The 57,671-nt window shown below is 38.1% G+C and carries 58 protein-coding genes (2 of these 58 running past the window's edge); 27 read left to right on the top strand and 31 right to left on the bottom strand.

Annotated features, from left to right (window positions below):
- The 5 genes from FW778_RS13525 to FW778_RS13505 form a co-directional block, all read left to right on the top strand.
- Nucleotides 1-800 carry the 3' end of a PAS domain-containing sensor histidine kinase gene (locus FW778_RS13525; protein ID WP_150415291.1) on the top strand. 1,144 nt of this gene lie to the left of the window's left edge, so 800 of the gene's 1,944 nt are visible here — the last part of the coding sequence; its start codon lies off the left edge, out of view; it ends in the stop codon at nucleotides 798-800.
- A 341-nt stretch (nucleotides 801-1,141) separates the two neighbouring features.
- Nucleotides 1,142-2,278, top strand: a complete 1,137-nt coding sequence (locus FW778_RS13520; RefSeq protein WP_150415290.1) for a glycosyltransferase family 1 protein — start codon at nucleotides 1,142-1,144, stop codon at nucleotides 2,276-2,278.
- A complete protein-coding gene (gene glf / locus FW778_RS13515; RefSeq protein ID WP_150415289.1) occupies nucleotides 2,271-3,407 on the top strand; it encodes a UDP-galactopyranose mutase in 1,137 nt (378 codons plus the stop codon). The genes FW778_RS13520 and glf overlap by 8 nt, the downstream gene beginning before the upstream one ends.
- Nucleotides 3,376-5,526, top strand: coding sequence for a family 1 glycosylhydrolase (locus tag FW778_RS13510; protein WP_235906253.1), 2,151 nt, complete (start codon nucleotides 3,376-3,378; stop codon nucleotides 5,524-5,526). The genes glf and FW778_RS13510 overlap by 32 nt, the downstream gene beginning before the upstream one ends.
- Before the next feature lies 1 nt (nucleotide 5,527).
- Nucleotides 5,528-6,736, top strand: coding sequence for a family 1 glycosylhydrolase (locus tag FW778_RS13505; RefSeq protein WP_150415288.1), 1,209 nt, complete (start codon nucleotides 5,528-5,530; stop codon nucleotides 6,734-6,736).
- Here FW778_RS13505 and FW778_RS13500 read toward each other — a convergent pair whose 3' ends face one another.
- Together FW778_RS13500 and FW778_RS13495 are read right to left on the bottom strand one after the other, a co-directional pair.
- A complete protein-coding gene (locus FW778_RS13500) occupies nucleotides 6,737-6,952 on the bottom strand; it encodes a hypothetical protein (protein WP_150415287.1) in 216 nt (71 codons plus the stop codon).
- A gap of 209 nt (nucleotides 6,953-7,161) precedes the next feature.
- Nucleotides 7,162-7,338, bottom strand: coding sequence for a DUF3606 domain-containing protein (locus tag FW778_RS13495; protein ID WP_150415286.1), 177 nt, complete (start codon nucleotides 7,336-7,338; stop codon nucleotides 7,162-7,164).
- A gap of 265 nt (nucleotides 7,339-7,603) precedes the next feature.
- Between FW778_RS13495 and FW778_RS13490 the strand changes: the two genes are divergently transcribed.
- Nucleotides 7,604-7,789 (top strand): general stress protein, encoded by a 186-nt coding sequence (locus FW778_RS13490; protein ID WP_150415285.1) that lies wholly within the window; start codon nucleotides 7,604-7,606, stop codon nucleotides 7,787-7,789.
- A 127-nt stretch (nucleotides 7,790-7,916) separates the two neighbouring features.
- Here the strand turns inward: FW778_RS13490 and FW778_RS13485 are convergent, their stop codons facing one another.
- Nucleotides 7,917-8,162, bottom strand: a complete 246-nt coding sequence (locus FW778_RS13485) for a hypothetical protein (RefSeq protein WP_150415284.1) — start codon at nucleotides 8,160-8,162, stop codon at nucleotides 7,917-7,919.
- Between the two features lie 401 nt (nucleotides 8,163-8,563).
- Here FW778_RS13485 and FW778_RS13480 point away from each other — a divergent pair, with 401 nt between their 5' ends.
- Nucleotides 8,564-8,929 (top strand): response regulator, encoded by a 366-nt coding sequence (locus FW778_RS13480; protein WP_150415283.1) that lies wholly within the window; start codon nucleotides 8,564-8,566, stop codon nucleotides 8,927-8,929.
- A 345-nt stretch (nucleotides 8,930-9,274) separates the two neighbouring features.
- On the opposite strand, the gene FW778_RS13475 is transcribed toward FW778_RS13480, so the two are convergent.
- The 7 genes from FW778_RS13475 to FW778_RS13445 form a co-directional block, all read right to left on the bottom strand.
- Nucleotides 9,275-9,721, bottom strand: a complete 447-nt coding sequence (locus FW778_RS13475; protein WP_150415282.1) for a GNAT family N-acetyltransferase — start codon at nucleotides 9,719-9,721, stop codon at nucleotides 9,275-9,277.
- A gap of 310 nt (nucleotides 9,722-10,031) precedes the next feature.
- Entirely contained in the window at nucleotides 10,032-10,556 is a 525-nt protein-coding gene (locus FW778_RS13470) for a hypothetical protein (RefSeq protein ID WP_150415281.1), read from the bottom strand.
- A gap of 124 nt (nucleotides 10,557-10,680) precedes the next feature.
- Complete coding sequence (locus FW778_RS13465) at nucleotides 10,681-11,253, bottom strand: dihydrofolate reductase family protein (RefSeq protein WP_150415280.1); 573 nt, start codon at nucleotides 11,251-11,253, stop codon at nucleotides 10,681-10,683.
- 23 nt (nucleotides 11,254-11,276) lie between these two features.
- Nucleotides 11,277-11,759 (bottom strand): SRPBCC domain-containing protein, encoded by a 483-nt coding sequence (locus FW778_RS13460; RefSeq protein ID WP_150415279.1) that lies wholly within the window; start codon nucleotides 11,757-11,759, stop codon nucleotides 11,277-11,279.
- A gap of 4 nt (nucleotides 11,760-11,763) precedes the next feature.
- Nucleotides 11,764-12,090, bottom strand: coding sequence for an ArsR/SmtB family transcription factor (locus FW778_RS13455; protein WP_150415278.1), 327 nt, complete (start codon nucleotides 12,088-12,090; stop codon nucleotides 11,764-11,766).
- Between the two features lie 293 nt (nucleotides 12,091-12,383).
- Nucleotides 12,384-13,184 (bottom strand): SDR family oxidoreductase, encoded by an 801-nt coding sequence (locus FW778_RS13450; protein ID WP_150415277.1) that lies wholly within the window; start codon nucleotides 13,182-13,184, stop codon nucleotides 12,384-12,386.
- A gap of 77 nt (nucleotides 13,185-13,261) precedes the next feature.
- Complete coding sequence (locus FW778_RS13445; RefSeq protein ID WP_150415276.1) at nucleotides 13,262-13,819, bottom strand: Crp/Fnr family transcriptional regulator; 558 nt, start codon at nucleotides 13,817-13,819, stop codon at nucleotides 13,262-13,264.
- A gap of 272 nt (nucleotides 13,820-14,091) precedes the next feature.
- On the opposite strand from FW778_RS13445, the gene FW778_RS13440 reads away from it, so the two are divergent.
- The 5 genes from FW778_RS13440 to FW778_RS13420 all read left to right on the top strand — a co-directional run bounded on the left by FW778_RS13440 (nucleotide 14,092) and on the right by FW778_RS13420 (nucleotide 18,153).
- The gene (locus FW778_RS13440) at nucleotides 14,092-14,535 is read left to right on the top strand and encodes a DUF2147 domain-containing protein (RefSeq protein WP_150415275.1); all 444 of its coding nucleotides are present in this window, start codon (nucleotides 14,092-14,094) and stop codon (nucleotides 14,533-14,535) included.
- Nucleotides 14,536-14,566: 31 nt separating this feature from the next.
- Complete coding sequence (locus tag FW778_RS13435; RefSeq protein ID WP_150415274.1) at nucleotides 14,567-15,418, top strand: sterol desaturase family protein; 852 nt, start codon at nucleotides 14,567-14,569, stop codon at nucleotides 15,416-15,418.
- Entirely contained in the window at nucleotides 15,405-16,058 is a 654-nt protein-coding gene (locus FW778_RS13430; RefSeq protein WP_150415273.1) for a LysE family transporter, read from the top strand. The genes FW778_RS13435 and FW778_RS13430 overlap by 14 nt, the downstream gene beginning before the upstream one ends.
- Before the next feature lie 77 nt (nucleotides 16,059-16,135).
- Nucleotides 16,136-16,573 (top strand): hypothetical protein, encoded by a 438-nt coding sequence (locus tag FW778_RS13425; protein WP_150415272.1) that lies wholly within the window; start codon nucleotides 16,136-16,138, stop codon nucleotides 16,571-16,573.
- Between the two features lie 236 nt (nucleotides 16,574-16,809).
- Nucleotides 16,810-18,153, top strand: a complete 1,344-nt coding sequence (locus FW778_RS13420) for a carbohydrate porin (protein WP_150415271.1) — start codon at nucleotides 16,810-16,812, stop codon at nucleotides 18,151-18,153.
- Between the two features lie 376 nt (nucleotides 18,154-18,529).
- Here FW778_RS13420 and FW778_RS13415 read toward each other — a convergent pair whose 3' ends face one another.
- The 13 genes from FW778_RS13415 to FW778_RS13355 form a co-directional block, all read right to left on the bottom strand.
- The gene (locus FW778_RS13415) at nucleotides 18,530-19,030 is read right to left on the bottom strand and encodes a hypothetical protein (RefSeq protein ID WP_150415270.1); all 501 of its coding nucleotides are present in this window, start codon (nucleotides 19,028-19,030) and stop codon (nucleotides 18,530-18,532) included.
- A gap of 939 nt (nucleotides 19,031-19,969) precedes the next feature.
- Nucleotides 19,970-20,569, bottom strand: a complete 600-nt coding sequence (locus FW778_RS13410) for a hypothetical protein (protein WP_150415269.1) — start codon at nucleotides 20,567-20,569, stop codon at nucleotides 19,970-19,972.
- A 349-nt stretch (nucleotides 20,570-20,918) separates the two neighbouring features.
- Nucleotides 20,919-21,200, bottom strand: coding sequence for a hypothetical protein (locus FW778_RS13405; RefSeq protein WP_150415268.1), 282 nt, complete (start codon nucleotides 21,198-21,200; stop codon nucleotides 20,919-20,921).
- 728 nt (nucleotides 21,201-21,928) lie between these two features.
- The gene (locus FW778_RS13400; protein ID WP_150415267.1) at nucleotides 21,929-22,153 is read right to left on the bottom strand and encodes a hypothetical protein; all 225 of its coding nucleotides are present in this window, start codon (nucleotides 22,151-22,153) and stop codon (nucleotides 21,929-21,931) included.
- 94 nt (nucleotides 22,154-22,247) lie between these two features.
- On the bottom strand, nucleotides 22,248-22,814 hold the full coding sequence (locus FW778_RS13395; RefSeq protein ID WP_150415266.1) for a dihydrofolate reductase family protein: 567 nt from the start codon (nucleotides 22,812-22,814) through the stop codon (nucleotides 22,248-22,250).
- A 167-nt stretch (nucleotides 22,815-22,981) separates the two neighbouring features.
- Nucleotides 22,982-23,536 carry a GNAT family N-acetyltransferase gene (locus FW778_RS13390; RefSeq protein ID WP_150415265.1) on the bottom strand — a complete coding sequence of 185 codons (555 nt, stop codon included), beginning with the start codon at nucleotides 23,534-23,536 and terminating at the stop codon, nucleotides 22,982-22,984.
- A gap of 193 nt (nucleotides 23,537-23,729) precedes the next feature.
- Entirely contained in the window at nucleotides 23,730-24,458 is a 729-nt protein-coding gene (locus tag FW778_RS13385) for a hypothetical protein (protein ID WP_150415264.1), read from the bottom strand.
- 539 nt (nucleotides 24,459-24,997) lie between these two features.
- Nucleotides 24,998-25,552 (bottom strand): dihydrofolate reductase family protein, encoded by a 555-nt coding sequence (locus FW778_RS13380; RefSeq protein ID WP_202552238.1) that lies wholly within the window; start codon nucleotides 25,550-25,552, stop codon nucleotides 24,998-25,000.
- 219 nt (nucleotides 25,553-25,771) lie between these two features.
- Entirely contained in the window at nucleotides 25,772-26,158 is a 387-nt protein-coding gene (locus FW778_RS13375; protein WP_150415263.1) for a hypothetical protein, read from the bottom strand.
- 256 nt (nucleotides 26,159-26,414) lie between these two features.
- Nucleotides 26,415-26,912, bottom strand: coding sequence for a tetratricopeptide repeat protein (locus tag FW778_RS13370; RefSeq protein WP_150415262.1), 498 nt, complete (start codon nucleotides 26,910-26,912; stop codon nucleotides 26,415-26,417).
- 173 nt (nucleotides 26,913-27,085) lie between these two features.
- On the bottom strand, nucleotides 27,086-27,475 hold the full coding sequence (locus FW778_RS13365) for a hypothetical protein (protein ID WP_150415261.1): 390 nt from the start codon (nucleotides 27,473-27,475) through the stop codon (nucleotides 27,086-27,088).
- 19 nt (nucleotides 27,476-27,494) lie between these two features.
- The gene (locus FW778_RS13360) at nucleotides 27,495-28,703 is read right to left on the bottom strand and encodes a tyrosine-type recombinase/integrase (RefSeq protein WP_150415260.1); all 1,209 of its coding nucleotides are present in this window, start codon (nucleotides 28,701-28,703) and stop codon (nucleotides 27,495-27,497) included.
- Nucleotides 28,704-29,032: 329 nt separating this feature from the next.
- A complete protein-coding gene (locus FW778_RS13355) occupies nucleotides 29,033-29,653 on the bottom strand; it encodes a hypothetical protein (RefSeq protein WP_150415259.1) in 621 nt (206 codons plus the stop codon).
- Between the two features lie 227 nt (nucleotides 29,654-29,880).
- On the opposite strand from FW778_RS13355, the gene FW778_RS13350 reads away from it, so the two are divergent.
- The 4 genes from FW778_RS13350 (at nucleotide 29,881) to FW778_RS13335 (ending at nucleotide 33,686) form a co-directional block, all read left to right on the top strand.
- Complete coding sequence (locus FW778_RS13350; RefSeq protein WP_202552236.1) at nucleotides 29,881-30,225, top strand: hypothetical protein; 345 nt, start codon at nucleotides 29,881-29,883, stop codon at nucleotides 30,223-30,225.
- Nucleotides 30,226-30,473: 248 nt separating this feature from the next.
- The gene (locus FW778_RS13345; RefSeq protein ID WP_150415257.1) at nucleotides 30,474-31,622 is read left to right on the top strand and encodes a TlpA disulfide reductase family protein; all 1,149 of its coding nucleotides are present in this window, start codon (nucleotides 30,474-30,476) and stop codon (nucleotides 31,620-31,622) included.
- Between the two features lie 119 nt (nucleotides 31,623-31,741).
- Nucleotides 31,742-33,082: a TlpA family protein disulfide reductase gene (locus FW778_RS13340; protein ID WP_150415256.1), complete on the top strand. Its 1,341-nt coding sequence runs from the start codon at nucleotides 31,742-31,744 to the stop codon at nucleotides 33,080-33,082.
- 82 nt (nucleotides 33,083-33,164) lie between these two features.
- On the top strand, nucleotides 33,165-33,686 hold the full coding sequence (locus FW778_RS13335) for a transposase (RefSeq protein ID WP_202552235.1): 522 nt from the start codon (nucleotides 33,165-33,167) through the stop codon (nucleotides 33,684-33,686).
- A 493-nt stretch (nucleotides 33,687-34,179) separates the two neighbouring features.
- Here FW778_RS13335 and FW778_RS13330 read toward each other — a convergent pair whose 3' ends face one another.
- Nucleotides 34,180-34,683 (bottom strand): hypothetical protein, encoded by a 504-nt coding sequence (locus tag FW778_RS13330; protein WP_150415254.1) that lies wholly within the window; start codon nucleotides 34,681-34,683, stop codon nucleotides 34,180-34,182.
- A gap of 856 nt (nucleotides 34,684-35,539) precedes the next feature.
- On the opposite strand from FW778_RS13330, the gene FW778_RS13325 reads away from it, so the two are divergent.
- A complete protein-coding gene (locus tag FW778_RS13325; RefSeq protein WP_150415253.1) occupies nucleotides 35,540-36,184 on the top strand; it encodes a hypothetical protein in 645 nt (214 codons plus the stop codon).
- Nucleotides 36,185-36,482: 298 nt separating this feature from the next.
- On the opposite strand, the gene FW778_RS13320 is transcribed toward FW778_RS13325, so the two are convergent.
- Entirely contained in the window at nucleotides 36,483-39,491 is a 3,009-nt protein-coding gene (locus FW778_RS13320) for a hypothetical protein (protein WP_150415252.1), read from the bottom strand.
- A gap of 992 nt (nucleotides 39,492-40,483) precedes the next feature.
- Here FW778_RS13320 and FW778_RS13315 point away from each other — a divergent pair.
- Complete coding sequence (locus tag FW778_RS13315; protein ID WP_202552234.1) at nucleotides 40,484-41,677, top strand: glycoside hydrolase family 27 protein; 1,194 nt, start codon at nucleotides 40,484-40,486, stop codon at nucleotides 41,675-41,677.
- 119 nt (nucleotides 41,678-41,796) lie between these two features.
- The gene (locus FW778_RS13310) at nucleotides 41,797-42,480 is read left to right on the top strand and encodes an SGNH/GDSL hydrolase family protein (protein WP_150415251.1); all 684 of its coding nucleotides are present in this window, start codon (nucleotides 41,797-41,799) and stop codon (nucleotides 42,478-42,480) included.
- A 396-nt stretch (nucleotides 42,481-42,876) separates the two neighbouring features.
- Here the strand turns inward: FW778_RS13310 and FW778_RS13305 are convergent, their stop codons facing one another.
- Nucleotides 42,877-43,830 (bottom strand): DUF3078 domain-containing protein, encoded by a 954-nt coding sequence (locus FW778_RS13305; RefSeq protein ID WP_235906252.1) that lies wholly within the window; start codon nucleotides 43,828-43,830, stop codon nucleotides 42,877-42,879.
- A 211-nt stretch (nucleotides 43,831-44,041) separates the two neighbouring features.
- Between FW778_RS13305 and FW778_RS23145 the strand changes: the two genes are divergently transcribed.
- From FW778_RS23145 to FW778_RS13295, 3 genes are all read left to right on the top strand, one after another.
- A complete protein-coding gene (locus tag FW778_RS23145; protein WP_202552233.1) occupies nucleotides 44,042-44,212 on the top strand; it encodes a hypothetical protein in 171 nt (56 codons plus the stop codon).
- 379 nt (nucleotides 44,213-44,591) lie between these two features.
- Entirely contained in the window at nucleotides 44,592-45,698 is a 1,107-nt protein-coding gene (locus FW778_RS13300) for an ABC transporter permease (RefSeq protein ID WP_150415250.1), read from the top strand.
- Nucleotides 45,695-46,813 carry an ABC transporter permease gene (locus FW778_RS13295; protein WP_150415249.1) on the top strand — a complete coding sequence of 373 codons (1,119 nt, stop codon included), beginning with the start codon at nucleotides 45,695-45,697 and terminating at the stop codon, nucleotides 46,811-46,813. Before FW778_RS13300 ends, FW778_RS13295 begins: the two co-directional genes overlap by 4 nt.
- 568 nt (nucleotides 46,814-47,381) lie before the next feature.
- On the opposite strand, the gene FW778_RS13290 is transcribed toward FW778_RS13295, so the two are convergent.
- On the bottom strand, nucleotides 47,382-47,831 hold the full coding sequence (locus tag FW778_RS13290) for a pyridoxamine 5'-phosphate oxidase family protein (protein ID WP_150415248.1): 450 nt from the start codon (nucleotides 47,829-47,831) through the stop codon (nucleotides 47,382-47,384).
- Nucleotides 47,832-48,662: 831 nt separating this feature from the next.
- On the opposite strand from FW778_RS13290, the gene FW778_RS13285 reads away from it, so the two are divergent.
- From FW778_RS13285 to FW778_RS13275, 3 genes are all read left to right on the top strand, one after another.
- A complete protein-coding gene (locus FW778_RS13285) occupies nucleotides 48,663-49,052 on the top strand; it encodes a bromodomain-containing protein (RefSeq protein WP_150415247.1) in 390 nt (129 codons plus the stop codon).
- A gap of 260 nt (nucleotides 49,053-49,312) precedes the next feature.
- Nucleotides 49,313-49,687 (top strand): hypothetical protein, encoded by a 375-nt coding sequence (locus FW778_RS13280; RefSeq protein ID WP_150415246.1) that lies wholly within the window; start codon nucleotides 49,313-49,315, stop codon nucleotides 49,685-49,687.
- Nucleotides 49,688-49,944: 257 nt separating this feature from the next.
- The gene (locus FW778_RS13275; protein ID WP_150415245.1) at nucleotides 49,945-50,658 is read left to right on the top strand and encodes a phosphatase PAP2 family protein; all 714 of its coding nucleotides are present in this window, start codon (nucleotides 49,945-49,947) and stop codon (nucleotides 50,656-50,658) included.
- Nucleotides 50,659-50,765: 107 nt separating this feature from the next.
- Here FW778_RS13275 and FW778_RS13270 read toward each other — a convergent pair whose 3' ends face one another.
- The 3 genes from FW778_RS13270 to FW778_RS23140 form a co-directional block, all read right to left on the bottom strand.
- Nucleotides 50,766-51,548, bottom strand: coding sequence for a SagB/ThcOx family dehydrogenase (locus FW778_RS13270; RefSeq protein WP_150415244.1), 783 nt, complete (start codon nucleotides 51,546-51,548; stop codon nucleotides 50,766-50,768).
- 13 nt (nucleotides 51,549-51,561) lie between these two features.
- Nucleotides 51,562-54,018: a TOMM precursor leader peptide-binding protein gene (locus FW778_RS13265; protein ID WP_202552232.1), complete on the bottom strand. Its 2,457-nt coding sequence runs from the start codon at nucleotides 54,016-54,018 to the stop codon at nucleotides 51,562-51,564.
- A gap of 125 nt (nucleotides 54,019-54,143) precedes the next feature.
- Nucleotides 54,144-54,458 carry a hypothetical protein gene (locus FW778_RS23140; RefSeq protein WP_202552231.1) on the bottom strand — a complete coding sequence of 105 codons (315 nt, stop codon included), beginning with the start codon at nucleotides 54,456-54,458 and terminating at the stop codon, nucleotides 54,144-54,146.
- 511 nt (nucleotides 54,459-54,969) lie between these two features.
- Between FW778_RS23140 and FW778_RS13260 the strand changes: the two genes are divergently transcribed.
- Nucleotides 54,970-55,971, top strand: a complete 1,002-nt coding sequence (locus tag FW778_RS13260; protein WP_150415242.1) for a YncE family protein — start codon at nucleotides 54,970-54,972, stop codon at nucleotides 55,969-55,971.
- A gap of 414 nt (nucleotides 55,972-56,385) precedes the next feature.
- Here FW778_RS13260 and FW778_RS13255 read toward each other — a convergent pair whose 3' ends face one another.
- Nucleotides 56,386-56,634 (bottom strand): hypothetical protein, encoded by a 249-nt coding sequence (locus FW778_RS13255; RefSeq protein ID WP_150415241.1) that lies wholly within the window; start codon nucleotides 56,632-56,634, stop codon nucleotides 56,386-56,388.
- Nucleotides 56,635-57,465: 831 nt separating this feature from the next.
- Between FW778_RS13255 and FW778_RS13250 the strand changes: the two genes are divergently transcribed.
- Nucleotides 57,466-57,671, top strand: partial view of a low affinity iron permease family protein gene (locus tag FW778_RS13250; RefSeq protein ID WP_150415240.1) — the beginning only. Its footprint extends 277 nt past the window's final position; only the first 206 of its 483 coding nucleotides appear in the window; it begins with the start codon at nucleotides 57,466-57,468; its stop codon lies beyond the right edge, outside the window.

Here is a 57,671-nt window from a genome sequence, read left to right as displayed (position 1 = left end):
ACAACGTATTTCGCCCTTTTCTTACGAGGGTAGTGCCCATTTACAACAACCAGGGCAAGCTGATTCGCTGGTTGGGTACCAACACCGATATAACTAAACAAAAAGAAGTGGAACGGATGAAAGATAATTTTCTTTCTATTGCAAGCCATGAGCTTAAAACTCCTGTTACCACCATAAAGGCTTACGGACAAATTGCCGAGAGTATGCTGGAAGCCAATGGTGATACCCAGACGCTGGGTATGATAAAAAAGATGGGTGCGCAGATTAACAAGCTTAACAATCTTATCGACGGATTTTTGGATATAACCAAAATACAAAAAGGTACGTTCATCTATAACGATGAGGTATTTAACATGAAAGAATTATTGCAAGAGGTAGTTGCCGATATGCAGAGCATAAATAAAACACATGAAATAGAAAGTGCAGTAGTACATGAAGCATTTGTATTTGGAGATAAAAACAAAATAAGCCAGGTACTAAATAACCTCATCTCAAACGCAATAAAGTATTCGCCCGGGGCAAACCGCATAATTGTAGACAGCGAAATACAGAAAGATGGCGTGCAGGTAAGTGTTCGTGATTTTGGTATCGGCATTCCTGAAGATGAAGTTGACCATGTGTTTGAACAATTTTACCGTATAGAAGGGAATTACCAAAACAACTTTCCGGGCATGGGCATTGGCTTATATATTTGTGCAGAAATAATTAAAAGACACCGGGGCAAAATATGGGTTGACAGCATTGAAGGCAAAGGGTCCATTTTTTACGTATGGCTGCCTTTCGATTTCCGCCTCAGCTAAAGAAATAAATTTTATATAATTATCCGGGCTGAAATATTATTGACGAGCAGCCATGCAAATCAACTATTACGTTAGATTTTAGTGTATTCTTAATAGTTATACCGGCGGAATATTTTGCAAACCTCTTGTTCCGCTGGCAGGTTTTCAGTTCTGCAACTTTATCTGTTATCCTGACGGGTATATTCCAAAATTTCTACAAATGCATATGGGATATGAGTATTTTTTTACTCGGATGACTTAGTAAAATCAGGTAAAGGGCTGATAAATCCATAACTATCTTGTGGCATATAAATCGCAAAGGAACGTTGTAGATATTTCTTCAACCATTTAAAAATTTACTGATGGATTTAATTTGTTTCAGCCACATCCGGTGGGATTTTGTGTACCAGAGACCGCAGCATTTATTAACGCGGTTTGCATTTTATAACCGTGTATTTATTATAGAAGAATCGTTATTGGATGGAAAATCGAATTACTATGATATTGTTGACCAAAAGGAAAATAATGTCTTTGTAATTAAATTATACCTCTCAAGGGAACTGCATGAAGATCAGAAAGATGATATGATCAGGAGATTGATCGATGCCTTCATGTCTGCCAAGAATATTCATCAATATATTCTTTGGTATTATACCCCCATGGCTTTGGCGTATAGCGGCCATCTTCAACCGAAACTTACCGTTTACGATTGCATGGACGAATTGTCTGCATTTAAATTTGCGCATCCTGAGTTAAAAAAATATGAGGCACGCCTTTTCTCATTAGCTGATTTGGTTTTTACCGGGGGCCATTCGCTCTACGAGGCAAAGAAACATCTTCACCAAAATATTTATCCTTTTCCCAGCAGTATCGACAAAGCCCATTTTGTTACTGCAAGGAATGAGCTAACGCAACCGGCTGATCAAAAGGATATTCCTTATCCACGTATCGGTTTTTATGGAGTAATTGATGAGCGGCTGCATATTAAGTTAATAGAACAAATGGCTGACATGCGCCCGGACTGGCATTTTATTCTAATAGGGCCGGTTATAAAAATCGATCCCGCCACGCTACCGCAAAGAAATAATATTCACTACCTCGGTGGTAAAGAATACCAGGAGCTGCCTGTTTATCTTTCAGGCTGGGATATTGCAATGCTTCCATTCGAAATTAATGAATCAACAAAATACATAAGTCCTACTAAAACTCCCGAGTATTTAGCCGGAGGCAAACCTGTAATTTCCACTCCTATTACTGACGTGGTAAACCCTTATGGACAAAAAGGGTTGGTACATATTGCTGATAACGCAACAGGTTTTATAGACGCTGCTGAAAAAATATTTGCATGCAGGGATAACAAAGCCTGGCTTAAAGCGGTAGATGAATTTCTCGCTGACATGTCATGGAATAATACATGGCACCAAATGTCTGAATTAATGGAGAATGCACTTGCAAAAAAATCAATTGATCTCGTTCCAAAAATCAAAGCCTATGTTTGATTACATGATTGTGGGTGCCGGCCTCGCAGGCGGTGTGTTGGCGGAAAGGCTTGCATCGCAGGCGGGAAAAAAAGTATTGCTTGTTGAAAAAAGAAATCATATTGGTGGCAATACTTACGATCATTATAATGAGGATGGTATTCTCGTTCATAAATACGGGCCGCATATTTTCCATACCAATAGCAGGGAAGTTTTTGAATATCTCGGACAATTTACACAATGGCGTCCCTATGAGCATCGTGTGCTTGCAAGCGTCGACGGTATGCTGGTTCCTATACCTATTAACCTTAATACCATAAACGCTCTGTATGGATTAAATCTTTCTTCAGAAGAAGTAGACAGTTTCTTTGAATCTAGGGCTGAAAAGAAAGATAAGATAACAACTTCGGAAGATGTAGTAGTGAACAAAGTTGGCCGCGAATTATATAATAAATTTTTTAAAGGATACACGAAAAAACAATGGAATCTCGATCCTTCTGAACTGGATGCGTCAGTAACTGCACGTATCCCTACCCGTAATAACCGGGACAACCGGTATTTTACCGATACTTACCAGGCAATTCCCTTGCAAGGCTATACGAAACTGTTTGAGCAACTATTAAATCACCCAAATATCAAGGTGATGCTCAATACAGATTATAAGGAAGTGATTGATATAATACCTTATAAAAAAATGATCTACACCGGCCCTGTTGATTATTACTTTGATTATTGCTATGGAAAATTGCCTTACCGCTCCCTCGATTTTAAGTTTGAAACTATTGATACAGAAACATTGTTGCCAACGGGAACCGTTAACTATCCTAACGAGCAACTGTACACGCGGGTGACTGAGTATAAGTATCTAACAGGGCAAAAGCATGCTAAAACTTCGGTAGTGTATGAATATCCGAAAGACAGTGGCGATCCCTATTATCCAGTGCCCAAACCTGAAAATGCAGCCTTATATAAAAAATATCAGCAACTGGCATCCGGCAGTAAGGATGTTTATTTTGCGGGAAGACTGGCAACTTATAAATACTATAACATGGACCAGGTAGTGGCCCAGGCGTTATCGCTTTATAGAAAAATTCTTTCATCCCCCGAAATTGAATATCATGGAAATGGAATTAAAGAACCAGTTAATTAAACCGGAAATATGGGGAGGAATTGAATGTACTATCAACAGGGTTGAAAATAAATACAGGGACCAGCTTGAATATGCCGGCCATTATACCCGCGGGGCAGATATTAAAAATATAGCAGCGCTTGGTATCAAAGCTTTGCGCTACCCGGTCTTATGGGAGCGTCATCATTCAACAGGTGCAGTAAAAGATAAATGGAACTGGGTACGAAATCAACTTGAAACAATCAGGGGGCACAATATTACTCCCATCGCGGGTTTGGTTCATCACGGAAGCGGCCCCCGTTTTACTGCTTTAAATGATAACAATTTTGCAGAACATCTTGCCAAATATGCGGGCGAGGTAGCAAATCAATTTCCATGGATAGAATATTATACTCCCATAAACGAGCCTCTCACTACTGCCCGTTTCAGCGGCTTGTATGGTTTATGGTATCCGCATCATTCGGATGCTGTTAGTTTTGCTAACATGCTGCTCAACCAATTGAAAGGAGTAGTACTATCTATGAAGGCTATTCGAAAAATCAATCCTAATGCAAAGCTGGTACAAACTGAAGATCTTGCTAAAACACACAGTACCCCGTTATTAAAATACCAGGCGCTTTTTGAAAACGAAAGGCATTGGCTCACATTCGACATTCTTTGCGGCAAGGTTAATCCAAATCATTTCTTCTGGAATCATTTTATTTCATTAGGAATAAAAAAAGAAACGCTTTATTTCTTCCTGGATAATCCCTGCCCGCCCGATATAATGGGTTTTAATTATTACGTTACGTCCGAGCGTTACCTTGATGAAAAAATTCATTTACATCCTGTAAACTCTCACGGCGGCAACGGGCAACATAGCTATGCCGACTTAGCGGCCGTCCGTTTTGTGCAAACAGCGGGGCTTAAAAACCTATTGACAGAAGCGTGGGACCGTTATCATTTGCCAATCGCGCTTACTGAAGTCCATTTAAATTGCACCCGCGAAGAACAGTTACGCTGGTTTAAAGAAGCGTGGGATACTTGCTGTAATCTTAAGGCAAGTGGAATAGATATAAAGGCTGTTACAGCCTGGTCCATGCTCGGCGCTTTCGATTGGAATAGCCTGTTAACAAGAGATGAAAAGAAATATGAATCCGGGGTATTTGATGTAAGTAACAATGTACTGAGGCCAACCGCATTGGCAAAGCTTATAACCTCTCTTAACACCAATGGAACATTTGATCATCCATTAATAAATGAAAAAGGCTGGTGGCGAACAACCCCCGTCAACAATAACCATTTGAATGAAAAATCTATAGCACAATCTTTGCTTATTATAGGCAAAAACGGAACGCTTGGCAGGGCCACGCAGGAAATTTGCAAGCAAAGAAATATACCTTTCATTGCTATCGGAAGAAATGAACTTGATATTAGAAGCAAAGAACAAATTGAACAGGTAATACATCTTTACAAACCGTGGGCAATCATAAATGCTGCTGGCTATGTAAGGGTAGACGAAGCTGAATCGGATATAGAAGAATGTTTCAGCATTAATGCAACAGGTCCATATTTATTAGCAGAGTGCTGCAACAAAAAAGGGATAAAATTTATGACGTTTTCTTCGGATCTTGTTTTTGATGGAAATAAAATTTCGCCTTACCTGGAAGAAGACAGCATTCAACCTCTTAATATTTATGGAAAGAGTAAAGCCCGTGCCGAATCGCTTATTATGAATTCAAACCCATCATCGCTGATCATTCGCACCAGTGCCTTTTTTGGCCCGTGGGATAAGTATAACTTCCCTATGCAGGTAATCTCTTCATTAAAAGAAAACAGGCCTTGTAAAGTTGCTGACGACATAATTGTATCACCCACTTATGTTCCTGATTTGGTGAACACTGCGCTCGATCTATTTATTGATGATGAAGAAGGTATCTGGCATTTATCTAACGAAGGAAATATATCATGGTCTCAGTTTGCGTACGAAGTTGCCGACAGGGCAGGCGTATCTAAAGATAACCTGGTAGCATGTTCCAATGATGATATGGAATGGAAAGCCAGGCGGCCATTATACAGCGCCTTACAAAGCAGCAGGGGAGTTGCGCTTCCAAAATTTGAGAATGCATTGCAAAGATTTTTTGATGATAAAATAGTGTAATATGCCGGGATCAAAATTTATGTTTTCCACAGGGATAGAAAATAGTTATCCTACAATTGTTTTACCAGACGGAACCAGGTTTAGGGTAGATGAAATGGAAAAGACAGGCCATTATCAAAACTGGGAAAAAGATTTTCAGTTAGTAAAAGAGCTTGATATAGAATACCTGCGTTATGGACCTCCTTATTACAGCACCCATGTAGCTCCGGGAAAATATAATTGGGATTTTGCTGATGAAACTTTTAATAAATTAAAAGAATTAGAGATTATTCCTATTGTCGACTTGTGTCACTTTGGTGTGCCCGATTGGTTGGGGGATTTTCAAAATCCTGATCTACCAATGTACTTTGCTGAATATGCCGCGGCATTTGCAAAGCGATTTCCTGATTTGCAATTGTACACGCCCATTAATGAAATTTTTATAGCCGCTCAATTCTCTGCGCAATATGGCTGGTGGAATGAAAGATTGCAGTCGGACAGGGCGTTTGTAAACGCATTGAAACATCTCTGCAAAGCTAACGTGATGGCCATGCACGAAATTTTGAAAGTGCAGCCCGAAGCAACCTTTATTCAAAGTGAATCATCAGAATACTTTCATGCAATAGACCCCGAAGCAACTGCGCTGGCACGGTTCCTAAATCAAAAAAGATTTTTATCATTGGATCTTACTTATGGCTACCCGCTGAATGTGCCTATGTACGAATATCTTTTAAGTAACGGGATGACTACGGAAGAATTTCAATGGTTTACCAAGAACCAGGTGAAAGCCCGTTGTATAATGGGCAACGACTATTATGTAACCAACGAACATATTGTGCATCCGGATGGTATGACGCAGGCTGCAGGAGAAATATTTGGCTACTACGTTATAACCAGCCAATATTATAAAAGATACAAGCTGCCCATTATGCATACTGAAACCAATATTAAAATGCCCGCTTCCAAGGAGTGGCTTATAAAACAATGGGCTAACGTGCACCGGCTAAAGCATGATGGAGTGCCGGTAGTGGGCTTTACGTGGTATAGTCTTACACACCAGGTGGACTGGGACTCGGCTTTAAGGGACAATGCCGGTAATATAAATGAGTTAGGATTATACGACCTCGATAGAAAAATAATGCCCGTAGGGGAGGCGTATAAAAAATTAATACATCAGTGGAAAGACATCATTATGGAAGAAAGCTATGGTTTAATATTCCAAACCTGGTAATTACCGGGTAAAGATTATTTTATCTTTTATAATGTTAGCAGTAAATAACGAAAATAATTCTGAAGCATTAATCTCATTATTTACGTGCGCAGGCTCTTCCTTTTTTTGCATCGAATTCGGCGAAGGCTTTTCACAGAAAGCGCGTATTCCATCTATCTGTAAATTAACCGTCCTGGTAAGTTTCATTTTTAATCCCGGTGGTAATAATTGTTGCATAGGTTAAGTTTTAGAAATTATTTGCAGAAAAAAATATCCCAGTTAATTAAAGCAACCATTATTCCGAATTCAAGTTGCCCATGTTTTTAAAGTTAACGAAAAAGTTGCTTTAAATCCTCCAACCCTGTTCACCACAAAGTCGCCGTGAGCGGTAAGAGAAGCACTTTGTGACATTTGTTTGTTTGCGGCATATAACAATTGTAACCGCACTACTTGTTTAACTTTTTTTCAACTTTCTTTCTCGAGTTACCTTCAGATTTTACAGCGTCTTTCACCTTCGCAGAAGATACATCCATTTTATCTTTTTCATATTGTACTTCATAATCCTGTGCCCCGGCTACTTTAGCCCTGTCCTGGCCGCGGCCCTTAGTTGTTTTTGTACTCATACTTTGTGGTTTGCTATCATACAATAAAATCTATGCCAACAAACACTTTAAAGAAAATCGAAGGAATTGAATGGAGATAAGCCCTTTCGTAACATCACTTTACCTGAACCTTACTGTTGAAATGAAGAATTTTTTCCACATGATCCGTCAAATCAATTATATCGAAACTAAAATTCCACAAACCAGTGCTAATAATAAGCAGTCGGGGACTGGCACACTCCTTTCTTTCCATTTTAATAAATTGTTTAACCTAAAAAAGTTAACTATGCAAAACACAAAAGAAGGAAAAAGCGGAAACAAAGGAAACAGATCTTCTGACAAGTACAATGGGTCAATGGACTCTGACAAGCAGCGGGAGATGACCAACAAGGGCGGCAAAGCTTCGCATGAAACTCGTAGTGATAGTGAATCCTCCGGAAGAAAAAGCGATTCACGGGAAGGAGGACGTTAATAGCCCTTATTGTTTGTAGGAGGCTGCCGTATCCGGCAGCCTTTTTTATTTCGTTTGACCGTTGCAGTTAGTAGTGTCGCATTTCAAAATATATAGCTCGCAGCAACCCTTTCTTGCACCGGGAATATCAAAGTGGCGGGGAGTTAAAAAGCTTCAGATTAACCAGTTTATTCAGTTCGTTGTTATTACTTACAAACCTAATACTGTCTTCGGTTTTTATTTTACTCGTTACTATAAGGTAACCTCTGTTATAAATTATATCCTCTTTTAAACCATGTAAAACCCTGTTTATATACCGTATGTAAAATAATTTTTCTTTATCTTCTAAAAATTTATCACCACCAAATCTCAACTCGATACTATTTTCCATCATTGTAAGATATGGTAATTATAGTTCATTATTATATTTCGTAATTCGTCATCAAAAAGTTGTTAGTTTTATGCATGGAAAATTATTTAGTTGCGCATAAAAATGCCGAATGGAGAAGGTTAATGATTACTGCATAATTTAGTTAAGTAAGCAATTGAAATACAGAAGGTACCCTCATTATCTTTAGCTGCCCTTTTATTTCGGGCTCACACAGGTTTTATCAACGTGGGCAATATTTCTTCAGCTTACTTCCATTTTTAAAAGTTCTTTTAAAACGATAAACTTTTTGCTACAAGTGTTGTTATTATGCCTGAATTATTAGCCGTAGCAGATAGTAAAATCACTGCCCTGGATAATTTTTCATAAAACTTAAATATTTTTTTAAGCCTATTACCTCTAGACTTATGATGAAAGTGTTGGTTGCTGACGATGATGCCGCTATACTGGAAGTTGTTGACCTTATTTTAAGCCACCATGGATTTAAAGTAAAACCAATAATGAAAGGAAAAGATATTTTGAAACAGGTAGAATCGTTTAAGCCTGACGTAATACTGCTGGATGTTAATCTATCGGGACATGATGGAATGGAAATATGTAAAGAATTAAAATCTGACGAAAACCCCTGTAAACATATTCCCGTTATTTTGTTTTCTGCAATTCACGATTTAAAAAGCAAGCATGTGGAATGCGAAGCAGATGACTTTTTACCAAAGCCTTTCGACAATGATCAGTTAATAAAGAAGATTAAGAAGCATGCAATGAAAAATTAGCCGGTCGTGAGAGCGTTCAAAGTACTTGGGTCAGTAGTCAATTATCTGGAAGAGATTTATTGCACAAGATCCGGCCCGGGCTTAATGCTTTCGCCTTATTATCGTCACGAAGATTTGTCCATTTAACTATGCACAGGGCAGCTGTACCGGAAATTTGTATCGTTTAGCCTAAACCGTTAGCCCAAACAAAAAACTATGGATGAAGTTAAGTACAAATGCTGAATAATGAAAGTCCGCCTGTGCTGTAGCCGATGGCGTTACAAAAGATGAGGATTTGCAGTTTCGGCCGGCAAAGCAGCAAACCGCTTTTCTGCTGCACTTTACCGGTCGATGTTGGTATGGGGTTTATCTTTCCCGGCTTTTCTGCCAATTCTCGTAGGTCATCTCAAATTTAATTTCCTTAGGTCCGTGTGTTCCAACTTCAATCCAGCCTGCTTTTTTATAAAACTTTTCAGCTCTTGTATTAAATGCTGTTCCCAGCCAAACTTTTTCTTTGGTCTGCGTAAAATACCAATCAAGCATTAATTTATGAAGTTGTTGCCCAATTCCTTTCTTTTCAAATTCAGGCTGTAAGAATAATGCCCAAATATTATTGCCCTTCAAGTCTGCAATTGCAAACCCAACTATTTGGCTATCAATTTCGCAAACCCAACCCTTTCCTCTAACAGTCAAAAAGATTTCACAATCTTTATCGGTCACTAAATTTGGATTCGATAAAGTATTTTCATAGACCGAATTTCTAACAATTTGAATCTGTTTAATATCTTCAATTTTTGCTTCTCTGTAAATCATTATTAGTACAAATCATTCTTATCAAAATGTGGGCTGTATAGAAGCCAACGTTAGGTCCTGATGCTATGCCGGAAATCAATATCTTTTAGCCCGGAACGTTGGCCTAACCTGCCTGCAGGCAGGTTAAAAAACTATTAATGAAGTTAAGTACAAATCCTTAAAATTGGAAGTCGGCATGGGTTGCTGCTGGTGGCGTTATAAATGATGAGGATTTGCTCTTCATCCGGCATGAAGAGCTTATTTTCATAACTGAATGGTTTCCGGACATACGCGTTGAGCCTGGCATTTTGGTATTTGTTTTTACAGTTTATTATTTTCCTTTAAGCCATTGTATAAGGCTGAAAATTACTTTAAAGTTCACTCTTCCTTCTGCATCCCCTCCAGCCAAATCAACTCCAACATCAATAAAGCGATCATCTTTCACCGTGAAGCGCTTGCCAGCTCCCAGCGTGAAAGAAATAGTTGAAAAACGATCTCCTAAGTCAATATCCGTTCCAGCCAGTCCATTAATAAAAAATCCGGAAGTGCCAAACTGGTATTTGTAGCCACCTTGAAGTGAAAGAAAAGTGAGTCTTCGAGGGCCGTAGCCAATCGTTCTCTCTTTATAGCCCCAGGAAGTTAAAGCGATCTTTAAAAGCAGCGCACTTCTGTTGGAAAAATTGTACTGGCCAATTGCCTCTAAGCCGCCACCTGTTTTCAGAATACTCGGAAATCCGTCACTTCCAATCGGAAAAGAAATCAGCGGGCCTGCTTCAATACTTTTGTCGCCTTTCTGGGCTTGGGCCACTCCAAAAAGACCAACTAATATCAATGTAAAGATGACTCTTTTTTTCATCTATTAACTGTGGTTTAATGAAGCTTTTCGTTGCCTTAAAATTTCAAATTGAAATTTATTATCATTAACATTGAAGCATTGGCGAAGGCAGCCGATGACCGTTGCCTTTGTTTGCGGTTTGTTGTTATTGTTTGTCCACTGTGTAATTCAGTTCAGTTACGCCGCATGTAAATGGTCGGGTACCCAATAGGTTTAGTTTTATTTTATCTTTGATATCTACAAACAATGGAATGCCATGTCCAAGAATAATTGGATTAACAAATAGCCAGTAACCATCAATTAAGTTCAGTTGAATAAGTGAATGCGTTGCTGACGGGCTACCAAACAGCAAGATATCTCCACCTGCCTGTTGTTTTATTTCATTTATCCTGTCCGGAAGGTTATCGCGGATAATGGTTGTATTAGTCAAACCCGCTTCTTTCAATGTTTTTGATAAAACAACTTTGTGAACTTTGTTATACCATTTTGAATGTTCAATGTCGTGCCTGCTCGCTCCCGGCTGGTCTGCTGCTGTAGGCCAGTAATTTTCCATCATCTGGTAAGTTACCCGCCCATATAATGCCGTGTCCCCTTCGCTTATCCGCTTACCGACATAATCAAAAATTTCTTCATCTACTTTAATCCAGTTCATTTCTCCGTTTGGCCCTGCTACAAAGCCGTCAAGTGATATATGCATAAACGAAATTATCTTTCTCATATGGTTCTGTTTTTTATTATTGTTTAAGGTTTATTACTCACTAATAAATTAAGATAGTTTTCAAGCCGGTTTAAAGTTTGCTTGCCGCCTTCAATGGCATTTACCTTTCTATTTAATTCTTCAATAATTGCTTTTGACTTAAAGACCGACTTCATGGTCAATAATGTTTTTCCTTCAACCTCTTCAAATAAAACTGTAACTGTAAAATTGTAATCATCACTCCTTTCACCAGAGTGTTTATAAGATAAAAGAGAAGGCTTTTTTACTTCTACATACTCAATTTTATTATCCCAATCGCGTCCCATACCGTGCATAATAAAATCCCACGTGTTGCCTGGTTCCACCGTCATTGACTTAGTAGTTAGCGAAAAACCGTTTGGCCCCCACCATTCTTTTATATGTGCCGGGTTGGTCCATACTTCCCAAACCAAATCCCTGGGCGCATCAAGAATTCTTGTATGTATAAGAATGTTCTCTTCCTGTTTGAATGTATTGTAATTTTCCATTTGCCTATTTTTTCTTTTTTTGAATTTTAGCCAGGTAACTTTCCAATGAGTCAAGCTTATTGTCCCAGAATTTCCGGTATTGGTCTACCCAGTCTGCTACTTCATTTAATCTTTCGAGCTTCGCTTCGCAATATCTTTCCCGGCCTTGTTGCCTGATTATAACAAGGCCACAATCGTTAAGGAATTGAACATGCAATGAAACCGCTTGCCTCGTCATGTCAAACTCTTTGGCAATAGTATTTACATTCAGTGATTTCCGGGCCAGCATGCCTATAATTTGCCTGCGGGTTGGGTCTGCTATTGCCTGGAAGATGTCTCTTGATTGTGTCATAATGTGCAAGTAATTTATTGCAAATATATGCGCAAGGTTTTACTTGCGCAAATTTTTTTGCTCTTATTTTGATAAGTCAATAAATAGAAGCTATGTCGGCCAGTTTAGATTCGCTCTTTAATGAAGGCTAACGTCAAGGCCTGATGCTGGTCAAGCCCAAACTGAAGACTGTCTTTGGTTCGATGTGCGTTCGTTCGTTTAGGTATTTATTCAAGATTGTACTCTCTTCGTCAGCCGGCTTAACGCCAAACGATGGTGGCAGCTCGGGTTTTTATCTGTCAGCAATTTCTTACTCAAAAAAAACGTTTATTCATCGTGTCAATTACTACTTCAATTCCGTCTTTTCTTAACCACTCGTATTCTGTTGTAGCAAGATTACCAGCGGTATAGTGTAATTGTTTCTTATTGTCTGTTGCTGCTTCGTAAACAACATTTGCAATACTTTCGGGTGTATCACGTTTGGTGTTTGCATCTGCTCTCATCGTCATTATGTATTTATTAAAAACTTCCTGATAACCCTGATGAAAAACCATTTGTGCATTGCTGCCAAAGTTGGTTTGCATATAAGCCGGCACTATTGTTTTGATACTTACACCAAATCCGTTTAATTCATAACTCATTCCCTCTGTCCACGTTTCTAACGCTGATTTTGTTGCTGCATAAACGGCAACAAACGGATAAGGAATGTTTGCTGTGGAAGATGTTACAGTAATAATTGTTCCGCTTTTTCGTGCTCTGAAATAAGGAAGAATCGACTTTGTAACAAGAATTGTCCCCAAAAAATTGGTGTTAATTTGTTGTTCTAATTGCTCGTCAGTAGTTCCTTCAAAAGCACCCATAAGTCCATAAGCTGCGTTATTAAATAATACGTCTATCGGGCTTATTTTTTCTGCTTCAGAAGCTACTTCAGCAATTTGTTTTGTATTGCTGATATCCAACTTCAGGAGATGAATGTTTAGCAACTGTGTAAGTTCTGTTTCTTTTTCGGGTTGTCGCATCGCAGCAATTACAGTCCAACCTTTTGAGGCAAATAATTTAGCGGTTGCTTTTCCTAATCCTGATGAAGCACCTGTAATGAAAATTGTTTTGTTCATTTTTTATTTTTTAAAATTGATGATGCAAAAATGCACCACTAAAAAATGAACTCATTTACCATTTGGTAAAAAGTAACTTAGCGAATGTTTTTTCTTATTCTACTTAGTGATTGTTGTGTAATTCCTAAATATGAAGCAATGTATGATAAAGGAATGCGATTGACAAGTGTTGGGTATTTTTCCATAAATTCCAAATAGCGTGTAGTTGCGTCTTGTGATACTAATGGACTTACTCTTTCAAGTTTTTGGGCAAGTGATTTATTGGTAATCTTTTGAATGATACTTTCCCAATCAATTATAGTATCGGAAATTTCTTTCCAATCCTGATTTGAAAACACAAGTAGTTTACAATTTGTTGCCGCCTGGATATATTCTGTAGAAGGCACGTTTTTTAAGTTAAAAAGTAAATGCTTTTCTTCAATGAAAATTTTAGTAATTTCTTCGCCCTTGTTATTGTAATAACAAATACGAAGAATACCCTCAATAATAAACCCCACTTGTTTCAAAACTTTTCCTACTTCTGCAAAATAGTCATCTTTGTCAAGTTCTATTTCTTTTGCTTTGCTTGTAATCAGGTCAATTTGCTGTTTGTTCAAGTTGCCATATTGCAGAATATATTCTATAAACTCTTTCATCACTGCAAAGTTAGTAACAGTTGTTTTGGATTATTTATCATTTGGTAAAAAAGTGTCTTTGCTTGTCCATAGGCTGTATGTCTCAACGGTTGTCTTTATGGGACTTTCATTTACTTTTAATTGTATAAAGGAAAAATCAAAAACAGAGCAATTAAGAAAAAAAGGTTTACTTAATTAAAGTTTGAACAAGGCCAGCTTATTATAACAATTGATTGTGAAACTAAATTGAAATAATTTGAAGGGATAACAATAATTTCAATTATTTAAATCTAATGAATGCCATTTTAAATTTCTTCATCAGTTCCGTATTATTTTCAAATTTAAATTTTCAATCCAGGTCTGATGCGATTCTGGGAAAATGGATAAACATACAAGGAAACCTGGAAGTGGAAGTTTATAAACAAGGCAATGACATGAAAGCAAAACTTTTATGGTTTGATGACAGTGATGATAAAAGTAAGCCCATGAATGTAAGAACAGATGAAAAAAATCCGGACAAGAGTTTACGTTCCCGTAAATTAATTGGGATAGATGTGTTACGCAATCTAAAGTACTACCCCGATGAAAATGAATGGGACAACGGCAAAATTTACGATTCCAGTTCAGGCAAGGAGTGGTCCTCTGAGGCATGGATTACAAAAGATGGTTTGCTAAAAGTTAAAGGCTACTGGGTTTTTAAATTTTTATCTCAGACCGAAACATTTAGAAGACCATAATACCGATCTTTAAAATCTTATTATTAGCATAATGCATCACCTGATTACTTTTCTCTCTCACAGTTCGGACGAAACAGAAGCGTTGACTTTTTCCCTGGCATTATTAGTATGCTGGAACATTGAGCGCATGGCCGGCCTTGCTGTAAATTATACTAAACTGAAACACGCTTTTCTAAATGCCCAATTTATTTTAACGGGATTAATACCTCAATTTGTAACAGGTTATTTCTTTGTAAAAGCTATTCGATGGACAACAATGCACAATTTTGGAATATTACACCATTTGCCTTATGTGCAACATCCGGTTATTTTGTTTCTAATGTCCTTTGTATTTCTTGATTTGGGCGAATATATATATCATGTAATCATGCATAAGGTTGACAGGCTTTGGATGTTTCATGCTGTTCATCACTGCGATCACATAGTGGACGTCTCTACCACATTACGGGAGCACCCGTGCGAAAACCTCATTCGTAATCTTTTTACCATAATATGGATATTTTTTAGCGGTGCTCTGTTCTGGACAGTATTCCTGCGGCAACTCATCCAGATTTTTTCAAACCTTTTGGCACATATGAATTACAGGTTGCCTGAAAAATTAGATTCCATAATAGGATTGGTATTTATAACTCCTAACCTTCACCAGGTTCACCATCATTATCAACGCCCGAATACTGACAGTAACTATGGAGATGTGCTAAGTATCTGGGACCGGCTTTTCGGTACTTTTAACCGGGTGCCCTATAAAGACATTGTGTTTGGCGTGGACACTTACATGGACCAGCAGGCAAATTCCAAATATCTTTCTTTGTTGAAATTACCCTTTGGCAAAATCCATAAAAGAAAATTACCCGTGCAGTTAACCGAAAATGAAATTAATTAAAATTTTTTTTTGGGGATTATTAATAAGCTTTCTTGGTACCCTGCCTTTTAGTCCATTGAATATTACTGCAATGCAACTAAGCGTTCACGATAGTGTGGCACACGCTATGTACTTTTCGTTAGGCACTCTTTTAACAGAAATAATCTATGTGCGCATATCACTTGCAGGTATTCACTGGATCATTCAGCGTAAGATAATTTTTAAATGGATGGAGTGGATAACACTCCTCTTAATAATTGCCCTGGCTGCCGGAAGTTTTTATGCCGCCTCCGGTACACATGAAACAGGGAATGTACTCTTATATAGTAGCATCAATCCGTTTCTGTTAGGTATGTTTATGAGCGCTATAACGGTAATGCATATTCCTTTTTGGTTTGGGTGGAGTACAATTTTATTTACAAAGAAAATCTTGCATCCTACCAACTTGTTTTATAATATTTACATCGTTGCCATTGGAGCCGGAACGTTTTTAGCAAATTGCATTTTTATTTTTGGTGGGTTATATATCATAAAAAAATTAAACAACAATCAGCACATCTTAAACCTTATTTTAGGATGGGTTTTTGTTTTGACAGCGATAATTCAATTTACAAAAATCGTTTGGTTTAAGCCAAAGGAGGTTACGGTGTGGAAAGAGTAAATTTTAAACTAAAATAATTACGGTCTGATATGTGCTTGTAAATTATTTATTGGAAATAAACTTTAAAAATTTATAACATGAAAAATTACAAAACTGTCTTATGTATTCTCTGTTTTTTTGCTTGTTCCACTGGATTTTCACAGTCACGAGACACTTTAATACAATTATATAATACCCAGACTATTTATCACTATGGCAATAAATATATAAAAGGGAACCAAAAATTAAGTTACCAGGATTTAAGATTAGAATTTACTGCTCCTGAAACGCGGGAAATGTATAAAAAATCGAAGAGAAGGTTAATTATCAGCAGGGCTTTTAATGTAGCTTCCCTTGCAATAATTATAACATCTGTTTTCACAAAAACGAATGTAACAGGCTCAATAGAATTTGCGGCAAGCACAGGTGTATTGGGTTTAGCCGGTATTTATTATCAAACCCAATCTTCCAAATTTGTGGAAAGGGCCCTTTGGGAGAGAAATAGGGAGGTACTGGACGAGAGATTTTCTCATTAAAAAATTAAATCAGATTATTTTTTATTTGCAACGACATCCGGTTAAATAAATTGCAACATCATTGCTATAATAGTTTTTGTCAATACTCTTTTGGCTTGTACTTTGCGGCCTTTAAAACCCCTTTTCGTCTACAACAAAAATATATGGATCCTGATTCATCTAATATTATTTTAATAGGCTGATCTTTCGCAGGAACGCTTTGCTTTCCCACGACGGGTATAAAAAGTAAAAGCATAATGATTGTCACCAAAAAAATTACCGGGTTACTATTTCTACTTTTAGAATTTTTCAATGGATTTGCCCAAACTGATGATAGTGCGAAACATGGTTGGACCAATCATTTTCAGTTTACTTATATAGCACAAAAACATACAGCCTTTCCTTCAAAATATAGTGGACAAAACAGCCTTGCCGATTCCGTTGAACCCGCAGCGAAAAGTATTACAGCTACTTTATTTCTGGGTAGAAAATTATGGAGAGGGGGAACATTTTATTTAAATCCCGAAGTTTCTGGTGGTAATGGTTTAAGTTTTGCGACGGGGGTTGCAGGTGCATTGAACGGCGAAACCTATCGTATAGGCTCTGCAGCTCCCGCTGCGTTTATTGCAAGAGCTTATTTTCAACAATATTTTAGATTAGGGGTTACAGATTCAATAGAAGTTAAAGATGATGCAAATCAAATTTCTGATAAAATTCCTTCCAGCCGCATTACCATTTCAGCAGGCAAATTTTCAGTAAGCGATTTTTTTGATGATAATAAATACAGTAAAGATCCCCGTTCACAATTTTTTAATTGGGCTTTATGGGCAAACGGTGCATGGGATTATCCTGCTAATACCCGCGGCTATACTTTTGGTTTGGTAACCGAACTAATAAAACCCAATTGGACGGTAAGATTTTCAAGCGTTGCAGTTCCGCGTATAGCTAACTATCATTTAATGGAATATAATTTCAAGGCCCATTCCGAAACGATTGAGTTTGAACATACAATTTTTATCGGCAAAAAGCCGGGCGCGGTTCGTTTGATTGTTAGTAATACGCATTCCCAGGCGCCGTCTTATGCAGAAGGAATGAAAGCACTTGACACCAATAACACTTTTTTATTGAATGTAATCCAGGGAAAAACGGAGCATAAAAGTTATGGAGGTAAAAAGTTTGCTGTGGGGTTAAATGTCGAACAGGAAATCACTAATGGAGTAGGGGTCTTTTCAAGAATAGGATGGAATGATGGAAAGCATGTTACTTGGGCCTTTACTGAAATTGACAGAACAGCTAACGTGGGATTATCTCTGAAAGGAAATCGATGGAAGAGGCAAAATGATGTTGTTGGGATCGCAACTGTTATTAATGGAATATCCAAAGAGCACAGAAATTATTTAAAGGCCGGTGGGTACGGTTTTATTATCGGGGATGGAAAACTTAGTTATGCAAATGAGGCCATAATGGAAACTTTCTATAATGCAAAACTTTCAAATTTATTTTGGCTCACATTAGATTACCAGTTTGTGACCAATCCCGGCTATAATAAAGATCGCGGACCTGCACATGTATTTGGGGTTAGGGGGCATATTGAATTTTAACCCTCCCGATATTTGATTTTAAAAAATTAACTTGTCATTGAAATCTGGAATTTCAATTTTGGTGTCTTGCCGCAACGTAAATGCAGTTTGAAGAGTTAGTAAAACTGTCAATAAAGAAAATCTATTTCTTGTCATGCTTTGATGAATATTTAGGGTGTGTCCGCAACGTTCAGGGCTTGGCGAAGTGCGGGACATCTGCGTTCCGTCCGCCTGGCTTACTGAAGTTGATGAATGTTTTATTGTTCAAATTAAAGATTTATGTTCAATAGCGATCGGTCAGCCGGCACAAAAGCTAAATTGAAAAAATCAAGTTGAAGAACGTTATTCGTCAGCCCACATTTTGCCAAACCCCTTGTTGTGTGCAGTACTTTTACTTTTATGCTGTTTCATCTTCAAAAGAAATTGTCTTGTCACCACACTGAATGCACTCTGTAGCTAAAGCAAACCATGTAATGTCATTTGGACTGTCGCTGTCTTCTGGAACTTCAAAGCCGACTGCGACCTTGAAATTTCCTTTGCCACATTTGCGGCAAGAAATCTTGTCTGAAAATTCTGATTTTATTCCTGCAAACTCAGATGTTGAATAAAAACTTGCTGGATGCTTTCTTGTGTCATATGCAAGAAACGACGTTCCGCTTATGGTTGAAGTCAATTTAATAGCTTTTGGAAAGAGTTCCTCAGCTTCTGTCTCTGGCAATTGAACCTCAAAAGTGTAATTGTCTTTGTCTGCTACATCATACACACGACAGGTTTCTTCCCCATGCCCACACCAATTACCGTCAATCAATAATTCAGCTACACCGTTTTTGTCGGGCTCTTTTACAAATTCCCGAATATAATCGGGTGAATGTTTTACATCCGTATCTAGCACGGTCATTTGGGTTATTTAAAGATTTAAGATTAGTTACGTCGTATTGCACACAACGGTAGGGCCTTGCTGCTGTGCGATTTCTTATTCGTCTGCCCCGCACCAAAGCCCAATAAAATTACTGATGATGAAGATAAGCACAAATGCTAAATAGAATTCCGTCTGCCCCTAACTACTGCTGATAGCGAACAAAAAGATTATGATTTATTCTTCTGCCAGCATAGCCAGCAAACCCAATGTTGGCAGATGTCGAAGCAAAGACTAAATTCAAATATCATTTCCGATGCAGGATGCTAACTCATTTTTTTAGTATAATCGGAATTTGTTTTGTTGTAGTACTCATTGAGTTTAAAATAAAATTCCTTTTTACCTTTTAATAAATCATCTGGATACTTCTCAAATAAATTCAATTGATTAATTGCCCATGATTTTATGTTATCTACTTCCGAGTGCTTTGAAACTAAGCGTTGCTTAGGTAATTTTAAAAATTCTTCAACAAAAATGTTTTCGTATTGTACATGTTCACTATTCAGACTAATGTCGTAACGACATTCCCAACTATACGGGGAATAAACAAATTGAACATTTACATTCTCTGATTTGAAACACAGAAAGTCTTTCCTGTTTTCAATTAAAAGAAAATTATGCTTATAAAAAAAGTTTGAGAGTACGTTTATTATAATTGAGTTAAAGTCCAAGGGATGCGATTCGAAATAATAGAATGAGGTTTACAATATCTGCCAACGTTAGGGCTTGCTGCTGTGCTGGAAATTTATTTCGTTCAGCCCACAACGTTAGCCCAATTGAAAAAACTATTGATGAAGATATGCAGAAAAGCTGATTATTGAAAGTCTGCCGGGACTGCTGCTGATAGCATTACAAAAGATGAGGATTTGCAGTTCAGCCAGCATAGCAGCAAGCCCAGTGTAAGCAGCCGCTTTAGTTTATTTATTCAATTTTAGTCATAACTGGCTGTCCAGTAGAATTATTAATTTGATAGTAAATTTTTCTCCCTCCATTGTTGGTTATAAAACCTTCGCTCGTTCTAAACTTGTAGTGAAGTTGAATTTGTCCATCTTTTATTTTATCAATAAATGTTTCGGAACAACAATAATTTGAAAGTGGATGAATTTTCAAAGATCGCCACATACTTTCCTTTTCAATATTTTTAGAAGTAAATCTATATTCAGTCCATTTGTTTGTTTTCAGATTACCTACTATAACCTTATCGGTGCCACTCGAATCTCCCGTTTTTAATATTGTCCAGTCATTATATCCTTGCAACTGTTCGTCTTTATTCCATTCACGATTATAATAAGTTCCACTTCCAATGTCAAAAATACTATCGTTGGAATCCTTATATTCATATGAAACGTCGTATTGATAATTTTGGATATCAGCAGTATGAACAGAATTACAAATTAAAGTACCGCCAATATTTTGTTTGATTTCAGCCTTGTCATAGTCAGGGCCGAACCCAGATGAGCAACCACAAATAAAAAAAATGAAAAGTCCTGGTAAAATAAAATTTAGTGTAAAAGATTTCATATTGAGTTTAGTCTGGTCGCAAATGGCTACTTACCTGAGGGCCTGCCGCTGTGCTTGAAATTTTTATCGTTCAGCCCAGACCGTTAGCCCACCCGTTAGCTATCGGGTTGAAAACCTAATAATGAAGATATGTACAAAAGACGAATAATGAAAGTGCGGCCCGAACTGCTGCTGATAGCATTACAAAAGATTAGGATTTGCAGTTCAGCCAGCATAGAAGCAAGCCGCTTGTTATAGGCCTGCGGACATTATGGTGAAGCTAGAACTGATGTGGAAATTTTTGAAATTGTTTTAAAATGCCAATCTTAATAAAGATTATTTTTTGTGAAATACAAACTAACTAAAAGGTTTAATTTTTCTTTAGTTTTAAATTTGTAGGTTTAGAATTGATAATTTCTACAAGTCTTGATTTTTTTAGTAAAAACATTTGGTTGGCAATGGGAGTTCCGTTAAGTAGAGAAGTGTCATGATTAAGCAAAGAGAGAGTATCACCCTTTATTCTCCAGTATCCAGAACTATTAAAGAAAACCACTCCTGTTTGTTGTTTGAATGAATAAGTTTTGTTTTTGTTTAAATTAAGCTCAGCTGAGCTTTCAAAATTAAGCCCAGGTTGCTCTTCTCCTTTCTCCAAATTTAAAGCATTACAAACACCAAAAAAAGGCCGCCGATGTTGCGTGTTCGTGCTGATGGTTTTGTAGCCCGACTATCACCGACATCAGTTTGAACCCAAACCGCACGATTATCCTATCTTACTTTAAGACTCTTATTGTGTCTGTGTAACTTAAATGTTTATTCATACTGTCTATGGTTGCAGAAAATATATAATAATCTTTTTTGCCTCCAGTAATTGTCACATGAATGGGCGTGATATTAAAAAAGGAATCAATATTGTCTTGGGGAGATTTATTATTACTTACTTCCACAATATCATATTCGCAAGGACTTTTCCATAAAATTTTACTCTTATTTATAAATCCTGTTTTCGTGTCAGTCTCAATTTGAAGTGAGTCTGAGCGTTCAATAAGAATTTTATTTTTTGTCACTGGCGAATAGGTAAAAAATTTCCCTGTCTTAAATATTGAGCAGTCCGAAGAACTTTTACAACATGATAAACTTGTTGCGAAAAATATAAAATAAAATATAAGTTGTCTTGGTTTCATTATCATTGGTAGAGGTCAGTTAGCATATCACACAACGTGTGTATTTCATCTAAAATACACTACTTCTTTTAGAAAACGATTTTTCTTCAGCCCTGCTTTTTAAACGTTTATAATAAAATACGCGGTTCCTGAGAGGTAGCGTAAAGTAGTTTGTGCCGAACCCGGGCATGGCAAAGACTTTTCTCGTTTATCATAACGGTTAGCTGGTAACCGAATATACGAAAACCATTCGCCCCAAACTGGCAGATGAACGCATAAAATTCATTACTGAACGCATAAGATATTCACCGGAGCGCATAAGATCTACACTGGAACGTATAGGATTTACACTGGAACGCATAAGAGCTTCACTGGAATGTACAAGAGCTACACTGGAACGTATAAGAACTTCATCGGAACGCATAAGAACTTCACTGGAACGCATAATATCTCCGCTGGAACACCTAAGAACTTTACTGGAGCGAATAATATTTATACTGGAAGGAACAAAATTTTCAACAGTATGAAAAATACTTTTGTTAGCGGTTCGTTACCTTTTTGTTTGCCGGCTCATAGTACAGCGTTACTGCACCACCCATAAAGGTTTTAGTTTTTATGAGTTTAAAAATGGTCCTGGTGTTTATATTTTCAAACAATGGCAACCCGCCTCCTGCAACGACGGGTTGAACACAAAGTTGATATTCGTCAATTAAATTAAGTACCATTAGCTGTATAATTAAACTCCGGCTTCCAACTAAAATGTCTTTGCCCGGTTGTTGTTTTAGTTCTACAACTACTTTTTCAAGTGGTTGATTTGATAATGTTGCGCTATCCCATTCTGTGTTCTCCAGCTTATGCGAAAAAACAATTTTTGGAATTTTGTCTATAGCTATAGCAAAGTCATCCATTGATTTTTCTCCTGAAGGATTTTTTAGCAGCGTTTGCCAGTATTGCATAAGTTGATATGTTATCCTTCCATATAGAATAACGCCAGAGTTATCTAACAGGTCAGTGTAATGCTGATGTATTTCTTCATCCGGGATCCCTGAAGTATGGTCGCAAAATCCGTCGAGTGTCATATTGATTGCTGCAATTACCTTTCTCATATTTTGCTTTTTAATTGTCTGACGTTTGATTAGTTGAGGAGTAGTCTTACGGATTAGGTATTTGCGAAGTGGCGGCAAGATATCCGTCAGCCGAATTTAGTACAAAAACTCAAGAGTAGCGCAACTGTTGAGCCTGCAATCTCAAGCCGCCATATTATAATAACCTGTTAGCGGTTCGTTGTTTCCTGGCTCCATTCAAAATCTAATAGTGAATAAATAAACAGGTCTAGATATTTATCATTAACAAGTTCAGCTTGTCGTAATATCCCTTCTTTTTTGAAACCCAATTTCTCTGGAATCGCCTGGCTTTTAAAATTTTCTGTTGCTGCCTTTATTTCAATCCTATGTAAACCTAATTTTTTGAAGCCGTAAGTTATTATTTGCCTGCATGAGTTAGTGACAATGCCTTTTCCTTCAGCTTCCCTTGTGAGCCAATACCCAATTGAAGCACTTTTGTTGTTAAGATTTATATAGTGTAATCCAATTCTTCCCACCAGCATTTCTCCAAATATTATTACAAAGCTCACTTCTTTGTTTTGTTGGTATAGAAGTTCACAATTTTCTATGTAACTGCGGAAGTCTTCCACTGATCTCATATTGCCTACCCACGGCAAAAAACCTGAAAGATGTACCCGGTTAATATCAACAGCCTCATACAGTGCTTCTGCATGCTTAGCCGCCGTTAGTTCAAGTTTTAACCCTTCGTTTATGTTTATTGTCATTTTAGTTTTCTACGAGTTTATTCATTGAACATTCTGCCCACAGGTCCGATGATTTATAATTTACAGATGAAGTTAAAAACAAAAGCTGGTAAGAACTCCTTCTGCCCGAACGCCAGATGACCAAAAAACCAAAGCTAATGAAATGTACGCCAGTTCAGCTTTTAGCAATAACCACTTTAGCCGGATACTTTAATTAAACTAATCTTGTCGGATCGGTTCCATACCATGTACCATAACTTCGAAGTATTTTGCATCGGGTGAAAGATGTGCGATCGGCCATGTTTTCTGAAAGGTGCTTTTCCATTAATAATTTATGAATCGGAGATCCGTATGCAAATTTTCCCACAGCAGCAGCATTTTTCCAAATGGTTACACTCATAAAATCATGTTTGATCACTTCCGGAAAAATAAAGGATTGTTGGGAATGCAGTGCATCCATGGCTGTCATTGAAGCCCTTATAGCACCCGTTCCCATACCAAATTCTATTACTCTGTTCATATCTAAATGATCATCCTTCACAAAACCCGCAGTCGTCAATACAACAATCGGAGTCTTTGTCCCGGGTGAGCTAGCCAACTCGTCAAATAATCTTGATGGATTGTTTTGGCTCAGATAATTTGCAGTTCCTTTATGATGGAAAGGCTGTAAAACAGCCGACCAAATTTCATTGCTTGCATTAATAAATGGAAAGAGTTCCCGGTTATTTTCAATGAGAAGGCCTGCAGAAGATTCATCCTCATGCAATCCAAGTATTACGAACCTGAATGCCGTATGAGATACTGGTTGTTGGGCAGCCGCCCGGGTGTCAGCGCCTATGTTACAAAACAACAGTCCTTTAAAATTTTCAATATTGGGTTCTCCCGGATTTTGAAGTGAATCAAAACTTATCAGTTGTAAGGAGATTGCCCTGGCTGATTTCATTCTTTAGAATTTGTTTTAAAAGTTTCGCTAACGGTAGAGCTTGCTGCTGTGCCGGAATTTCTATCGGCTAACCCGCAACGTTAGCCCCGTTGAAAAACTTTTGTTGAAGATATGCAGAAAAGCTAAATAATGAAAGTGTGTCTGAATTGCTACTGATAGCATTGCCGAAGATGAAGATGCGCAGTTCAGCCGGGATAGCAGCAAGCCCCTTTGTTGTACTAAACCTACGGTAGTTTAAGAAGCACTCTTCGGGAACGGAGAGTGCTTTTGTTTTGCATTTGCTAAATGAGCAAGTGGACGCGAATAGTTGGTGAGGGTGCTCTTACTTTTTCCGGACCTGTGCTCCTGTATTAAAATACTAACCCCCAATCATAAACGCAGTTCATTACACTTCACACTATAGCAGTCCTTCTTTCAACTCAAATCCCATAGTACTCAATTATTCAGTCACCGGTTCCGTACAACATGGGACTTCATCGGAGGCACTGCGTGCCCGACGAAGTCTTATTTGTTACAGGCAGTGTGTCTTTCTGTTGTTCTTACTTTTTTATCTCGTAGGATAATTCTACCATTCCGTTTTTATATGCTTTTGTGTCCTTTAGGTGTAATGCTTGTTCTTGTCCTATGTGGTCAAAAAATAGAAGTCCATCCCCTAAGATAATTGGCAAAATACTTACTCGTATCTCGTCTACCAATTTTGTTAGAAGAAAGTCTTTTGTAAGCATAGAACCACCCACAATCCACACGTTTTTATAATTTGGTTTCAATCGTTCGGTTACGAATTTGTTCAAATCTCCGGAATAAAATTCGATATTTTGTTTGTCAGTTGTAAGATTACGATTAGTTAACACTATTGTTGGTTTGTCACCATAAGCCCAGCCATAATCTTTTGAAAGCTCCAGGGCAAGTTCGTATGTTCTCGAACCCATAACGTAACAGTCTATTGTTTTTAGAAATTCTACAGGATCAACGCCGTCAACTCCTTTGTCATATTTATCTGAGGTTTCAAACCACGAAACGCTATTATCCTTTTTGGCAATAATCCCGTCAAGACTTGAAACCATATGTACAGTTAGCTTAAATGTGTTTGTCATAATTGCATGCTCTGTCTAACGATAGGGCTTGCTGCTGTGCTGGAAATTTATATTTTTCAGCCCGAACCGTTAGACCCATTGAAAAACTATAGATGAAGATAGGTACAAAAGATGAACATTGAAAGTCCCGCCCGAACTGATGCTGATAGCATTACAAAAGATGAGGATTTGCAGTTCAGCCAGCATAGAAGCAAGCCGCTTTGTTGTACGCAGCCTATTCTATTTGTCAATAAAATACGACACTATATATTTGTCTATCCTTATTTCTTTTCCGTGATTAACGTGAGTGACAGTCACTGGAATAAAGTACTCTCCGGGAGTTCCATGAACTTTTTTGACAAATATTGCTGTGCTTATTACACCATCTGAGCTAAAAGAGATAGGGATATTATTTACGCTTACTCTAGGACCAGACGTATCGCTTAGCGGCTCAGCTTGGATGTTTATTTCCAACTCAGCCCCTGTTTTTATGTGTTTTAAATTTTGTGTAACTAAAGGAGAAGGTACTTGAGGAATTGTTGAATTTTCTGAGACTTTATTAATGGTCTTTGGTCTGGACTTACAAGAAAATAAAAGAATTAAAGTAAGCAAATAAAGTATTTTCATGAGAGTTGGCTTATTCATCGGTCCTTTTGCACTGTTTTGCGATTGCGTACAACGGTCAGGGCTTTAAGCAGTTGGGGATTTACTTCCGTCCAGCCTGGCTACTGCCGCTGAATAAATGTACAAAAGCTTAATGACATATTCTACAGACCAGCCGAGTTGGGTCGCGCTGGAACTGATGCTAGGATATTTGTTGCCGCTGAAAGACGCGTTGGGTCGCCCCCCAATTGCTGAAAGCTGTTGTTGTGCGCAGCTTTTCTTAGAGTGATACATTGGCTGAAATCAGATTTATTGTGTTCAGCATGCTTTTGGCATTTATATTTTCAGGGTATTCAAATAAAACGTTTTGATAAATCTCTTTAGCTTTTTGAATGTCACCTGTTTGCAAATAGCAGTATGCCAAATTACAAAGACAACTTTCCATGATTGAACTTTTTGCCGAGCTTAGCAATAAGAAGAAGCGGAATGTATCGATCCAGCGATTCTTGGTATAATAACTTATTGTTTCTTCAAAAAATGGTATCGCTTGCTCAAATTGTTCCTGTTTTATTCTTTTTACTCCTTCAAAAATCGCGTTTGGAAAGAATAGAAATTTACATAGAAGTCTGAGCATGTAATAAACAAAAAGAGCGATCAGCCAAAAAAACTTCTGATCAAACTGATAAAAGAAGAGACATAACGCCCCTAAAGTTATTAGGATAGGGAATAGCGAAAGCCAATTAATCTGTTGTTTTACAAAGGGAACTTTTGATGCCATAGTTATTAAAGTTGCGCACAACTCATAAATATACGAAAGTTCTTTCCCCTTCCAATTTGCGTATATTTTTTTAAAAAATTAATTATTAATGCATTATAAAAATAAATGAAAGTTTTAAAACTTTCGCAAATACAACTCAGTTAATCTGGTAAATTATGCTTTTTTGGTTTTGGCTACTCGTAGATTTGAAGCTGGCCTTCTTTATTTGCTATTCTTCCTAAAGCCCTTTTCAGATTTTCAAATTCAATATTATTGCTATTTATCGCAATTTCAAATATCTCATTATTGCGGGTTATTAAAATCTTTTTTCTATAAATGTTGATGGTAAAATCCTTTAATTCGCCGGCTTTATCAAAATCATGTGTTTCAAAATAATAATAGTCTTCTTCAAATTCATCCTCGCCGTACGTTCTTTGGAGTAAAATGTATGGCTTTATTGATGCCAATATTTCCTTAGCAGACTTTTTTATATTGCCATCAAATTCTTCCTTTTCCTGGAGAAACTCAATAGTACAGCCAAATTCATCATCAGATATTGATATTTCTTTACATTCCAGTTTCATATTATTTTATTTCGGTTTATTATTCTAAATTCAAATTATCAAGCGGGCTTACAATCTGCAGCATATCGCGGTTAGTTACGTGGAGGTAACGAAGTGTCGTTTTTATATCATTATGCCCCAGTAACTTCATAATCATGGTTACATCCGTTCCTTTATCAAGCAAATGTGTGGCGAAGCTATGACGTAAAGCATGTATGCTTCCCGGCTTAAGAATACCAGCTTTTTGTTTTGCGGCATTTAAAACAAGTTGCAGGCTCCGGGTGCTATAAGGTTCCCCGGCATTTTGCCCGCTAAACAAATAGCCTCTATGTAGCGGTTTATACGCGTTCCAATATTCGCGCAGCATTATTAAAAGTACCGGGCTTAGCGTAACCATGCGGTCTTTTTTGCCTTTGGCGTTCTCAATAAAAATACACATACGCTTACTATCTATATTGGCCGTTTTAATAGTAACTACTTCGCTTACCCGTAATCCACCGCTGTAAGCAAGCATCAACATAACTTTATGCTTCAGGTTTGAGGCTGCTTTTATTATTGCAGCAATTTCATCCTGGTTAAAAAACCTGGGTAACTGCAGCGGTTTTTTAGGTCTTGGTATTTCCCAAAAGAATTTTTCTCTTCTTAAAACCTGTTCATAATAAAACTTAAGCGCATTCATCCTGCTATGCAATGTATTTTCACTTAGCTTTAATTTTTCGTGACAATATTGCAAATAATCTTTTATTCGCTGAACGGTAAATTCATTGGCAGGTTTATCTTTTATTAATTGTAGAAATTGAGTAAACTCATTGGTATACGTTTTAATAGTAGATGGGCTATAGCTTTTCAATACAAGTTGCTGTTTAAATTTTTGAAGGGCTTCTTTATTTTCTTTACTTATGGCCAGGGTTCCCTTTACCTGTTGCGCAACAATTTTGGCCGGAGGCTGTTTCATGGGTGGTATAACGGGTATGGCTGCCTGCAAATTCTCTTTCCCCGTGCCTTTCTTCTTTTCCAGGAGATATTTCTTTAATTCATCAATCTGCAACAGGGCCACACCTTTCAAAGCTTTTGCAAGCTGTTCATAATTTTTTTCATTACAGGGCATATACCAGCACTTATGTGTCTTTGTCCATTTTGCTCCGGCTTTCTTTTGAAAATAATGGTTAAGTGTTCCGTTTTGTGGTGCATAAATGGCAATGCATTCGCCCCCGCGATGAAAAAGCGGTTTAAGTGTTACAGTCTCCATATTTTAAATGTAACCAATTCAAAAGAATTGCACAAGGGGGGCCAAAATTTCTGCCGTAGCCTTGCGCCCCCGGGATTTAAAAACATCAGCAAAACTAAAAGGAGAGGGCTAAAGGCTGAGATGTGATGCTTTAATGCATTTTAGGTGGTAGCCAGCTTCCGCAGAGATGATCACAGTCCTGGTAACACCCGGAACAATTTTTTAAATTTAAGTTCATTCATTTTAATAGAAAACTAACAGTGAGCCTACAAGTAACTGCTAAGGGTACACGCAAAAAAAAGACTACGTTAGTAGTCCTCTTTTCAATATCTTTTAACCGGTTTGGAAAATTAAGAAACTCTGCAACGTATAATAACGCTGTACATAATTTGGTTTCTTGGGCCTATGGCAGCTACCCTGCAATTATATACCGTTCCCGACACCAGGTTGGGAATTGTACATTTTGTGGTAGTGGTTGTAATTACCTGCCAGTTATCCAGCGCCATCATTTCATCGGTGGCATACTGAAAATTATAGCCAATCGCCCCAAGTACGCGATTGGTTCTCGCAAATAACTCAAGTGGGTTGGCCCCTGCCACCACTGAAAAATTCTCCGGGTTTTCTATAGGCGGCTTTGGGGAAGCCGTTTTCCGGATGTCGAAATTGGAAGACTTCGCTATCACTTCATCACCTGCAGCCTGGGCCATCACGTATGGCGCCCATAGTTGCAGTGCGGTGATAACGGCTTCACGCTTCTGTTTCTTAATGGCAATTTTGAGGCGATCCCCATCTTTGCAATCAGTAATAGCGGTACGAAAATCCGCGATTAAAGTCCCCATATCCACCACCGGTGGATTAGGCGCAGGGAAATAACTGTTGTTGGTGACACCCGCGAGGATATCGGATGACTTCTTTTGTAACATGACGTCGGAATAGTTATCGAAGCCATTGTTAATAGATAGTGTCGGCATTTTGATTGATTTTAATAATTAAAAATGCGGTTAAAAGTATTTGTCATAAAACTGTAATTCTAATTGTTTTATTGCGCTACCGGGATAACGGGGTAACGGTTATGGATACACGAAATTGGCAAAAGCGCCCATAACCGTAATTTTTTTATTTTATAAGTTTTTGAAAAATAAGAACATCCGTTTTTTCGGAAGGGACATATCAATAAAAAAAATATTTGAAAAATGTAATGATAAATTGCAGTGCCTCCTCAAAAATTGGCACTAACGGGGCTTTGATCGCCCTTTTTTTTCAGAAAGGAGGGGCCTCCTTTCAGAAAGGTGGGGCTTCCTTTCAGAAAGGTGAGGCTTCCTTTAAGAAGGGTGGGGCTTCCTTTCAGAAGGGTGGGGCCTCCTTTCAGAAAGGTGGAGCTTCCCTTCAGAAAGGTGGAGCCTCCTTTCAGAAAGGTGGGGCTTTCGTTCAAAAAGGTGGGGCTTCCGTTCAGAAAGGTGGGGCTTCCTTTCAGAAAGATGGTGCCTTCCTCCAGGTTAATTATTGCCTTGCCCGTATTTTTTACGCTCGCTACCGGGGCTAACGGTTAGGAAGCAAACGATCCGCCGGCGGAAAATTTATTTTAATAAAAAAAATATTATCTTGTAAGCTCTAATTGAAATTTTCTAATTGAACCCACCCTTTTTTTTAAACTGCTTTGCATAATTTTTTTTGGGAAGGAGATTTGAAAGTGTTGTTTTATTGATAGAGAAATATTTCGTGTGTCACAAACCATGGCATAGGGCTTATTTTATTCCTTTTCTTATTTTACATTGAATTAATATAATATTTATGAAGGTCTTCATTTTGGGAGTGTTCAACATGGTCTCAATTTTCGGAATGAGCCAAACACCAATTAATAAACAATTCATTTTAACAGGAGTTGTTCACGGTCGTGACACAGGTTTCATTGTTTTAAGATATATAAATAAATCAAATCGATGGATATTCGATTCAACTTATTTGCAGAATGGTCGATTTAGATTTGAGGGGAAAATTAATGAACCAACGAGTGCGGTTATTTCAGGTAAAAAGAAAATAATAGATTTTGACGAAGTCAATTATGTAAATATTTTTCTAGAGCCTGATTCCCAACACATCGAACTAACAGAAAACGATTATATCCACGCAAAAGTCATCGGATCAGCTGCTCAAAATGAACTTGATACATTCAATTTAAAGATTGACTCAATTAATGCCAAATATAAAATTCCACTACAGCAGTTGACAGCCGCTAAATATGCATATCAAAAAGCTCAAAATGAAAAAGAAAAGGAAAACGCTCTCCAGAAAGAAAAAGAAATATCAGGAAAATTAAACCCGAGATATGATGAAGTTATAAATGAAGATATTTCATTCCTTCTCCACCATCCTGATTCTTATGTCAGCCCTTTTATTTTTTACGCCCCGGCAAATATATTACCTATTGATTCTGCAATAACTTTATTTCATACTTTATCGCCGAGAATACAAAACAGCATCAGCGGCAAATACATTGCAGATCTGCTGAGAAAGAAAGAACAAAATACCGTTGGTAAAACACCTTATGACTTTAATACACGGGATATAAACGGCCATGATGTTTCTTTATCAAAATTCCGGGGAAGGTATTTATTGATCGATTTTTGGGCAAGCTGGTGTGCCCCATGTGTTGCCGAGATACCGAATATTAAAAAATTATATGAGCAATATCATGTAAAACGTTTTGATGTTTTAAGTATTTCCATTGATAAAGATTCTGTTGCCTGGCGTAAAGCGGTGACGAGGGAAAGAATAAGCAACTGGCAAAATATCCGTGCAAATGAGGAAATAGCAAATAATTATCCCAATGTAAATAATCCCATTCCATCTGGAATGCTAATTGGACCCAACGGTAAAATAATCTGGAAATCAGGTGGGGATGAAACATTAGGTGAAAGACTAAAGCGGATGATAAAATGAAGCAGTAATAACGGAGACGCCTACACTGTATTTCAAGGGGCATAGGCTACCTGATAATTATAGCCTGAATGAATTAAAATATATTTTATAAGAATATTTTCATTTTATTTTAAAATGCTATGAAGAAAATTATTCTATTCACTGCACTTTATCTTATACAGTCTATAGTTAATGCACAAAACGACAATTTTCATTTTGTGATTTTCACAAATGCTTCGGATCAAAAAATAATTTTCTACAAACATAATATAATCAACAGAGCGGAGATGAGTATGTTACAGCCAAAAGATTCTGAATCCCTGGATTGCAGTAATAACATATATTCTGATCATCCTTTATTGATTTATTGCGCTAACCATCTGAACGATTATCCTTTTTTTGTGCGCCCAGGCAACCGGTATGAGTTTATAACTGACAGAATGGGAAAAATAGGTATGCGATGTTTAACCGATTCAGCCAATAATGGCGAATGTAATTTTTTTAAGAAACTTATTCTTACCACAGATTACCTGGATGAATTTCCTTTTCGAAAGCATCTTCCACCAAAAACAACTCTCGGGGATAGAGATCGTTTTATCAGCGATTTGGAGTATAAAAGGCTGAAATTTCTTGAATCAGAAGTTGGGAAATATAAATTAACAACTGAATTTAAGGAAGCGGCCAGGGCTGTTATAAAATCTTATGCTATTAATGACAGGCTTGTGTGGGATGAAAGAATATTTAATAAGCAAAAAATTAATGCCTATTATAAAGTTCACTTAACGGAAATCGATACTGAATTTGCTGAAAATAACCAGTTAAACCTGGCGCCGTATCGTTTGGCTCTCTCCGACGCACTGCAGTTAGAGCCGGAATTGTTGATAGAAAGCAAAAATATTTCCTCTATTAATCGCCAATACCTGCAATTTTTAAGAATAGTGGACGCAAGCGGATATCTTGGTTCGCCAGGCCAGAAATACGTTGGAACAGATACTGGATCAACAGTAACTAACAAGTTTTTGCTCAATTATTTGCATTCGATGCATGAAAAATCTCTACCGAATAGTAAATTCCTTACCAAAGATTTTAATGGCAGACTTTACAGGTTCGACTCACTGATCAAACCTCAAAAAGATGAGATTGTTTTCGTAGATTTCTGGGCTTCCTGGTGCGTTCCTTGCCTTACTGAAATTCCTTATATAAAAAAATTAATGGGTAAGTATAAGAATGAAAAAGTTCGCTTTATGTTTTTTTCAATCGACAAAGATGATAATGCATGGAAAGCAAAATGTGAAGAAACCGGAATGAAATCCTCAAGTTACTTGCTGTTACAGCCTGAAAAATTTGAATTGGCTAATAGGCAAAAGATTTCAGCGATTCCGATGTATGTCATATTTTCTTCAAAGAATATAATATATAACACGGCAACTCCAGGCAGTGGAAAGTTGGATGGGATTTTCAATAAACTATTAAATGAATGACGTTCATTGCTATCCCTGCTGATGTTGGCGTCCCCGCCAACATATTTCTTTTATAGCAGAAAGATAATATTTATATTTATTGGTGCTTCAAACTTATCATACAGAATTTTTAACCGGAACTATTTTTAACTGGGAGCACCTGTTAGTAAATGATGTTTTGAAAAATGTCATCATCAGCTCTTTTGAATGGCTTGTTCAGAATAAAAAATGTACTATAAACGCTTTTGTTATAATGCCGAATCATATCCATATGCTTTGGAAGATTTCGGATGGCTTCGAACGAAAAGATGTTCAGGGGGCGCTATTTAGCTTTACTGCTCATGAATTTAAAAAGCACTTAAAGAAAAAAGATGCCGTTCATTTACAGAAATATTTTGTAAATAGCTCAGACCGGGATTATCAGTTTTGGGAAAGAGAGCCAATGGCGAAAGAATGCTGGACAGAAAAATTTTTTCGGCAAAAACTGAATTACATTCACTTTAATCCATGTCAGCAACATTGGAACCTTGCAGCCTCGCCTGAAGAATATAAATGGTCATCAGCAAGATTTTATGAAACAGGGATAAAGAATTTTTCCTGGCTAAGCCATTTTAATGAGTGTTGAATGTTGGCGGGGACGCCAACATCAGCGGGGTCTAATATTACATTTTAATTAGTGATATTAGTATTGAGTTAACAAGCGGCAACAGCATGCTTTTTTTCGTGAGTTAAGCATTTCGCTTGGTCTATTACTTTAAAAACAACTTGAGCTATGTTATAACTTTAACGACGTTTAGCCTTAATCGTTATATATGTACTTTTAACTACCTATGCCTTTTACTTTCTATAAACAACTCAACGAAATGGATTGTGGGCCACACCTGTCTAGCGTCTCAGCGGGGTTTTCATTTCCGCTCCTCAATAAGGCTAACAGTTATGGATACCCGGAAATGAAACCCCGTTGCCGGAAGGTTCTTCAAATTAGAAAAGGTTCTTTCGCAAACAGTATAAAGATTTGTGGATTAGCTTTACCATAATTCAGTGTGTAAGCGGGCATCAGGGTTTCATGGAGCAATATTATTGTTAAAGTTTGTGCTGTGAAAACCCCGCTGGGAAAGTTACCGCACTGTATAATCATAACAATCGCTGGTTAATACCGTCGCCATCGTTACTCCATCCACTATTTGAAAATGAATGTGAAATTGTGTGCCGCGGGCAATAGAAGTAACCGCACGCCACAAATCAGCATGGCCATTGCCATGATCATCAGTTTCGATATCCTGTGGTGTTAGACCCAAACCTAGCGTAAGCCATGCAGTGCTTGAGCAGCCTGGATCTGTAACAGGATTTACGGCTCGTTGCAACAAGTAAGAATGGTTAGGTTCAAGATTACGAACCCAGGTATTTAAATCAACAATCCTGGCAGTGTCAGGGTCCTGGCGAAATTCTATGTAGCCGGAACCGTGAGGAAATGTTTTACCATCTCCCCGAAGAACAACATTTAAATCATAAGCAGAATCGCCCGGTGGAATTGCATCTTTTTTGCAACTAAAAAAGATTGTAAATAATGTTACAACAAAAATAGTTTTGAGGAATGCTTTGTAAATAATTTTTTCTTTCATGATAATAATTTTAAAGTTTATTTAATGAGAGATTAACTGGTAACGAACTTATATAAGGAATGAAGTTATTTTTTCAGAATTAATTCGAAAACTCATAATTGATTGTTTTCTTTGCCTGCTCTTATACAGGATTTTAGGCATTATGCTTTTAATACTTTTTAATGAAATCCAGCATCTTGTGGAAAGTCTAATTAAATATTACTCTTTATATTATAAGGAGGGAAGCTGTAGCAGTGCAACAATCAGGATAACTAAAGTAGAAAATATTTATGTCACTCGCAAGTGATCTCTAATATTTTTATTTAATAAGCACGGAAATATTTATTATAACACATTTCGGCCTCCGTGGGTGTTCCACTCTTTCGCAAGCTCACCATCAATTTAATGTTTGTAAGTCCTTAGTTACACTTGGCCGCCGTGGCGGAAACTAAGGACAGCACAAGTAACTGTTATGAGCATACCGTTATGATTAGTTACTTATTCGTTCATATAAGCCAGCCTGAAATTTTACTTTGCCGCTAAAGAAAAAGCAATAACTCAGCCTCCGTGGGATGTATCACGAATGAATAGAATAGATAGTTCTTTTCAATGCTGTATAAAAGATGGTAGTAGGCCTGCCGCATACGCTGTGCCGGGGGAGTATGCAAACTACCTGAAGGTGGTGCTGTATTAAACTTACCCGACCGGGTAAAGAATATTTTTTTTTAAAGCTGTACAATTTGGTAACTTAATGTATTATTTTTCTTTACGGATCAAGCGCTTGTACATACCCGGGAAAATAAATACTGCAAAAACAAAATTTACACGCTTACTTCTTCAGGCCTTCTTCCAACAAATAGAAAAAAAACCGAATTATATGGAAGACTTAAAAACAGAAGCTATGACCTTGCCGGCCAGCAACGGCGGCCCTATTACAACTGCAGTCAAAGACAAACCGATTGCCCATATTAAAAAACAAAGGCACCGCCACAACCACCTGGTGATAGCCATGCTTGGCACTGGCGCGGTTATCGTCTGGCTCGTGCTTTTTAGTCTCGGCATGCTCATCAACTCCGGACCTTACAGAACTGCACTCACGACTCACTTTAACCTCACCGATTTCTTAATGACGATACTTACCTACACGCCTACAAATATTGCCTTACTCTGCCTGGTATCTGCGTTCTCGGGAGGTTGCACCAGCCTGCTCGTTATTTCCAGGGCTGAAAGAGCATTGGGTCTTGATAAGCAGGACAATACTCCCAAAACCAGCTCTCACCTGTATATGAGCGAAACTCCTTTTAGCTCGATGATGCGGGGCATCGTTGTCTTTTTTGCTTTTCTTGCCGGTGTTTTTGTTACCAGTTCCAATGCCTTTACTGCCCCTACCGCACAGACCTATTTACAGGCTGCAGGGGTCGTAAGCATGCTTGCATTTGTTGTAGGTTATGATCCAACAGTATTTTGGAATCTGATAAGTATAGCAGAAAAAATAAAAGGGAAAAATGAAGGATCAGATTAATGGCCGGTTCTGGATGGAATCAAATAAGGGCAACCACTTATAACAAGTAAATATTCAACCTCCGTGGATGTTCCACTCTTTCGCAAGCTCACACCAATTTAATGTTTGTACGTCCTTAGTTACACTTGGCCGCCGTGGCGGAAACTAAGGCAGCGCAACTAACGGTTACGAGTACACTAAGTGTAGCAGGTGGTATAAGAGTTACTAACGGTCTACGCTATGTTATAAACTTTTTGAATGACATGTAAATAAAAAGGCTGCACGATTGAGCAGCCTTTTCTTCTTAGAAGTTAATAATTTATTTTATTTGTATCAATTTACCATTCACCTGCTGGTCACCTACCTTCAAAGTATAGATCAAAGTACTCTTATAGATTGAAGAAGGTATTGCATACTCTATCACCTGTCCTCTTCCTGCAAATAAATATCCCTGGTAAACGTTATGAAGTTTTTGGCCCAGGATGTCGTAAATGTCCAGGGATGCCTTACCTGAAACCGGGGATGTAATTGAGAAAGTAACTTTATCAGTAAACGGATTTGGATATGCGGAAACACTTAAATGATCCACAGGACTAATTTGCTTGTCTGATGGCGCGTTAATTGTAATTGGAGCTGTTGTTGAGGTGCAATTGCTACCTACCTTCAGGGACCCACCACTGTTAGCCTGGATAACACCGCCAATCTTCGATACAAAAGAATAATTGCATGGATCTGAAGAAAGTGTGCCGTTAATTATTGACTTAACATCGTACTTCACTGATAGAACAATTTGCGTACCTGCAGGAACACCACTTATGGTAATTCTTCCTGTTGAAGGATTGCCAGTTACTGAAGAACCTGTTGCAATTTTTGTACATCCTGAGAAAGTCCACGCATTTACCTGATCTTTCTGTACGGAAAACAATTTACTACCGCATGTAGCAGACTGTATGATATCAACCGTGAAAGTACCACCCGGAGAAGTTAAATAAGTATAATAGAAGAAGACGCCAGGTGTAGCATTTGAAATTCTTCCTTTACTGATTTTTACACAAACCATTTCAAGTTGAGTTGTACCGGATTCAAATTTTGAACACGTAGTTCCAGTATGGAAAAAATGTCCACCGCAGAATACTGGTGAAAGAATAGTTACCGCTTGGGTTGTGGTACAACTATTGGCATCTCTCACAGTAATGGTGTAGCTGCCAGCTGTAAGACCACTGAAAGTACCACTTGAGCCAAAGTTGGTTGCATCAAGGCTATAAGAATAAGGAGAAGTACCGCCGGAACCTGCTACGGTTACACTCCCAGTATTATCAGCATTGCAATCTACATTGGTTTGTGCAGTTATAGATGCACTCAATGCAGCAGCAGCTTGTGTAATGGTAACGTTCTGGGTTGTGGTACAACCGTTCGCATCTGCTACCGTAATGGTATAGTTGCCCGCAGCAAGACCGCTGAAGGAACCACTTGAACCAAAGTTGGTGCCATCTATGCTATAAGTATAAGGGGAGGTCCCACCGTACCCTGCTACAGTTACACTTCCTGTACTGTTGCCAAAGCAATCCACATTGGTTTGTGCTGTTATAGAGGCACTCAATGCAGCTGCGGGTTGGGTAATAGTTACTGCCTGGGTCGTGGTACAGCCGTTAGCATCCTTTACCGCAGTCTTATAGAAGCCTGCAGCAAGTCCGCTAAAGATGCCACTTGGATTAAAGCTGGTTCCATCAATGGTATAAGTATAAGGAGCAGTACCACCCGAACCTGCTAAGGTTACACTTCCTGTTTTGTCTCCGAAGCAGGCCACATTGGTTTGAGCAGTTATGGAAGCACTGGGTGCAGCGGATTGTGTAATGGTAACATCCTGGGTTGTAGTACAACCGTTAGCATCTTTTACCGTAATGGTATAGTCGCCAGCAGCAAGCTTACCGAACATGCTACTTGAACCAAAGTGAGTTCCATCTATACTGTAAGTATAAGGAGCTGTACCTCCGGCACCTGCCACGGTTACACTTCCTGTTCCTTCGCCAAAGCAAATATTGGTTTGTTCAGTTATAGAAGCACTTAAGGCAGCAGTTGGTTGTGTGATCGTTACCGCCTGTGTTGTGGTACAGCCATTAGCATCTTTTACCGTAATGGTATAGTCGCCTGCAGCAAGTCCGCTGAAGGTGCCACTAGAACCAAAGTTGGTTCCATCAATGCTATAAGAATAAGGAGAAGCGCCGCCGGACCCTGCTACAGTTACACTTCCTGTACTGCTACCATAACACGCCATGGTCTGTGCTGTTATGGAAGAACTCAATGCAGTAGCAGGTTGTGTGATCGTAACTGATAAAGGTGCAGTGGAACAACCATTGGCATCTGTAACTCTTACATTATATGTTCCTGCCGCCAAACCGGTTTGATCTTCCGCATCTGGATCAACCAGAAGGACTAATGGAGAAGACCACCAACTATAGGTATAAGGTGGGGTTCCCCCGGATGCTGTTATATTGATAGCACCGGTAGATTCACCAAAACAGGTATTTTTCTGCGAAGTCAATACGACTGCTATTGCAGATGCAGGTTGGGTAACAGTAGTGTCCTTAGTAATAGTACAATTTTTTGAATCAGTTATTGTTACTGTATATGTGCCGGCTACCAAACCGGTAAGATCCTGGTTAGTAGATTGGCCGGATGGAACAACTCCGCCATTGCTCCCAACCCATGAGTAGGAATAAGGGCCAGTTCCCCCGGTTGGCGAAAGGTCTATTGCACCTGTATGGGCTCCAAAGCATTTTACATTCGTGACTACAAAGCTGCCGTTCACACCAGAGTTAATTACTATGGAAGGTAAGGTCCCGCATTGAGGAGCAATCAGCGAAGAATCCAGGGGACAGGTACTATTTGACCACGCTAAATATAAATTAGTGATCTGCAAATTATCACCACAGGTATAGGTAATATTACCAAAAGATAAACTTGTTCTTGGCAGAGGACTAATAGGGCCATTGCAACCTTTTATAGGTGTTGAAGATTTTAGGGTATTCGTAGTCCCGTCAAATATCTGCAGTGTACCCCAGAAAGCAAACGAGGTTCGTGGGAGGAGCGTATTATTTTGGATTGATAACGTTAACGTTCTCGTTATTTCAGTTCCTGGCGTACAAGTATTACAGGCATCTCCACCCGTAAGAGTTGCGGCTACCAACTGGAAATCAGTGGATATGCAGGAACCTGCGGGAGGAAACTGAGCTTTTACTGAAAATATAGACATGTTTGATATAACAAACATCATCATCAAAAACAAAAATTGTTTTCTTTCTTCACCGAAAAGTTTAATTCGTGCCATGTTGTTGGTTTTATAAAATTATTATTTGAAAAGTTAGATTCTATACTGGTTCATGCATAGAATAAAATAGATATATAATCCTTATTGTTTCTGAAAGCCACAAATGGTCTTTTTTGTTGCTAAACCCTGTATTCAAAAAAATGGTTATTTGAAAGAATATCTGGATTATGACATTAACTTAACACATCAATGATTGGTTTTTTTATGGCATCATGAAGTAACCCTGTGGTATTCAGAGAAAGTGGTGAGAGGCAGAGTTATCAAAGTAAGGTATAACCTCCGGTAATGGATAATAAATGGTTTCAATAACGAATATTGAAAATTACATTTGGGATAATAAACTAAATAAAATTAACCATTGGTAGCAGGAGGTAATAGTTTGGAAGGAGTTGAATTGTATGTAATAAATCGTATGTAAAATGAATAAAAATTTGTCATATTTACAAAAAAAAATCAATATTTCTTTCTTCCAGGCCTTGTCACTTGAGCCTCCGTGGGTGTTCCACTCTTTCGCAAGTTCACATCAACCTCTCGTAAGAGCCGCCGAGCCGCCAAGGTCTGGTCTCATATCTTTGTATAACGATAAAAGATTTGCTTTACGTTATATTTATCAGAATACAATTTATGGAAGTATTGCAGCAACCTGCGCCGTTGGTCTAAACACGCAGTTTGCAATGTACAGTCGGAGGCAAGTCTGCAATACTCAGCCTCCGCGGGTGTTCCACTCTTTCGCAAGCTCACCATCAATTTAATGTTTGTAAGTCCTTAGTTACACTTGGCCGCCGTGGCGGAAACTAAGGACAGCGCAACTAACGGTTATGAGCACATCGATATGATTAGTTACTTATTCGCCCATATAAGCCAGCCTGAAATTTACTTTGCTGCTAAATAAAAAGCAATAACTTTATCGCTGTAATAGCTTGCTAATGATTGCTCTTCAGGCTGTTCACAATTAATAAATCAATTCTTATAATACCTCTAAAAAAATTCGAATGAAAAAAGTAACTCTTTCACTTCTCTTTGTAATTATCGTATTTGCTCTCCAGTTAAATATTGCATTTGCCCAACCACAGCAGGAAAATAAGATGGGGAAAACATCGGATGTATTATTGCCAACACCGCCTATGGGCTGGAATAGCTGGAACCACTTTCACAGAAATATTAATGAGAAGCTGATTATGGGGGAAGCCGATGCGATGGTTGCATCGGGCATGAAAGACGCAGGATATGAATATGTTAACCTTGATGATTGCTGGATGGCGCTTCAGCGGGATAAAGATGGTAATCTCCAGTCTGACCCTGAAAGATTTCCACATGGAATAAAATATCTTTCAGATTATGTACATAAAAAAGGGCTTAAGTTAGGCGTTTATTCCTCTGCCGGTACTAAAACCTGCGCAGGCTGGCCTGCAAGCCTCGACCATGAACAAGCAGATGCAAAAATGTTTGCGAAATGGGGCGTTGACTATTTAAAATATGATAATTGTAATAATGAAGGCAGACCAGCAATATCCCGTTATACAAAAATGAAAAATGCATTAGATGCATCGGGCAGGCAAATCGTTTTTAGCATTTGCGAATGGGGAAGTAACAATCCGTGGCAATGGGCGCCCACTCTTGGAGGCCTTTGGCGCACAACCGGCGATATTTCTGACAACTGGAACAGCATGATTCAAATACTTGATGAGCAGGTGGGCTTAAATACCTTTGCCAGCAAAGGCCATTGGAACGATCCGGACATGCTGGAAGTAGGCAATGGAGGAATGACAAATACGGAATACGTTACTCATTTCAGCCTTTGGTGCATTCTCGCTGCTCCGCTAATAACCGGGAATGACCTGCGGAATATGTCCGACAATACGCATGATATTCTCACTAATAAAGAAGTAATAGCAATAGACCAGGACCCTGCAGCAAAGGAAGGATATAAATTAACAAGCAATGGCGACAGGGAAGTATGGGTGAAGCCATTAGCAGATGGCAGCTGGGCCGTATTGCTTCTTAACCGCGGCGACCAAGGGTGTTTTATGACGATGAAAATACAGGACCTGGATATTAAAAAGGCCGGCACTTATACCGTTAGAAATCTTTGGAGCCATAAAGAAGAACAGCGTGCAGATGGTCTTGTAAGGGCTGACGTTGCTCCGCATGGAGTACAAATGTTTAAAGTTACAGCACAGAATTAAAAATTATGGTACCTAATAGTGAGTTGTTGAGAGATTGACGTAACGTACTTGTGTTTTACTCACTCTACTCACTATTCAGCGACATATTACTCTTAACTTAATTCCCTTATACATTAGCTATGCTTAAAAATATTTGCGTCTCTGCAGCTCTTTGCTTAATTACACTTGGTTCCTGCCATACTGCAAAAATGACTGAGGGAAAAATTATCAATGAAGATATTGAATGGTCGCACACGTGGATAACAGGAACAAATAAAACTGACCTCCCGCATGTACTCATCATTGGCGACTCACATGTTGAAGGCTATTATCCTTCGGTAGAAAAGGCATTAGATGGCATCGCCTATCCATGCAAGTTTACCACTTCCAAAAGCATGGGTGATCCCATATTGCTTGAGCAATTGGAGGAAGTGCTTAAACATTACCATTTTGATGTTATTAGCTTTAATAACGGGCTTCATGGCCGCGGCTACACTGCAGAAGAGTACGCAGCAGTTATTCCTGGCGTTTATAAATTACTGTCCAAATACGGCAATCCTAAAATTCAATGGGTAAATACAACCGCGGAAAGAGACCATCTTAATCTCCAGATCACAGATGCTTTTAATGCTAACGTTGTAAAGCGCAATCAATATGTGGAAGCTTTTGCAGGCAAAAAAAATATACCGGTCATCGATAACTATTCTTTATCCATTGCCCATCCTGAATTTTATAGAAGTGACGGGGTGCATTTTATACCCGAAGGCATCGCTGCGGAAAGCAATAATGTAACGCAGGGTATTTTAATGTTATTGAAAAAGTGAAGTTAGTGTTTCGTCTTTCTGTTTACGTGGTTACTTTTTCATATAACCTTTTACATTAGTTTTTTGAAGAACAATAGCGGGAAATTCTTTATTAAATATTCCCATATTTTACTAATGAGTTTATTTATATGCATAAATTTAACAGCCAAAATGGAAAGCAACATGGCCTCATTGAAATTGAATTTTTGTTATAGATTTAATGTTTGTAAGTCCTTAGTTATGTTTGTCCGTGGTGGCGGGAACTAAGGACAGCTCAACTAACGGTTACGAGCACGCTAAGTGTAGCTGGGGAGTTCGATTTATCGTTGGTTAACCAGGACTGGGTACCTGTTAACATAATCAATCATTCCCGTACAAGTTCAAAATCGGGGAAGCTTTCAGGATTCATACTCTTTTTTACAATTTTATACTCAAACCTACTGCTATCAAAGATTTGAACTGTAATGCAGGGGAATCATGATTGGGCCCAAAAAGCTTCACGTCATCATCATAAATTAAATTAAGACCGAGGCTGGCTGTAAGTATTTTAGAAACTTTGGCGACAAACATATTGTTCATCATTATGTCTACATTTTGCGGATTATGCCCATAATTTGAAAACAAATCGAGCCTGCCATTGTAACTGATGGTTTTATTCACATCGGTTATATAAGATATACTTGCAAAAGCGCCTATTTCATTCCTGATTTTTTTCCCGGGTGTTACACCATATAAACCTTTCGCCGACAAACTATCATTTTTCACTATTGTCCATCGCGAAGTCAATGGAGATACAAAAATGGATAATCCTTTCACAGGTTTATAATCCAATCCAAGGCTTAATAAAACATAACCGGGCGCCAGAAAATCGGATAAAAGGTCCTTTGTGCCATCGTTATTATACTTGTATCCCTTTGAAAATTGTGAATGGAAATTAAATAATGCCGCCACATCTAATTTGGGGCTTAGTGCATATCCCACTTTTGATAATAGGTCAATACGATCATCATTTTTCCTGGTTCCGAGACTGGTAGTGTTTATCATACCATAATTTAAATCGAGGGTATTATCCCAGCTATATTTGTCTTTTTTATAAAATGCGTAGAGGCCGAGATAAGAAGCAATAGATAAAGAAAAATCATCTCCACCTGCCGCCCAATTGCTTTGACTGCCCTGGCCAAAATTCAGATTAAATAAGCCGCCGGTTTTCCAGGTTTTACCGCTGTCAATTTTCTCTTTTTTAATTTCTTTGGTGGCACTAGCGCTCATGTCTTTTACCGATTGATCCTGTCCATAACTGTTCATGCACATGACAACAGGCACAATAACCGTGATCAGAAAACTAATACCCTTGGAATAATTTGTTCTCATTGTAAAACAGGTTTAAAGTTATCAATATTAATAAGCCCAAAATAATCGCAAGTTATTGGATTGGGCAGAAAGAAGTAAACCTAAATTAGTTCTAGGAAGTCAAAAACAGCGATATAAATAATTTGCAGCTGCCGCCCCGTTTTTTTTCTTAATAAACGGGAAGTCGGATTTATCCCGAAGCCTTCAGCTCATCCCTTATTTCCATCAAAAGTTGATCAGTAGAAGAGGGCGCAACGGGTTAATTATTTCAGTAGGAACAAAATTTCTTCATCATTACAACCCTGTAGCAGCAGGCTTATGCGAATATCCGGAAGATTATAAATATTCGCCGATAAAGTTTTATGCCACCGGAGAAGATGGGTTTGCATTTCTAACACATTAGATGGCGTTTGATAATGATGGCATGGGTTCAAAAAAAATAAGCTGGAAGATATTGTCAGAAATGCATGCGCCAAAAGTGGGGAACAAATTATTTTTTTACTTTCTCATACCTGGAGAGGGAGAGGAGCGTTGCCAGCGGCAAACTCATCCGATGTATTATAATGACCATTATCATAATTGACTATGTGCTAAGTCAGCTACCCGGCATGAGGCGCATTGTAAATTTAAAATTAGGAAAGTATTAAAAATGATTATTCCGCCAAAAGTTGCCTACTCTAACATATATGATTAGACGAAATAAATTTTTCAGTTACAAACACAGCTGCCATATGAAATGAAACGCCGGTAATTAATTATTGGAACCCTTTCGAACCGGAAACATGAAACAGTTTCTCTCTTGTGTAAAAAAAGAATTCAGGCACATTTTGCGTGACATGCAGACGCTCCTTATCCTGCTGGGCATGCCGGTGGTACTTATTCTCATCTTTGGATTTGCACTTACAACTGAAGTAAAGAACTCAAAGTTTGCTGTACTCGATTTTTCAAAAGATGCCAGCACCAGAGCCATTGTGAATGAACTGGATGCCAGCCGGTACTTTGACCAGGTAGCTGAACTGCACACACAAGGGGAAGTGGAAAAGATGTTTCATACAGGAAAAGCAAGGATGGTGATTATTTTTCCTCCTTCTTTCGCCAGCGACCTGCAACACGTAAATAAAGCACCGGTACAAATTATTGCAGATGCTTCCGATCCAAATGTGGCAACTACGCTCACCGGCTATGCCTCTAACATTATTATGGATTACCTGGACCGGTACAAGCAAAATAGAAAACTGCCTTTCACCATTCATACACAGGTACGCATGTTGTACAATCCACAGCTGAAAGGCACTTACAACTTTGTTCCCGGTGTCATTTCCATGGTGCTTATGTTGGTATGTACTATGATGACTGCCATAACAGTTGTTCGCGAGAAAGAGACAGGTACTATGGAAGTACTGCTTGTATCACCGGTATCACCTGTAAAACTGGTGCTTGCCAAGGCTGTTCCTTATGCGCTTATTTCTTTTATAAATATCATCAGCATTTTATTATTAAGTGTATATATACTTGAGGTACCCATACACGGAAATCTTCTGTTACTTCTAAGTGAAAGTATTTTATTTACGCTTACCTGCCTGTCTTTTGGCCTGCTTATTTCCACGGCTACTAATTCGCAGCAAATGTCTATGTTCATTTCCCTGACAGGCTTGTTCTTACCAACATTAATGCTTAGCGGCTTCTTATTCCCGATTGAAAACATGCCAGTGATCCTGCAACTTATATCCAACATTGTACCGGCCCGCTGGTATTACCAGATCGTTCGTGCCGTAATGATCGAAGGACTTCCCTTTAGCGCTGTATGGAAAGAAACGCTCATTTTATCTGGCATGACAGTGTTGCTGCTGTTTGCTGCATTAAAGAACTTTAAAATTCGCCTTGCATGAGAACACTGATGTTTTTATTGCAGAAGGAGTTCAGGCAGATATTTCGTGACCCGGCGATACTACGCGTGATATTTGTGGTACCATTGTTACAATTGTTGTTACTGCCATGGACTGCCGACTATGAAGTACGTAATGTACGACTGGCCGTTGTAGATAATGACCATGGCACCTATGCTCGCCAGTTGGTGGCTAAGATTACTTCCTCAGGTTATTTTAAACTGGATCATTACAGTAATTCTTACAATAAGGCTTTTACTGAAATTGAAAAAAACAAGGCAGACATCGTTTTAGAAATACCACATAATTTCCAAAGGGATCTCATACGTAATAATGAATCTACTTTGTTCATTGCCGCAAATGCCATCAACGCGGTGAAAGCAGGCCTTGGAAGCTCGTACCTGCAAAGCATTATCCGGGATTTTAACCAGGAAGTTCGTGACGAATGGATACAAACGCCAAGGCTAAGTCCCGAGATCACCATCGATATACGCGCTGCCAATTGGTATAACCCGCTTATGAATTACAAATACTTTATGGTGCCGGGTATATTGGTGATGCTGGTAACAATAGTAGGTTCTTTTCTTACTTCCATGAATATTGTAAAAGAAAAAGAGAAGGGCACCATCGAGCAGATCAATGCAACCCCTGTAAAAAAATACCATTTCATACTCGGTAAGCTCATCCCCTTTTGGGTAATCGGCCTGCTTATTTTAGCCATAGGTTTTATCATTGCCTGGATGTTGTATGGAATTGTTCCGGTGGGTAGCTTGTTTACTATTTATATTTTTGCTGCAGTTTACCTGATGGCAATTTTAGGCTACGGTTTGCTGATATCTACTTTTGCTTCTTCACAACAGCAGGCGATGCTGGTCACGTTTTTCATCTTTATGGTGTTTGTGCTCCTGGCTGGTTTGTTCACTCCCATTGACAGTATGCCTTTGTGGGCACAGTGGTTTACACGCATTAACCCGATAACTTATTTTGTGGAAGTAATGCGCCTGGTAGTGTTAAAGGGCGGCAGTATATCCGACATTGCTCCGCTCATATTTAAGGTGCTGATATTTGCAGTAGTTTTAAACACCTGGGCTGTTTTGAGTTACCGGAAGAGAAGTTGAATTGGCTGTAGCTGCACTCCTTCGGGTTACCAGGCCGGCCAATATCTGCAAAATTTTGTTGTCGGATTTTTTTTATTGTTATTTTACACTTATATAACGGAGTACCTTACACGCAATAGAAAATAACAGAACTTATTTTTTATTATCAACGAATCCTGTTTGCCCTCGTACTTAACTTTTTTGATAAAATATAACTAAACAACTAACCGAAGCAGTAATTGTGCAATGGTGTCGAATTGTATGGGCTGGGAGAGGGGGAGGTGGGGGATTGCGGAAGGGAGATAAAAAGTTATAAAAAAGGGCTTGGATGGAAATCCATGCCCGTATTATATTCCAATATCCTATGAAAAACCATATGCAATAATAGCACCTATATTTTTGTTGCAAACTGACGACGGTTATTCTTTAATATGATTAATATCACCCAGGGAAGTTATTTATTGACACATTTATATAGTTGCGAAAAATCTAACTCTCTGCCCGGTATTCAATCTGTGCCCTGTTGGGCGTTGATTTTTTTTCCTTTGTGTTCATTCCGGTTTGTTTTCATAGAAATTATCGGCTAAAATCAGATCATTTCAAACTTGCCGGTTTTCTCACTTATATGAATACAAAAAATTATTCCTTCCTTATAATCGGAATCATTTAGGGCAAAAGGCCAGTGATTTGATACCAGTAGGTTCTTGTCGCCCATTATTGCTGTTACCCGGTTTTGCAAAACTTTAATTCCCTTATCACGTTTATCCTTGTCAGTTAGTTCTTCAAATTCTCCCCAACATATTACACTTTGCCACTTACCCATACTTTCCACATGCTCTAACTGAAAACATACTTTAGGGTTTTCGCGCATTATTCTTATTTTCATGCCTTCGAACGTTCGGCCATAAATGCAACCATCATCATAAGCATAACATATGGGAACAATGTATGTTTTATCGTTAGCGTGGCATCCAATGTGTCCTAAAAGTTGATATTTCAATAAATGCTCAATTGCCTGGTTGTTTAAATCTCCAAACATATATTTTTATTTTAATAAAGGTATTAAATTGGCTATACTCTGGTAATAAATAACACAACAAATGTGGGCGCCAAAAAACAATATTTTCACCCCGGAAAATATCAGGTGGAAGAATGTTGGTGGAGCGCCCACAACTGCGGGGTATCCCGGCACTATATGTGTTATCCAACACATTTTATTTATATCCCCTAAGAATGAAAAAAGGCCCCGGTTACTACGGCGGCCATATCCAGACTACTTATAGGAAACACGCGGCAAGCCATCACGAATACTTTCTTTTGAAATCCGATTAATATCATAATTCCTGGTGATTCGCCTCCGCTGCGCGGCCGGCGTGCCAACCAAACATTCCCGATTATATTTTAAAAATCAGGATCTTCTGACATAGGGTGAGCACAGCTCCGGGAAATAGGGGAGGTGACGTTGGTGGGGTGCAGCAAAAAGATTACAATAAAAAGGCCCAGATGGAAATCCAGGCCCGCTTTAAATCCAATATCCTATGAAAAACCGACATTAAATTAAAAAATTTTTTCGAAAAATAAAATAGGTGCAAAAATTTGAATTTATATATTTTATGATATGAAAATCTAACAAAGACAACACAGTAGATGCCGGCAGCCGAACCAAAACTAACCACATAACAGTAAGTATTTATTAAAATAATTACATTATGGCACTGTAAAGTGATGACGAATACCCGCCGGAGATGACCCATCGTTTCTCAAATTGATCAACATCATAAGTTTTGATGATTTAAGCCCATAAATCTGCTAATTCAATTTTCCTAGTTTAGGAATGCGTAATTCATAATAATTGAAAGGCTTTATAATAATGAGTAAACAACCCATGCAGAATTTGAAATTATCACAGTTAAAGTTTGAGATTGAAACCTGCAAACGGTTATTGAATTTCATTGCTGATGAAAATGTACACCTGAAGAACAGGCTTGCGGAGATTGTTAAAGACAGCTTTGAAATAGATATGTTGGGAGAAATGGAAAATTATTTAAGCAAATTTGTAGCACAGGATGAATTGATTAATTTATTAAAAAACGATATTGCAAAAATTGAAAAACGATTGTGGGCGGAAACTCATGGGGACGGTGAAATTGTGAAAGACATTGATCCCCCTTTAAGGCTGCTCCAATCTAACATCTTAAAGACAGAAGGGTTGTTTTTAACATTATGCTTCGATTTCAATAATTTCCTTGTAGCAGTATAATGGATTTTAAATAACTCATAAACTCCGGGGGAAACGTGCCCCATGTGCTGAGAATGTTTCAATACACAAATCCTCTTCGTGGCCATGTCGTACAACGCCTTAAATAATCAGGGAGCGCTGTCCCTTCCAATCGGGGTAGCTGGAATATAAATAGAAAAGATCATGATTTACATCATGTAGATGATTACCTCCAAATCATCGTTTTTGGTACTTTGGAAGATTAGCTTAGCATTGAACCAAATTTCTTTAAAACTTAATTTATGAAGATATATTTATTCGGTGTCTTTTTTTGCATATCAGGTGTTACCCTCAGCAATAGCACCCAGGCTTTTTCCATTATTTATCCGGGATCAGTAACATCTTCAATCAAAGACGGGAAAAATCTGAAAGTGAGCGAGTTTATCATACTGTCACCGAAAGATTACAGTAAGATCACTGGCAAAAAACTGAATCTATCTGAAAGGATTTCATTTTCAATCATGAAATTAAGAATGAAACATGTACTTAAAAACAATCCAAATATGACCGTGAGTGAATGCATGGCTGCCCATAAAAAGCCAGGAAAAGGATGGTGGATTTTGATAGGTGCAGTTGCAGGTTTATTATTAATAATGATATTGTTTTCAATCGAGTAGGGTCATTAATAAGTTAATGGCCGGGTTTTATCCGATAATAATTGTATCAACCCCTGGTATCTGGATTGCGTTTTCAAAACCGCCAGTCTCCTTTTGATGTTCCTTTTAAATTTTCCCGACGAGGAAAGGTGGTTGATTAACCAAACAATTTATTCTCTATTTTTGCGCACGCCTATGTGTTAGAATTTAATAAAATCATTAAAGAATATTATTTTCATTCATTGAATTAGCCTTCTGGTATTTTTCTAAAACTAACGATGCAACTTATGAACGGTTTTGACTCCTCAATTATTGGTTATCTGAATAAATTTGCTCAAACATCCAAATCGTTTGATGCCTTTATGGTATTTATTGTAGATAATAGTTTTATAAAGGCTGTTATTCTAGTCTGCATCCTCTGGTTTTTTTGGTTTCAAAAAAGCAGCAAATTAACGGGCAATCGTAAAGGTGTAATTGTAACTATATTTTCTTGTTTAGTGGCAATAGCCGTTGGAAGGTTATTGTGTGTATTATTGCCTTTCCGGGCACGGCCTATCATTAATCCTGCAATAAATTTTGTAAAGCCTTTTGGCACCAGCGCATTAAGTTTAGGCACCTGGAGCTCCTTTCCAAGTGATAATGCTGTTATGTTTTTTTCATTAGCTACGGGCATTTTTCTTATTTCCAGGAAATTAGGAATCTTAACTTATCTGTATGTATTATTTGTTATTTGTTTTCCAAGAGTTTATTTAGGGTATCATTTTCCAACGGATATATTAGCCGGTGCGGTTATTGGAATATTGATCACTTTTTTAATATCGGGAAATAAAATAAGCAACCCGCTCTCAAATAAGGTATTTGAATTTTCTGCAAAACATACGGGTATATTTTATTCATTAGCCTTTTTACTTACCTACGAAATTTCGAAAATGTTTATCGAGGTTCGTTTTATATGCAGTCATTTACTGGAAGTAATGCGTAGAATTGTTTGATGCATGACTGTTTTATATAAATTTCATCTTATGTTGTAGCATGAAACTTTATTGTGCATTAGCAGCACTTGATAACAGTTACCTTTGACCCGGAAGTTCAGTGGGCTTCATCCTTGAACCGGGAGTCTTGCGGTTATGCTATTACCATCGGGTACGCCGACAGCCATAGCGTAAAGCGGCACCTCTTCTTCCATGTCTATCCCTAACACTTTACACATATCAGCGTCAAAGAATCCGCCTATATTCATTGAGCCCAGCTGGCAGGCGATGCTCATTAAATTCATATTTTGAAATGCATGTCCCGCCTCAAATAATATATACCTGTACCCACGATCAAAATACTTTTTCATCGTTCTTTCAATTACAGATGTGGCCACTATTATGAGGGGCGCTGCAGCAACATAAGGCTGGTGCATAAAAAGATTTTCAAGAAAAGATTTCGGGAGATTAACTATTTTCACGATTTCGAGTAGGCCTGGCGTTATAACGTAGTGGTATATCCCAGGTTCAAGGCCTGCGACGTTTGTCACCAGCAGGTACAGTTCGAGGGGATACAAGCCACCCCCTGAAGGAACCGTTCGCCAGATGAATTCATTTTCGCCCAATATAATGGTACTGCATTTTCCATATCCTGCAAAGAGGATGTTTGCCACATCTTGCAGCTGCACTGGTTCATTTGTAAACCTGCGACAGGAATATCTCTCACTAACCAGATCAGCGAATTGTACTGAAGGGATTTTTACGAGGGGTAACAACACCGTCGGTGCACTGAGGTACTCTTTATAAGATTCCTGCAGGCTTTGGGCATCTTGCAGCTGTAATGTATTGAGTTCAGAGCGGCAGGTGCCGCGGTGAAAGATCCATGCTTCGGGGTATTTTTCTCTAAACATGATTTAATTTTTTTTACGCTATAGGGTGTGGGCTCCTGGTTAAGAATTCATTGGCACTTTTACTTTCTGTAAAAAATCCTGACTTTACGGGAAAATCAAAAAGCCTTCTCCCGCCCAGCCTTATATTTTTATAACCGAAGTGAATGGGTTGAAAGCCCGGAATAATAACCCTTGCAGTATATAATCCTAATTTTTCCATATCAGGAGGAGTAAGGTTACAATAGATAAGATCTACATTTTGAGCCTTGCAAAAATCAATGAGCGCATGTAGTTTTTCTGAACTGGTTTTCTCTTCTTCCGTGTCCCATTCGTAAACGGTAAAGGGTAAACGAAAAAGGAATTCGAATGCATTAAGCTTATCAGGCACTGCGTACAGGAGGTCATGATCTTCGAGTTCTTCTACATTGTTTGGGTCTTCCAATAATTTGTTGAGACGTTCTATTACCACAGGGTTTCTTATTTTTTGTTTAAATGCAGGCCTTACCTGGCCCACTTCAAGCAATGCCTGCCGGGCAGCTGCTGCAGCTGAAAAATTACAGCCCAAACCAACCACTACAGAGGGGCCGTTACCCTCAAGCTGCACGCCAATGCCCGCAAAAATGTGACAAGGCGTATCCGTTGGCAATTCAAATAAACGCAATTCAACTCCGCGTCGCCGATAGGCTTCAAACAATTCTTTCACGTCCCGCGCCGGGTGTTGTGCAGGATCTATTCGTTTGCATGGTAACTTATTATGCCATGTGATCATGAAAGCATCTCTTTCAATTACTTCTTCTGCTGCGGACAAAACCGCATTGAGCATTGATGAGCCCGCCGCAAGCCCGTTGGAAGTTGCCTGGCATAAAAATTCCTTTTTATTTTGTATGTTATAATTTAATACAGCCGATTGTGCCGGAACGTATATGGGTTTATTGTTGACCAGAGACCAGGCGTCTATCCAGCCAATTTCTGCATTTGGATCGAAAGGTGAGAACACAATGTTGTCGTACTGTTGCGGTAAATACAACACCAATTCCTTAGGGTCAAGAGCTTCATTTATAAGATATGTAAAGCTGTTATACTTTATTTCATACGGAAAATAAACAGCGCCCGAATATCTTTCTACGGCTTCTCCCACTGCGCTTATCTTTGCGCTTTTTATATCTGAGCCTTTGCCGGAGCAACTTAATTTTTGATGCTGTTCTTTTGGCAAAAAGCAATGATTGGAAATTTCGGACATATATACCAGGGGCAGGCTTGGCTCTGAAATATCTTTGGGTACCACATCAAGTTTTTTTATGATGCCCACATGAGGACTCACCAAATCTTCCATAAACTTACCTAGTTGGGAAGGCTCATGCTGTTGTATTAATTCACTTGCAGAATAGTGCCGCCTGCTAAACTTTTTTTTTTGGCAAACCGGGCAGTCGGGTTTTTGAAATAGGTTGTGAAAACTGCTTTCAAAATTGAGTGTATCAAATTCAAGTATTTTGTCAGAGAGAGATAATTGGCCGATGGAAAAAAAATATTTCAACACTTCACCAGATAAAACAGAGGCCATAAAATTGATTGCCCCGGGCAACAAGCTCCTGCTTACGAGCGATGGCTTTTTTTGCATGTTTAAAAATTCTTCATATAGCATTGCCTCTTCAAAATCCGGCTGGGCGGCTACCGCCCGCATCTTATAACACATGTAGCAGGATGTTTTTCCGGGAATAACAAAGGGCCCTGCAAAACACAGGTTTCCCTTCACAGAAGCATACAAGGCTGGAATGTTCTTATTAATACATATTTCATTCACCCAATAAAATGCAGCTGCAAAGCCTGCATCAAAACAAACTACACACAGATCAGCATCCTCAATAAAATTTCCCAGAGTTTCTTTAGTAAGGGTTACCGGCCCAATTTCTACTTTTAGAGAAGGCGTAGTTTCGTGTAAATATTTTTGTACGGATGCCTGCCTTGAGCCACTCTTTTCATCCTTTTTTAAGAAGGGAAATATAGTGGCGTAATCGTCATCAAAAGGAAATGGATCTGCCAGTTTAAAATTGCAAAACCCGGCCTGCTGCAAAGCAAGGATAGTTTGTGTGCCATGACCCTCCAGCCCTATCACGGCTATTTTAAAATTGAGTAAAGCTTTTTCAACACCAGGGCTCCTGCTACCCGTTGCCTCTAAAAAATTATTAAAATAACGGGCATTTGTATTTTTAATTGCCGCAGAAAGGGGAACGGGAGAAGACCTTATTACGCCTGCTTTTACCAGCTGCTCAAGATTTGCTTTGAGGTCTTCTGTAGCAACGTTTTTTAACAGCGAACTCACCACTTCAATATCATTTTCTCCATCCAATAACGGTAGTATCTTTTCTACTAAAAATATGGTGGACGCTCCCTCAAGCTTTATAGAAAGTGTATCTGATTTAAAAAGAAAATTTCCGTCTTTCATATCGATAACGGAAACACCCGGAGAAAGATAATAGTATGATTTCATCATTCGAAATAGTTTCAGATAATTACTATAAAAAGTAAGCAATTGGAATTTAAAGGCAATTAAAAAACAGCTCCCAAATTGCGACGCACCATTAACCCGGGAGCCGTTTTTTCTGTTTATGCAGTTTGCTATCCTAATGAACCAAAGCGTCCTCCGCCAAGAGTAGAACCCTGGTTTAAAATGCAAGGACCACAAATGCATTCGTTGCATATTACGCAAATGCAGTGAACACAACTGATGCAATGATAACAACGATAGCATGCGAGGCAAATTGATGGCTGGCATTCATTAATACATCCGCTGATGCCCAGCTGCTGACTTACCTTTTGAAAAGTTTTTAATTCTTCGGGGTCAATATTTGCTTTGGCGCCTCCACCTACTGCCTTTAACTGGTTCTCCAGCTCAGTAATTCTGAGCTCCAGTTTTTTGATGTCTTCATCCATATTTATTGTTTTTAATAGTTAAAAAATCAAACGATAAATTATAACGAGAAGAAATTGAATTGCGAAATAATCTGCTAAACACCTCGTGATATGAAGTGGTAACAAAGCGTAGCAGTGGAATCAGGTAGATATAGGATTTACATGGAAGAGATAAGATGATTTTTTTCTCCGGCAGAGGTAGTAAGGGAATAATTAACGTGCGTTATTAAAAATAACACAAATATTTTTCTTATGCAACAGTTGGAATTTTTAATTGCATTATTGTGATAGAATTAAACAAGCTATCGTTAATAAATCTAAGATTTGAAATCTGCTGCCCGACTTATATAACTTGCATGCACCTGCAATGCGATACCGTTGCGCTTTCCAGGCCCAACAGTTAATTAGTTTATAAAGACGCGAACACCCGTCAGGGTTAAAAATAGCAAGTATCTTTGCTTTAAATTCAAGAACATTATATGATACCTGTTGTAGCCTCCACCGGACAAATTTTAAAATCAGCTTACTGAAAATGAAACACCCACAGCTTCTTTTTGCAGCTTTCATTTCTACATCTATTTTCTTTAGTGGATGCAATGCACAATCAAAGTCACAAAATTCGTTCAAATTAAGCGCAACAATTTTGTTACCGAGTGTAAGTGGGAGAATAGACCATTTATCTTTCGATAATAAGCATCAAATTGTTTTTATTGCGGCCTTAGGAAACAATACTCTTGAAGCTGTTGACATCAAAAGCAAAAAAGTAATTCGCACAATCAAAAATTTGAAAGAACCGCAGGGAGTAGTTTTTATTCCCGAAAGCAATTCACTTTTTATTGCTAACGGTGGTAATGGTGAGTGCGATGTTTATAATGCAGAAAATTTTCAAAAAACTGTTACTGTAAAATTATCAGGCGATGCTGATAATGTTCGTTATGATGCAGCCGATAAAAAGATTTATGTGGGATTTGGTGATGGAGGTATTGCAATAATTGATGCAACCATATTTAAGGTGATAACCGAAATAAAATTATCCGGACATCCGGAATCATTTCAAGTAGATAAAACTTCAAAAAAGATTTTTGTCAATGTCCCTGACCAAGAGCAAATTGAAGTTATTGATTTAGAAACAAATTCTGTAATTAATAAATGGAAAATGACTGAAGCAAAAGCAAATTTTTCAATGGCTTTAGATGCAATAAATCATCGTTTATTTGTTGGTTGCCGACGCTCACCAATACTTTTAATCATCGACACACAGACAGGACAAACAATTTCTTCTTTTTCTATTAATAGCGATGTGGATGATATTTTTTACAACACTGTAAAAAAAGAAATCTATTTGAGTTGTGGCGCTGGCTACATTGATGTTTTCAAACAAATAAATGCAAACTCTTACGTAGCAAACGGAAAAGTGTCTACACATTCAGGAGCAAGAACATCTCTTTTCATTCCTGAGCTCAATCAACTGATCGTAGCTTCGCCATCGGGTTTTAATAGGAGTGCTTCCTTATCAATTTACGATATAAAATAAAAATATCAGGAAATAAGCATTCCTTTATGTTTTGGCATTTATAGCCTTTTACTCAGCTTAGCACAAATAGAAAGCAGAGCGCTCAATAAAGAGTTTGGTAAAAAGGGTTCAACTAAAACCGCTATTAAGTTAACACTGTTTTGATAATAGAAATGGCTTTGCATTTTTAATGACTTAAAACCGCCAATACCTAAGTAAAAAAAGAGGCCGCGGTAGAAACCGCGGCCGAACCAAAACTAACTACATAAGAGTAAATAATTTATTAAAATACTTACTTTATGACGGTGCAAGGTATGATGAATATTTTCTTATAAAAAACTCCACGGCAGTTTGCGGGTGTAAAAATGGAATAGGCGTAAGTCGAGGTTAGCTAGTATGGGGGGTGTGGCTACGCCACCGCAAAAAATGGAGCCATTAGCATTGCAAAATTTCCTTTAAAAAGTTGCGCCCTTCGTTGGTAATTAGTACACCTAAGAAACGCTTTCCTTTTTCGTCGAAAAAAAATTCGGTTCTCACCAATTTGCGATCGATTAATCCTTTTGCGCCTCTTTCAGTAGCCTCGCATGGGAGCCGGTTCATTAACTCTCTTTCGTGGCATTCCATCAAGAATTCAATCATTTGCCCGGAGGGAGGTTTTATCTTATTCAAATTTCTGTTATACATGCCTTTAACTTTGGTTTTAAATTATATAACCGATAATTCAATGAGCTAAACCTGTTTTTGTGGAAGAAATTCACCAGCATTATATATGTTAGCATTGGTCCGTATTGTTTACATTACATGTAGTTGCTATGTATAAAAAACATGCCAAATATTTATTTTATTGGTCGTTGAACGTTAATAGCGACTTTTCGGGAAAAGCTGAGAGGCATAGGGCCAGCACATCTTTGGAGAATGAAAAGATTTCAGTAAATGCCAAAAGTTTTCAAAGTAATGAAGAAAATTCTGGTTTACGATAATGATCAAGACACGCTCGATGTAGGCCATATTGCTCAATATGTATGACTACATCGTAATCACGAAAACTCAATGCATTAACATAATACAGGAAAGTACTGATTTACAACCCCGATTTAATTATAATTGATTTATACATGCCGCGATGGATGGCGAATGCGCTGTCAAATTATTGAAACAAACTTATGCCACCAGGTGCATTCCTGTTCTGCTTTTTTCGACATGTAATAAAATTGAAAAAATTGCTGGTAATAGCCGTGTTGATGGCTACATAAAAAAGCCCTTTAACATTGACGATGTTTTAAAAACAATCGAAGAAAAAATAAGATCCGGCAGCAGGCAGCCTTAATTAAATTATTTTTTGTTAATGAATGTATTTGTAGCACAGGGAGAAACAATTTCTACATAACAGGAAAAAAACGTAATTAGTTTCCTAATAATATTCTGGTTTGACATAAAAAAAATCAAGCATATATTTTGATTACAAGAAATAGTAATTATAAAACTCTATTAATTTTTTAAAATAAATTTTTAACTATGGCTACAAAGCATAATAAGAAAAAGAATTTTTTTGAAAACCTGTCATCAAAGGTTACAATAGCGGTCGGCAGTACTACAGCAATCGTTCTCGCATTTGGATCGGTTTTAGTATGGGCGGTTCTTGGGCCGGTGTTCCATTATTCCGAGGCATGGCAGATGGTTATTAATACCGGCACCACCATCATTACTTTTTTAATGGTGTT

The sequence above is a fragment of the Ginsengibacter hankyongi genome, assembly GCF_008710285.1.
Taxonomy (GTDB): Bacteria; Bacteroidota; Bacteroidia; order Chitinophagales; family Chitinophagaceae; genus Ginsengibacter; species Ginsengibacter hankyongi.
Note: the sequence above shows the minus strand (reverse complement) of the source record. Positions and strands in the feature narration are given on the sequence as shown.

Bases quoted from the DNA above. Each gene is read 5' to 3' on its own strand.
- FW778_RS13520 (WP_150415290.1), top strand. From the start codon at position 1,142: ATGGATTTAATTTGTTTCAGCCACATCCGGTGGGATTTTGTGTACCAG.
- glf (WP_150415289.1), top strand. From the start codon at position 2,271: ATGTTTGATTACATGATTGTGGGTGCCGGCCTCGCAGGCGGTGTGTTG.
- FW778_RS13510 (WP_235906253.1), top strand. From the start codon at position 3,376: ATGGAAATGGAATTAAAGAACCAGTTAATTAAACCGGAAATATGGGGA.
- FW778_RS13505 (WP_150415288.1), top strand. From the start codon at position 5,528: ATGCCGGGATCAAAATTTATGTTTTCCACAGGGATAGAAAATAGTTAT.
- FW778_RS13500 (WP_150415287.1), bottom strand. From the start codon at position 6,952: ATGCAACAATTATTACCACCGGGATTAAAAATGAAACTTACCAGGACG.
- FW778_RS13495 (WP_150415286.1), bottom strand. From the start codon at position 7,338: ATGAGTACAAAAACAACTAAGGGCCGCGGCCAGGACAGGGCTAAAGTA.
- FW778_RS13490 (WP_150415285.1), top strand. From the start codon at position 7,604: ATGCAAAACACAAAAGAAGGAAAAAGCGGAAACAAAGGAAACAGATCT.
- FW778_RS13485 (WP_150415284.1), bottom strand. From the start codon at position 8,162: ATGATGGAAAATAGTATCGAGTTGAGATTTGGTGGTGATAAATTTTTA.
- FW778_RS13480 (WP_150415283.1), top strand. From the start codon at position 8,564: ATGATGAAAGTGTTGGTTGCTGACGATGATGCCGCTATACTGGAAGTT.
- FW778_RS13475 (WP_150415282.1), bottom strand. From the start codon at position 9,721: ATGATTTACAGAGAAGCAAAAATTGAAGATATTAAACAGATTCAAATT.
- FW778_RS13470 (WP_150415281.1), bottom strand. From the start codon at position 10,556: ATGAAAAAAAGAGTCATCTTTACATTGATATTAGTTGGTCTTTTTGGA.
- FW778_RS13465 (WP_150415280.1), bottom strand. From the start codon at position 11,253: ATGAGAAAGATAATTTCGTTTATGCATATATCACTTGACGGCTTTGTA.
- FW778_RS13460 (WP_150415279.1), bottom strand. From the start codon at position 11,759: ATGGAAAATTACAATACATTCAAACAGGAAGAGAACATTCTTATACAT.
- FW778_RS13455 (WP_150415278.1), bottom strand. From the start codon at position 12,090: ATGACACAATCAAGAGACATCTTCCAGGCAATAGCAGACCCAACCCGC.
- FW778_RS13450 (WP_150415277.1), bottom strand. From the start codon at position 13,184: ATGAACAAAACAATTTTCATTACAGGTGCTTCATCAGGATTAGGAAAA.
- FW778_RS13445 (WP_150415276.1), bottom strand. From the start codon at position 13,819: ATGAAAGAGTTTATAGAATATATTCTGCAATATGGCAACTTGAACAAA.
- FW778_RS13440 (WP_150415275.1), top strand. From the start codon at position 14,092: ATGAATGCCATTTTAAATTTCTTCATCAGTTCCGTATTATTTTCAAAT.
- FW778_RS13435 (WP_150415274.1), top strand. From the start codon at position 14,567: ATGCATCACCTGATTACTTTTCTCTCTCACAGTTCGGACGAAACAGAA.
- FW778_RS13430 (WP_150415273.1), top strand. From the start codon at position 15,405: ATGAAATTAATTAAAATTTTTTTTTGGGGATTATTAATAAGCTTTCTT.
- FW778_RS13425 (WP_150415272.1), top strand. From the start codon at position 16,136: ATGAAAAATTACAAAACTGTCTTATGTATTCTCTGTTTTTTTGCTTGT.
- FW778_RS13420 (WP_150415271.1), top strand. From the start codon at position 16,810: ATGATTGTCACCAAAAAAATTACCGGGTTACTATTTCTACTTTTAGAA.
- FW778_RS13415 (WP_150415270.1), bottom strand. From the start codon at position 19,030: ATGACCGTGCTAGATACGGATGTAAAACATTCACCCGATTATATTCGG.
- FW778_RS13410 (WP_150415269.1), bottom strand. From the start codon at position 20,569: ATGAAATCTTTTACACTAAATTTTATTTTACCAGGACTTTTCATTTTT.
- FW778_RS13400 (WP_150415267.1), bottom strand. From the start codon at position 22,153: ATGCGTTCCAGTGAAGTTCTTATGCGTTCCGATGAAGTTCTTATACGT.
- FW778_RS13395 (WP_150415266.1), bottom strand. From the start codon at position 22,814: ATGAGAAAGGTAATTGCAGCAATCAATATGACACTCGACGGATTTTGC.
- FW778_RS13390 (WP_150415265.1), bottom strand. From the start codon at position 23,536: ATGACAATAAACATAAACGAAGGGTTAAAACTTGAACTAACGGCGGCT.
- FW778_RS13385 (WP_150415264.1), bottom strand. From the start codon at position 24,458: ATGAAATCAGCCAGGGCAATCTCCTTACAACTGATAAGTTTTGATTCA.
- FW778_RS13380 (WP_202552238.1), bottom strand. From the start codon at position 25,552: ATGACAAACACATTTAAGCTAACTGTACATATGGTTTCAAGTCTTGAC.
- FW778_RS13375 (WP_150415263.1), bottom strand. From the start codon at position 26,158: ATGAAAATACTTTATTTGCTTACTTTAATTCTTTTATTTTCTTGTAAG.
- FW778_RS13370 (WP_150415262.1), bottom strand. From the start codon at position 26,912: ATGGCATCAAAAGTTCCCTTTGTAAAACAACAGATTAATTGGCTTTCG.
- FW778_RS13365 (WP_150415261.1), bottom strand. From the start codon at position 27,475: ATGAAACTGGAATGTAAAGAAATATCAATATCTGATGATGAATTTGGC.
- FW778_RS13360 (WP_150415260.1), bottom strand. From the start codon at position 28,703: ATGGAGACTGTAACACTTAAACCGCTTTTTCATCGCGGGGGCGAATGC.
- FW778_RS13355 (WP_150415259.1), bottom strand. From the start codon at position 29,653: ATGCCGACACTATCTATTAACAATGGCTTCGATAACTATTCCGACGTC.
- FW778_RS13350 (WP_202552236.1), top strand. From the start codon at position 29,881: ATGATAAATTGCAGTGCCTCCTCAAAAATTGGCACTAACGGGGCTTTG.
- FW778_RS13345 (WP_150415257.1), top strand. From the start codon at position 30,474: ATGAAGGTCTTCATTTTGGGAGTGTTCAACATGGTCTCAATTTTCGGA.
- FW778_RS13340 (WP_150415256.1), top strand. From the start codon at position 31,742: ATGAAGAAAATTATTCTATTCACTGCACTTTATCTTATACAGTCTATA.
- FW778_RS13330 (WP_150415254.1), bottom strand. From the start codon at position 34,683: ATGAAAGAAAAAATTATTTACAAAGCATTCCTCAAAACTATTTTTGTT.
- FW778_RS13325 (WP_150415253.1), top strand. From the start codon at position 35,540: ATGGAAGACTTAAAAACAGAAGCTATGACCTTGCCGGCCAGCAACGGC.
- FW778_RS13320 (WP_150415252.1), bottom strand. From the start codon at position 39,491: ATGGCACGAATTAAACTTTTCGGTGAAGAAAGAAAACAATTTTTGTTT.
- FW778_RS13315 (WP_202552234.1), top strand. From the start codon at position 40,484: ATGAAAAAAGTAACTCTTTCACTTCTCTTTGTAATTATCGTATTTGCT.
- FW778_RS13310 (WP_150415251.1), top strand. From the start codon at position 41,797: ATGCTTAAAAATATTTGCGTCTCTGCAGCTCTTTGCTTAATTACACTT.
- FW778_RS13305 (WP_235906252.1), bottom strand. From the start codon at position 43,830: ATGAGAACAAATTATTCCAAGGGTATTAGTTTTCTGATCACGGTTATT.
- FW778_RS13300 (WP_150415250.1), top strand. From the start codon at position 44,592: ATGAAACAGTTTCTCTCTTGTGTAAAAAAAGAATTCAGGCACATTTTG.
- FW778_RS13295 (WP_150415249.1), top strand. From the start codon at position 45,695: ATGAGAACACTGATGTTTTTATTGCAGAAGGAGTTCAGGCAGATATTT.
- FW778_RS13290 (WP_150415248.1), bottom strand. From the start codon at position 47,831: ATGTTTGGAGATTTAAACAACCAGGCAATTGAGCATTTATTGAAATAT.
- FW778_RS13285 (WP_150415247.1), top strand. From the start codon at position 48,663: ATGAGTAAACAACCCATGCAGAATTTGAAATTATCACAGTTAAAGTTT.
- FW778_RS13280 (WP_150415246.1), top strand. From the start codon at position 49,313: ATGAAGATATATTTATTCGGTGTCTTTTTTTGCATATCAGGTGTTACC.
- FW778_RS13275 (WP_150415245.1), top strand. From the start codon at position 49,945: ATGCAACTTATGAACGGTTTTGACTCCTCAATTATTGGTTATCTGAAT.
- FW778_RS13270 (WP_150415244.1), bottom strand. From the start codon at position 51,548: ATGTTTAGAGAAAAATACCCCGAAGCATGGATCTTTCACCGCGGCACC.
- FW778_RS13265 (WP_202552232.1), bottom strand. From the start codon at position 54,018: ATGATGAAATCATACTATTATCTTTCTCCGGGTGTTTCCGTTATCGAT.
- FW778_RS23140 (WP_202552231.1), bottom strand. From the start codon at position 54,458: ATGGATGAAGACATCAAAAAACTGGAGCTCAGAATTACTGAGCTGGAG.
- FW778_RS13260 (WP_150415242.1), top strand. From the start codon at position 54,970: ATGAAACACCCACAGCTTCTTTTTGCAGCTTTCATTTCTACATCTATT.
- FW778_RS13255 (WP_150415241.1), bottom strand. From the start codon at position 56,634: ATGTATAACAGAAATTTGAATAAGATAAAACCTCCCTCCGGGCAAATG.